This is a genomic window from Psychrobacter proteolyticus (assembly GCF_039762275.1).
GTDB lineage: Bacteria > Pseudomonadota > Gammaproteobacteria > Pseudomonadales > Moraxellaceae > Psychrobacter > Psychrobacter proteolyticus_C.
The window spans coordinates 346,028-403,698 of the sequence record NZ_JBDLOB010000002.1 but is presented as its reverse complement, the minus strand read 5'-3'; the positions used below and the strand labels follow the sequence as shown (position 1 = coordinate 403,698).

Genomic DNA, 57,671 nt, shown 5'->3' with positions numbered 1-57,671 from the left:
TCGGGCGCGTCTGTTTATTCAGCGAGTGAACTTGCTAGTGATGAGCTTGCTAATCTAGACGTTTCTGTACGCGGAGCTGTCTCTATTGCTCGTCGCTTGCAAGATCCATTGTCAGAGCTTGTGAAAGTTGATCCAAAAGCCATTGGCGTGGGTCAATATCAGCATGACGTCAATCAAAACCAGCTTGCAGATAGTCTGGATAAAGTAACTCAAGATAGCGTGAATGCCGTGGGTGTGGATGTAAACACAGCCAGTCCAGCTATCTTGGCTCACATCGCAGGTCTTAACCGCAATGTAGCGCAGCAAATTGTCACCTATCGCAAAGAGCACGGTGCATTTGATAGTCGTGAAGCGCTTAAAAACGTCCCACGTCTAGGTGCTAAGACATTTGAGCAGGCAGCTGGTTTCTTGCGTATTCATAATGGTAGCAATCCATTAGATGCCACTGGTGTGCATCCAGAGAGCTATGCATTGGTCGATAGTTTACTCGCACAAGCGGGCAAGCCATTGTCAGAAGTCATCGGTAATGATGGCGTGTTAAATACGATTGATACGACTACATTGGCTGCTAACGATGATAATGTCAGCGTAAAAGCGATTATCGAAGAGCTCGCTAAACCTGCTCGTGATCCTCGTCCTGAGTTTAAAACGGCCAATTTCCGTGATGACGTCAATAGCATCAAAGATTTGAGCGAAGGCATGACCTTAGAAGGGGTAGTCACCAATGTAACGGCCTTTGGTTGTTTCGTTGATGTCGGTGTGCATCAGGATGGCTTGGTACATATCTCGCAGATGGCCAATGACTTTGTCGCAGATCCTATGAATCGTGTCAAACCTGGTGATATCGTATCGGTACGTGTTATCTCTATCGATGAGAAACGTGGTCGTATCGGCTTTAGCATGAAACCTGAATCTGAAAAACCTGTCCGTACGGCTGCCAAGTCTACGACAGCTAGTACAGATGGTGAGAAAACCAGTCGTCCACGCAATAATAATGCAAATAGTGACCGTCCAAATAATAGCCGTCCAGCTGCTGACAAACTTCCGTCTAAGCCACGTGGCAAGCGTCAGGATAAAGACAACGCGAGCAATCGTAGTAAGCCGGTGAAAAATGATAAAGCTGAAGCCCCAAGTAAAATGGGTACATTCGGCGCTTTATTACAAGAAGCTGGTGTGACTAAAAATAAGAAATAAATGCTGCTAAAAATAGCTAAAATTTATAATCATGTACAATAAAAAGGCAGCCATATGGCTGCCTTTTTATATAAGTAATACGCTTACAAATTAATCAAATAAACTACCTATCTGCTTAACGTGATACAGCGATACGGCGGTTCTCTTTAAACTGTACGTTTGCTGGCTGAGTAGCTAATAATTCACCACGCTTGTCTTTTTTCTTTTCTTGCAAAGTACTAGCAGCATCTGCGACTTTATTCTCAGTAGCCGCTTCACCAGCGATTAAAGGCTGATAGTCTGCATTGCTGTGTTGCATATTAGGCGCTTGAGCGTTCTGTACAGGAGCCTGAGCAGTTGTAGCAGTAGTCATTGCTGCCGCATTGGTTGTTGCTTGAGCGTTATTCCTCAAAGCTGCATTGTCATCGCGTGCCGCATCATCCATATCGTCAGCTTCGTCATTCATTTCATCTGCTTCATCATCCATATCGACATCAGCATTATTTGACGCTTCGACATCTACAGCGCCAGGTTGGGTCGCGAGCAACTCACCATCAGGACCTTCTATTTCAGCCTGTAAAGTGCTCTCGACAGCAGCATTACGCATATCTGCTGGCATCAGATCGCTATTGTTAACGGGTGCCGCCATTGCCATAGTTGGTAATACAAGGGTAGCGCCGACGATTAGTGATAAAATATTCTTTTTCATTATAGAACTCCATGATACATAATTAGCAATAGTTAAAAACGATAACTCATATTTAATGATGAGCCGTTTTTATTTAAAGGTGTCTGTAAATACTGTATGCAAATTATCAACGATGTAGTTTATATTTCAGTAGCAAACTCATTAAGGTTCTAACAGTTTAATGTTTTCTTGTGACGTTATGAAACTGCCATATCTAAAGTCTAGCTAGTATTCTGTCTTTAAATTTTGTTAAAGATTCATTAGTAGCAAAGGTTGATTGTGTTATTAAAGCTGTTAATAAATGAGTCTGCTAATAACAAATATCTACCGACAATTCTAGTATTAAAAATATGAATGTTTGATTGCTTATAGTTGTTGTTTGAACTTAGCTGATTGTTATTAATAGTTTTTTGAGTGCTATTTGTCAGCATTATAGAGACTTCTATCAACAGTTTTTATTTATAGTTCAAAACCAGTATTTAGATAATTTTTAAATTCTATTGTATAAACTTTTTAATAACATATACTTTATTAAACTAATGTTTGCATATAATTTTTCTACAATATTTATAAAATGACAGTAGCAATACTGGATTAGTAGTTAGTATCATAAAGTATTAAATAATCGGTAAACAGAAACATTGTTCACCAAAAAAATACGTTGTTCTTAATTTAATCTTCGTCTAAATATTTAGAGTAGACCATAAAAAAAACCGTATCTCGAAATCAAGATACGGTCATAAAGACATTGAGCCTTTGTTCTCACTCAATAGATTAACTATCAATCACTTCAAAGCTAAGACCAGAATGCGCTTCTAAGCGTGTTATTAGCTTATTTCCCATCGCAGATGCTGGTGTCCAGAACCCACCACCAACGTCCTCTTTGCTAATATCTTGTGCCAAGCATAATGCCGCCTGCGAAATCATACGAGAGGTACTGCCATAACCAGGATCTCTATCACCTGTTACTTTAACGGTAATAGTGTCATTTTTAGCCGTTTGGCCAAAGTGACGAATATCAAAGTAGCCATTCTCTTGCTCGTCCTTAGAAGGGCCTGAGCCAGCTTTTGGTAAAACGTGCTTGGATAGTAACTCGCGGCTTGGTTTTATCATCATCGCAGTGGCAAAGCCTAATAAACCTGCGCTCATAGCATAGCTAGACAGTTTTCCTTTGACGCCATCTTTCATCCACATCGCTTCATCATATTTAAAATCGCGACCATAGTCATACCCCAGCAACTGATTGCTGCGATGTACGATACGCGTATTGATGGTCGCCATGACGAACGGTGCTAACCAGCGCTTATGATTGCTGTCATATAAAGGTTTGCTAACATTATCCTGACGTACGTTTGGTGCATCAGTATCATCGTTTAACAGATATGGATTGGCCACTTGTTTGCGACGTGCTTTGTCCTCACCAGCTTCTTCAAATATCGATGCCATCGATGCGATAGTACCACCTGAGATACCACCTTTCGCTGCTTTGACACGCATATGAATGACATTGCAGGTCTCGCCGAACTTTTCTTCTGCCTTAGCTTGGGTAAAGTACGCACCCAAATCTGAAGGTATAGAATCAAAACCACAAGAGTTAACAATACGGGCACCACTTTGCTTGGCAATGTCTTGGTACTTATCCATCATATCTTTGATGAAAATAGCCTCACCAGTAAGATCGACATAATCTGTACCGTTTTCAGCACAAGATTTAATCAGTGGCTCACCATATTTCAGATATGGGCCGACAGTAGAGATGATGACTTGAGTTTGCTTTGTCATCTTATCAAGGCTGGCAGCATCGTTACTGTTAGCAATGATAATGTCTACCTTGCTCTCAAGTTTGGCCTGCAACTTATTGAGTTTATCTTCATCACGACCTGCGATTGCCCATGATACATTTGAGCCATCTTCGTTCTTATTATTTGATAAAAAATTGGTTAAATAGTGGGCAGTGATCTGACCGACGAAGCTTGTCGCACCATATAGAATGACTGCATAAGGGCGTGTGTCGCCGCTGGTTTTTTGTATAGGGGTTTCAGTATCCGTATTGGTATCCATATGTATTGTCCTTAATAGATTTGAGAATAAGTGGATAGTAAACTATAAACCAAGTCGTTTGATTAGGTTAGAGGTTTGTGAGGTCGCTACAGTTTATAGTTTGCAGCCTACCTCCCATACGACATTGCATATAACGTTAGAAATTTAAAATAGTTATGCATACAGTTAGAAGAGTAGCGTTCAGTAAAAGAGTATTCAATAAAAGCACATTCAGGTAAAAAGCGCTTAGTTTAAGAACTCTCAGTTAAATAACGCTGTATTCAGAAATATAATTCTATTTCGAAAATATCATCTATTAAGGAAAAAGAGGTATAGACATTAACAGTTACTACAAACTTTACATAACCTACCGATATTATTACTAAAATGAACGTTTTTTAGAGACGAACATTGCTAATCTATAAGCGTAAACAGTAATAACTAGCATTAGATAAAAACAAGTTAAATAGATGCTATATAAATTCTAATATCTGTTTTTTACCATTATTTGAGGAGAAGATTATGTTTCGTTGGGCTATTATTTTTGCAGTGATCGCATTATTAGCGAGTTTCCTAGGTTTTGGCGGTGTCGCAGGATTGTCTGCTAATTTGGCATACATTTTCTTAGCAGTCGCTGTGATTTTGTTTATCGTTGCCTTTGTCAGTCGTAAAATGTAAACACAGCTTATCTTTGTAAATACCTACTATAAAAAAGACCCTCAATTGAGGGTCTTTTTTTGTCTGCTTCAACTATGATAATCAGTACAGAACCAAGATAATTAGTATCAAGGTATGCATTATAGACTTTCTACTACAACCGTTTGGGCTGAATAATATGTTCCATACGCTTGGCTAAACGAATATCCAGACTAGATATACCACCTGTATCGTGGTTGGTTAAACGAACCTCTACGATATTGTAGGTATTACGCCATTCTGGATGGTGCTCAAGCGCTTCAGCATGAAATGCCGCTTGATTCATAAAGCTCATAGCCTCGATAAAATCGCTAAAGTGATAGGTCTTGACGATGCTATTGCCGTCACGCTGCCAACCAGCAAGCTCTTCTAGCTGTAGATTGATTTGTTTGTCAGATAAACTACTCATATTAATAACCTTTATTGTTATGTCGAATTGGTTTATTAAAAGTGGTGCTAGGGTATGTCTCCTATGCGAAATAAATATCTACAGACATTTCCTGCTTTGTCCGATGTTACTTAACTGAGCCTAATTAACGAATTAGTTGAGCCTAATTATGTAGCCAGTTAAATCAAATCTTGATACTCAGGATGTTTGTTAATGTATGATGCGACAAATGAGCATTGCGGTACCACTTTTTTATTTTGCTCGCGTGCATAATCTAGCGCGTGCTTAACGAGTGCTGAACCAACGCCTTGACCACCTAATTGCTGCGGTACGATAGTATGATCGTAGACCAACTTGTCAGCACTTTTTTGATAGCTAATATAACCTGTCTGACCATCGATAGAGGTCTCAAAACGTTTTGCTGCTTGATTATGAACAATGTCTAAATTTGGTTTAGAGGTTTGGTTACTCATTAATATACTCCATTTTTTATTATCGAATTTTTATTATGAACTAAATATTTTATTAATTCTGATAGTGCCAGTTTAGTATGTAGGTTTGATGCTCAATTATCTAGACACTTACCGTAATGGTAGATAGGACGACTGTTAACGTCATCTATGTCTTCCGTCCTACCTTATCATGACCGTATCTAGTTGCAAATCTGAATATGTCACCATGCATAGGATATGGCTTTACGAACGACTGGAGGTAAAAAGCGAGTGAGACCACCAGTATTCTCTATCGCTAATTTGTCTTCTAATTTGTTTTCTAAATTGGCCGCTGACCTATCATCTTTATGAGTAGTACTATCTGCATTTTTCGTTGACTGCACATAGGCTTGCCATTCTTTTTCGCTAGGTTTGCTAAAGTGATAAATACGTCCCAGTACTTGCTTTAATTGCGTACCAAATCGGCCAGTGTTATAGCTTAAACCATATTTAAGGCATATGGCCTGTACCTGCGGTGCAATCTTTGCATAGTGGCCAGCTGGCATATCAGGAAATATATGATGCTCAATTTGATGAGACAAATTACCTGTTAAAAGGTGAAACCATTTGCTGCCTTTGATATTGCTAGAGCCAAGGATTTGGCGTACATACCAGTCGCCTTTACTTTCATTGGCATCGAGATGGGTATAGATATGCGCTTGCTCAGTGAAATGCCCACAAAAAATCACTGCCCACGTCCATAGGTTACGGACAGTGTTGGCAGTCATGTTACCGCTCAGCGTACTGAAGGCGCTACGACGACCTAGTGTCAGCGCAACTACAGACGGCAGTGCAATATAGTCTTTACCTATTTGTCGTCCAATTTTGGCAAATAACGCACGAGACTTTTGCTGCATGATTTTGTGCAAGTTAGGAGAGTCAGCGTATTCATCTGCACTGATTTGGATGTCGTGAAAAGCTACTGCCCATTCAAAGCCAAATGCCAGTACCGCTGTACTAAACATATTGTAGCGATCTTCTGGTGTCCAAGGCTGCTCATCAGTCACTCGAATTAAGTGATAGCCTACGTCATGATCACGGCCAACAATATTGGTAAAAGTATGATGTAGATAATTATGAGAGTGTTGCCATAATGGAGCAGGGCAGACAATATCCCAGTCGAATTTTTGACTATTAAGGTGCGGATGTTGCATCCAGTCATATTGACCATGCATGACATTATGACCCAGCTCCATATTGTTCAATATTTTGCTAAAGCTGAGTAAAGACGTACCTAGTAGCCAAGTAGCGACCAGACTGCGTTTCGATGGCATACGCCCCGCCGCTGCAAGTAAACCACGGGCAATAACTTCACTATATACCACGGTGGCATATATCCGCTGTATGTAGCGTGCATCTTCACTACCTAGCGAGTCCATGACGCTTTTGTACAGGGCATTGAGCTCTGCAGCTAAAGCATCACTTTGAGGCTTTGATAAGGGGGCATCAGTTACTGTTGGGTAGCGAGTCCGTGTCGATGTGTCTGGCTGAACGCTATCATTGATTGCTTTATCATTAAGCTGCGAGTACGGCGTTTGCGGCGTCAAAGGCAAAGGCGCGTTTTTCGCTAGCTGTGCATCGGACAGGGGCGTCAAAATAGGCACAGCAGATTGTGGCGTAGTAACGGGTGGTAGTAAGCGCATAAATAAATCCTTAACCGAAACGGCATGAATAAGCAGCACTGCATCCGGTTTGATAAGTTATCTGAGTTTTAGCCTATAAAGTAACGCTTGTCTTCTATTTCTCATAGGTTGTCTAGCATATGTTTTCTATTGAGCCAGTCGTTCTATTAAATTAGTCATTAAACATCGAGAACCACATCAGTTATGGCAATATTGATGCAAGTCTGAATAGACTCGTAACCATCCCCGCTCACTTTCCCTGTTTGAATATTTTTGACCACGCCGCTGACTTTATTGCAGCGGCACAACTGGCAAATGCCTTGCCGACAACCATGTGCTAGTCGTATACCTGCATTTTCGGCAGCAACGAGTAATGTAGTGTCGCTATCGAACTGCCGTTGCCGTGATCGTAAATACACCGTATGCGACTCTGTCTGTAGTGCATTATCTAGTAACTGATTACCGTCGCCATCAAAATCAGTCAATGCATTACCGAAATTTTCTACGATAATGTTGTCACGTAGCTGGATGTTTTGTAGCACGCTAATCTCGTTTACTGTTTTATATAAGCCAGCTAATAAAGCCTGTGAACCGCACGCAAATATTTTGGTATCTACCAATGGTAAATTAAGTGATAACAAACCCTCTGCGCTCAAGTATCGTTCGCCAGCCAAATAGGTAGTCGGATCTTCAGTATGGATTAGATGATAAATGAAGTCTGGATATGCATCGCTCAGCTGTTGCCACTGATGTTGCAGCTTGGATGAAACAGTTCGACTGTAATGCAATAGCGTCACCTGATGTCCATTACTCAGGGCTTGATTGATAAGTCCGAGCATAGGCGTAATACCGCTACCACCAGCAATAAATAGCAAAGGAGTAGGTTTGTTGTCGTTTGAGGTGTTCTGCGCTGCTATCGAGGTCTGTTCCAAAGTGAAATGCCCAAGTGGCAGGCTTGTATCAACGACGCTAGCCAGTGGCATTTGCTTGGTTAAATGGTTAGATACCAACCCTTGCGGTTTAATCGCGATAGTTACCGTATGACGTTGGTCTGCCGTATGTCTCTCGGTAGCATCGTCGAGCCACCAGAGGGGTTGATGATCCAAGCCCACTATCGAGTAGCTACGCTGGTGATAAACTCCATCAATACAAACGCGCAAATCAAGATATTGACCGCCTTGCCAACCACCCATCAGCTCAGAAGTCTGCTGCCTAAAAGCTCGATTGGTCTCAAAACGAAGTGCTATCAAATCATCACTTAACGTATAGCGAGCGATCAGGCGTAGCTTGGGCGTCATCAATGACCAAAACGGATGTAAGCGCGATCCGATAAAATCGACAAACGCACGTTGAACTATTTCAGGGCGATAGCCGTTGGCCATATTATCAGTACCTGTATGATTGCTATGAAAGTGAGTGTTGAGACAAGCACAAGGTCAGATGATCAATCGATTTTGATAATCGAACCATTAGACCTTGTTAAGCCACACTAACATGCTAACGGCTATTGATTAAATTTGCGAAAGTTTTGATGCTATTTTTTGTGGTCTTTATAAAACGCTAATGAATCAAAATGTTAAGTTAGTTCATTAAGATAAGACTCCTTGAGTTATTTTTTAAAGCGAGTTTTATAGCCAAAAGGCATAGCCTGCTGTCAAAAACAGTAAAACAACTGGTAAAACAACCTGTCAGCTTGCAGGGTATGCGCCACAATGCGATAATGACCTATAATTTGTAACCCTGATTTTGAGGTACGGCACGCTTGGCATCATCGCTGAGTTGCATTTGCTGTTCTCTTCTATGCAGTCTATCGGAGTGTTAATGGCTCAATATATTTACACGATGAACAACGTGTCAAAACTTGTTCCCCCTAAGCGTGAAATCCTAAAAAATATCAACCTATCGTTTTTCCCTGGTGCCAAAATCGGTGTTTTGGGTATCAACGGTTCAGGTAAATCAACCTTGCTACGTATCATGGCAGGCGTGGATACTGAGTTTAGTGGTGAAGCACGCGCGCAAGCAGGTACCAAAGTTGGCTATCTACCACAGGAACCACAGCTAGATGATAGCAAAGACGTTCGTGGTAATGTCGAAGACGGTATGCGCGAAGCGTTAGATGCGCTAGCACGTCTAGATGCTATCTATGCTGAATACGCAGAGCCTGATGCTGATTTTGATAAGCTTGCTGAAGAGCAAGGCAAGATGGAAGATATCATCCAGTCTTGGGATGCGCACAACTTAAATAACCAGCTAGAAAAAGCAGCCGACGCGCTACGTCTGCCACCATGGGATGCTGACGTTAGCAAACTGTCAGGTGGTGAAAAACGCCGTGTGGCACTATGCCGTCTACTATTGTCGCGCCCTGACATGCTATTACTTGACGAACCGACCAACCATTTGGACGCCGAGTCTGTGGCATGGCTAGAGCAGTTCTTGCAGAACTACAGTGGTACGATCGTTGCCATTACTCATGATCGCTATTTCTTGGATAATGTTGCTCAGTGGATCTTGGAGCTTGACCGTGGCCATGGCTATCCGTATGAAGGCAACTATACTGAGTGGCTAGAGCAAAAGAACACGCGTCTAGAGCAGCAGAATAAGCAAGAAGAATCATTTGCTAAAGCGCTGAAAAAAGAGCTTGAGTGGATTCGCAAAAACCAAAAAGGCCAACAGGCTAAGTCTAAATCTCGTGTACAGCGTTTTGAAGAATTGAACTCAACTGAGTTCCAAAAACGTAATGAGACCTCTGAGATTTATATTCCACCTGGTCCACGTTTGGGTAATAAGGTTATTGAGATTAATGATATCTCTAAATCATTTGGCGATCGTCTGCTGTATGAAAACCTAAGCTTTAATGTACCAGCTGGTGGTATCGTTGGTATTATCGGTCCAAATGGTGCGGGTAAAACCACGCTGTTTAACATGATTACTGAGCGCGATACCCCAGATACTGGTTCAGTTGATTTGGGTGAAAGTGTCAAGGTTGCTTATGTGGGTCAGGTACGTGATCATCTAGATGACAACAAAACTGTATGGGAAGAAGTTTCTGACGGCCTTGATATCATTACCGTTGGCGACTACACCACGCCAAGCCGTGCCTATATCGGACGTTTTAACTTCAAAGGTTCAGATCAACAAAAGCACGTTGGTCAATTATCAGGTGGTGAGCGTAACCGTTTGCAGTTAGCGAAAACGCTAAAGCAAGGTGCAAACGTATTGCTCCTCGATGAACCATCAAACGATTTGGATATCGAAACCTTACGTGCACTAGAGGATGCGATTCAAGTATTCCCAGGTACAGTAATGGTCGTATCGCATGATCGCTGGTTCCTGGACCGTATCGCAACTCATATCTTGGCATTCGAAGAAGAAGGCCCAGTCTGGTTCGACGGTAACTATACTGAGTTTGAAGCGTATCGCAAAAAGACAATGGGTGATGACGCCAGTCCTAAACGTGCCAAGTATAAGAAAATTACTAACTAATACGGCTGTTTAGTGTATTGAAATTCAATAAAAAAGACCTCTAACTATTAGAGGTCTTTTTTTGCTTAGCTTAAAATCTTAAAGAGTATGGACAGCTGTTAAGACTAACGCTTACGCCCAAACTTACGCTGTTTTTTATTACTAATCTCAGTAATGGCGTGAGTGATTTCTTCTTCGTCCAAACTAGCGACTTGCTGCAAGATTTGCATCATGTCAGGCGTTAGTACGTACTTAGCATGATGAGCGATATCGTTAATGCGATGATCAAAAGTCAGTATGCCTGTTTCATCGTCTTTTTGTAGATAGTCAAGACGAGTCAGCGCACTAATGAAACTGGTGAACAAGGCGCGGTCAAAGAAATCGGGAATATCATCTGCATAAAGCACAGACAAACGCTGTCCAAGTAGGTGACACAGGTCAACAACTTCGTTTTCAGTTAAATTGCCAGAGCCCTGCTGAGCGAGTAGGGCAAGTGTCATAAAATAACGCTCAAGGCTTTGACCAACTGGAGTGGCTAGCACTTGCAGCTGCTGATAGTGCTTACTATTAGACTCAGGAACGCTGAGCGTATCATCACCTAAGTCAACGATGAGCCCATGAGACAGCAGATTATCAACCTTCTTATTGAGCGTATCAGCTAAACCATGTGCTGGATAATACAAGAATAGCTCACTTTGTAAGAACGGATATAGCTGCTCAGCGATACTATCGAGACGGCTGCGTTTGATACGTCCATTGCGTGCGACTAGTGCAGACAGGAATGACAGCAAAATAAAGACATGCAATATGTTATTACGGAAGTAGCTGAGTAATGCTGCTTGCTTACCTGCGACCTGAATGATATCACCCAAGATGTGCGGCGTACGCTCAATAAGTTTTAACTTGATACCATAATCAATGATTTGCTGCGGCGTCATATCAGTGATAACCGTATCATCTGAGTAGACCAACTGCTGAGCCAGACCTTGATACAAAGCAATTTGCTCACGGCAAATATTTTCATCCAATGCCGCTTTCGGTGCCGATAGTAAAACTAATGACAGTAGCGAGACAGGAGTGACGACTGCAGCTTTATTGATATGCTGCATGACTTTCACGCCGATGTTATCAACCATAGCGCTGGTCTTTTCATCAAGCGGCGAGTCAGTACGATCAGATGGCAAACTATTGGCTGGCACATCGAATTTTGTCATAAAGTCGCTAAGATGCAACGGCGTACCAAAGCTCAAGTGCACATTACCAAAGATACGTTCGATTTTGCGGCCAACTTTGAGTAGTCCGATTAAAGACTCTGACTCTTTTGGTTTACCTTTTAGCTCACCAACATACGTGCCGCCTTCCATAATACGCTCGTAACCAATATAAGTTGGAATAAATACCACAGGTTTATTGGTTTGGCGTAATTGGCTATGGACGGTCATCGCTAGCATACCCATTTTCGGCGGTAGCAGGCGACCTGAACGTGAGCGACCCCCTTCGATAAAATATTCAATCGGGGTGTTGCGCGCGATAAGGGTATGCATATATTCGCGCAGTACAGCGGTATATAGCGCGTTACCACGGAAGCTACGACGAATATAAAAAGCAACGGCACCGCGTAATAGTGGGCCTAATACAGGTACATCTAAATTGTCACCTGCTGCGACATAAGGGATACTCAGGCCACGTTTATAGATGACATAAGATAGTAATAGATAGTCAACATGGCTGCGATGACAAGGCACATAAATCAGTTCGTAATCGGTCGCAAGGTCACGTACTCGCTCGAAGTGATGAACTTCTACGCCATCATATAACTGCGTCCACAACCATGTCAAAAACTTGTAAAAACCACGGATGATAGAATGAGAGTAGTCATTGACCATCTCATTAGCATAGCCTCTAGCCTGACTACGAGCTTCTCGAACGCTGGTCCCTTTTTCGGCTGCTTCCATCTCGATCGCATGTTTGATCGCTGGCGAGTACACCAGCTTATCTACCAAGTTGCGTCTATCTGATAGGTCAGGGCCAAGCATACTGGCACGCTGTTTATCTAAATAAATTGACAATTGCTGCTGCAACATACGAACCAGTTCACGATTACTATCAGCCGATGCGACTAGCGCATAGCTTGGTGTCTGCTCAGCGTCAGCTGAGGAATCACTGTTAGTAGCCGTTGACTCTGTATCGACTGAATCCGTCGCGGTTAAATCTGCTTTAAGGGCATCTGTAGCGACCGAATCAAAGGTAGCAGGTCCTTCCACGTCGCCTTTAAGATTATCATTGATGATGGTACGTAAGTCTTGCGGTGGGTGAAACTGTACAAAAGTGTCGCGGCCCATCACCCCGATATTAAATAGTTGCTTGGTAATGCTAGGGTCTTGCCAGTTGTCAGCAGTCAACAGTTTAAATAGAGAATCTTCTTTTTCAGGTGCGCGCCCCCACAGAATCGATACGGGCACTAGACGTACCTTTAGCTCGGGGTATTGTAATACAGCAGATACTAAGCGAGAAAGGCGAGGAGACAACTGGCTGTCTTTGGCACTTGGATGATTCAAAAATATGATGGCCGCATTTTCTTTAATATTATGGGCGGCATCATTTACTCCAACCAGTGCAGGCGGTAAGTTATGCTCTTGCGTCTGCAAGTCAATCAGAATACTGTTGGAACGAGAGTAGTCCTGTAGTACATAAAACCTTAGCGTCTGATCATCATTGTCGAACTCAGGTAGCTCGCCTAATAACTTAGGTTTTACGGCGATATCGAGCATCTGACCTGACAGCTTACGATACAGCTGATTGATCGGTGCATTAGAATAAGGCTTCGTAGCGATTGCATTGCCGTCAGTTTCAACAGTGCTATAAGTCGCGACGCCATCAGCTTTAGCAGTGCCATCAGTCGCGACCGGCGCTTTAAAAATCCGTTTTTTTAGGAACTTCGGTATCATAATCAGTATCAAAAATAGTCAAATATGTTGCGCTTATGATGCCATAAAAGCCACCAAAGCGATATATAGTGTCTGTATATACTACCAATATTAATACGGTTTGGTTACGCTGTAGTGAGTGACCAATTATACGAAATGCTCAAACATTTGAAAGTTCATATATTTAGCGTAATAATATATTTTTATCACCGATGACTCATAAATATAGCGTCCACTTTTCAATTTCACTTTATTAAGCCTAAAACTTATGACTCCAGCTATCGATCTTGCCAAAAAACGTAACCTTGATTACCAAGTACACGAATATACTCACGACAGCAATGCCGCATCGTTTGGTTTAGAAGCCGCAGAAAAACTTGGCGTAGTGGTAACACAAGTGTTCAAAACTTTAGTAGTGACCACCGATACTGGTGTACTCGCTGTGGCGATATTACCAGTCGATAAAACACTGAATTTTAAAAAAATGGCCAAGGCGCTATCTTCTAACAAATTGCTATCCTGCAAGAAAGTACAGATGGCTGACCCCAAACAAGTAGAACGAAGCACAGGCTATGTGTTGGGCGGTGTCAGTCCACTGGGTCAAAGGAAGCGACTAAAAACCGTGATAGATAGCACAGCTCAAGATCATGCCACTATTTATGTAAGTGGTGGTCGCCGCGGTCTAGAGATTGAATTGCCGCCTGCACAGTTGGCCGCGACGCTTGATGCTTGCTTTAGTGATATCACTGATGAGTAAAATGTTATACGGTGGCTATCATCTGCATATTATAAATTCGCCATGTCGGTAATTTTGCTAAGCATATTTATGAGTAATCTATATTGATTTTGCTTGTATTGAAGATATTTTGGCGCAAGATTATTGTAGATTGACCATAGCAATAAGGCGTAGACTTATACGCCAGCTTATCTATTAATTTTTATCTACATTTAAGGACATGCTCATGCCACATTTAACCATTCAAGTGACACCTAACGTCAGTATCGCTCACGAAGAATTACTGCTCAAATCGCTAAACAAAGTATTGTGGGATAGTGGTCAGTTTAAGCTGCCTACTGATATAAAAGCCCGCATTGTACCTATTAAGTCATTTCTAGTTGGTGTTGAAGACGATGAACAGGCCAATGGATTTATTTATGCTCACCTAAAGCTGATGAGCGGACGCGATACGGCCACTCGTGATCAGTTGGCTGAACTGTTGGTTGCTACTATCGAGGAAAAAATAGGTGCAGAGCAGTCAGGACGTGCGGCATTGCAGATATGTGTAGAAGTTGAAGAGATAAGTGCGGTCTATCATAAGAAGATGCTTGATAGCTAACAGTACTCGCCTTAAACAGCTCATTGCTGTGTATTCTGTATAAGCAGATTTTCAGTTAAGCACAAAAAAGCGTCTAAATAATAGGCGCTTTTTTATTGATTATCGATGCTATGTTAGTCAGTTTTAGTCTAAAAACGCAAAGTGATCGATTTCCATTGATGTCATGCTTTCGCTTGGGGCAACCATCGCTTCTGCGTGACCAGACGTGCGTGGTAGCAACTTATCAAAGTAGAATTCAGCAGTCTGAATTTTTGCTTTGTAGAATTCTGGTGCTTCTGTACCACCATTTTCTAGCTTTTCGTAAGCGACTGCTGCCATACGAGCCCAGTGATAACCCATCATCACATAGCCTGAGTACATTAGGAAATCATCTGACGCCGCTGAGATAATTTCACGATCTTTACGTGCCATCAGCATCAAGCGTACCGTCAAGGTGTTCCACTCAGCACATAGCTTGGTTAGTGCCCAAACGAATTTACGCATTTCTTTATCGAGTGCGTACTCGCCACACCATTTCATGATGCTAGAGGTGTAATCACGGATAATCTTACCTTTAGACTGCAAGATAACCTTACGACCTAGTAGATCAAGTGCTTGTACGCCAGTAGTCCCTTCGTACATCGTCGCAATACGAGCATCACGAGCGATCATCTCCATGCCCCATTCTTTGATGTAGCCGTGACCACCATAGACTTGCTGACCATGCTTGGCAGCTTCGATACCTAGCTCAGTTAAGAAGCCTTTTAGAATTGGCGTATAGAAGCCCAATTTGTCATCCCATTTTTCGAACTCTTCATCATCGCCATTAACGATACCTTGTGCCATTTTGTCGGCATAACGTGCTGAATGATAAATCATTGAGCGACCACCTTCAGCAAAGGCTTTTTGCGTCAGTAGCATACGGCGTACGTCGGCATGATGGATAATAGCATCAGCTACTTTTTCAGGATCTTTAGTACCAGATAGCGTACGCATAGAACGGCGTTCTTTGGCATATGGCAAGGCGTTTTGGAAAGACAATTCAGTATGGGCCAGACCTTGGATGCCAGTACCGATACGAGCCGTGTTCATAAAAGTGAACATAGCTTTTAGGCCTTTATGCGGTTCACCGATTAGGTAGCCGACTGCGCCGTCGAAGTTCAATACACACGTCGAAGATGCGCTGATGCCCATTTTGTGCTCAATTGAACCACAAACTACGGCATTGCGCTCGCCAGCTTCACCTTCAGCGTTTGGCGTGAATTTTGGTACGATAAATAGTGAGATACCGCGTGTGCCTTCAGGTGCATTTGGTAGACGTGCTAGAACGATATGAACGATGTTATCTGTTAAGTCATGCTCACCGCTTGAGATAAAGATTTTGGTACCGCTGATTTTATAGGTACCGTCATCTTGTGGAATGGCTTTTGATTTAACTTGACCCAAATCCGTACCACATTGTGGTTCAGTCAGACACATGGTACCTGCCCACGAGCCTTCGACCAACTTAGGTAAATACAGTGCTTTTTGCTCATCAGTACCGTACTGAAGCAGCGTGTTGATACAACCTGTTGATAGACCAGGATACATCGACCATGACCAGTTAGCAGTACCGATCATTTCAGCTTTAATAAGGTTGATTGACGTTGGCAGATTCATACCACCGAATTCTTCAGGATATGAGATACCTTGCCAGCCGCCTTCTACAAACTGGTCATAAGCCTCTTTGAAGCCCTTTGGCGTGGTCACGACGCCATCTTCAAAATGACAGCCTTCTTCACCACCTGATTGATAGAGCGGGGCAATGACGTTTTCAGCAAAATCAGCCATACCTTGTAGAATCATATCTACAGTTTCAGGATCAGCGTTTTCGCCGTTGTCTAAGCTTTTATAATGCGTCTGATAGTCAAACACATCATTGATCAAAAATTTGATATCACGTAAGGGGGCTTTGTAAGTTAACATAATCGCTCTCTTTGGTTAGTTCGCTATCATAGATTTATGGCGCAATATTTGAGTCACAACTTATGTAAGCGATATTTACTTATTTTAGATGAGCTAGACGTTATATTAGTCATCAAGTGAGTTATTAGTGGACAGCTTTCTAGTATATTAGTTATTAGAACGTCTTTAGCGACGGACAGCTGTTAGGGCGTTGATATGATTATAAATCTTCTACAGCGACAAATATACAACTAATAACTATTATTCATGATTAATTATGTTATTAATTCATTTTAGTTTGTATAGGTAAATTGTATCTTCGCTTGAAATTATTCTATAAAGGGCTATGTAGACTCATCTAAATTCAGAGACAAATGGACTTATCAAATAGGAAAAGCCATTTATGAGCACCTTAAAAAAGCAACAGCGAGCCTCTCGGTTAAGCGCACTATTAACTCATATCAAGTGGTTAATCGATGGTGAGCTAAGTCATTTACTGACAGTCAATCGCAGTCAGCGACCATGGCATATGCCAATCATTGCGGCGATTGCGATTAGCTTTCCAGTGTTTGTAGGAGCTTATTTTGGTGACTTGTCTTCAGGCATCAAAGCCTCGCTAGGCTCAATGATTATTTTAAACCTACCATTTGCAGGCGGGCTACCACATCGGCTAGTGACGGTCATGGCTTGGGGGTTTGCGATGATCCTGAGCTTTGCATTGGGTCTGATCGCGCAGCTATTGCCAGTACTTCGGCTACCCGTGTTTATGCTGATTGGCATTAGCGTAGTGATGCTAGGTCGTTACTATCGGCAACCACCACCAGCGGGATTGTTTGTGTTAATGGCGGGTGCGATTGCGCTATTTATACCCGTACCGATTGATCAAGTACTCTCAGCGATAGGGCTTGTGATATTGGGTAGTGGCTCCTCGATGTTGCTAGCGCTACTCTATAGTTTGTTCTTATTGGCGACGCGTCCTGTTGCTTCTGTACCTGTTTATGACTATCAGCCTGATATGATTAGCGATAGTCTTATCGTGGTAAGTTTCGTCAGTTTAGCATTGGTCGTTGCCGTTCTGTTAGAGCTGCCTTATCCATATTGGGCAGCGATGAGTTGCTTTATTATCATCCAAGGTATGCAGCTACGAACCATGTGGATCAAACAGTTGCATCGTTTATTGGGTACATTGGCTGGCATGGGCGTGGCGGGCTGGATGCTGTCTTGGGGATTATCAGGATGGGGTATCGCTATCGCGATACTGTGTATGATGTTTTTGATTGAATCATTTGTGGATCGGCATTATGGACTGGCGGTAATATTTATCACGCCGCTGACGATATTTATCGCTGAGTATGGTAGTACGATGTCAGTGCCTCCAGTCGTTGGGGAGGTTATTCAAGCGCGTATGATTGATACGGCACTCGGTTGCATGATTGGATTGAGTGGTGGTCTAGCGATACACTCTACGCGATTGCGTGTACCGCTGCGCCGTTTTGAAAATTGGCTGTTACTACGTTTTAGTTAATAGCATAGCTTTACAAAGATTTCTCTTTGATTAACGGTCTTTATTTAACGCTGTTGTCGCTTGTGCGACATCGATAGTATGCCCAGTCCAACGCTCAAAACTTAAAGCAGCTTGACCGATAAGCATACCGTAGCCTTCAGAGATCTGTGCGCCACGAGCGGCAAAATGTTGCAAGAACGGTAGCGGACGACCATACATCATGTCGTAAGCGTATTGACAGTTTAGAGCATCATCTAGCGGTAAGGTATCACCTGACAAGCCAATAGAGGTAGCGTTGATAATAATATCAAAGGTACCGCTCAATTCACTAGTAGCACAGCTCTCAATTTGCTTTGCTGCAATGATTGGACTGGCGTCACTTAGCTCTTTTATTAAATCAGTCGCTTTATTCACGGTACGATTGGCAATCGTGAGAGAGTTAATACCGGTTTCAAATAATGGCAATATTACGCCACGAGCAGCACCACCTGCACCTATTAACGCTACACGAGCATCGGTCAGCGGCCAGTCCATACTCGTAATGTGATTGATAAGTCCTTGACCATCTGTGTTATCACCATAGAGTGCTTCGGTGATGGGTACGCCGCTTTCTAATAGTGCTTTGTTCAACAGTAACGTATTGACCGCACCTGCCGTCTTGGCATGTTCTGATAAACCACCACGCGCCGCGCAGCAGTCATAAGCCACTTGTTTAAAAGGAACTGTCACATTGGCACCCAAACCACCACCGCAAAAAAACGCCTCAACGACAGCTGTAAAACTGGCGGCATCATCAGGACAGTACTGACGCTGATAGCTAATATCAATCCCTGCTTGAATAGCAAACTGCTCATGAATCTCGGGAGATTTACTATGGGCGATTGGATTGCCAATAACGATAAAGTGTTGGGTCATAAATAGTCCGCTGGCTAGAGAATAGAAATACTATCAAAGAAGCAATAAGTAGCGCTCAATCATCATAAGGGATAACGCTATAATTGACAAACCAAGAGGCCATCACCAATCAATGATTAGAAAGTGACAGCGTTAGTCAGAGGCTCCCCTATCGCCTTTAAAGATAAATTCTGACATTGAGGCAAACATACGCAAAATACGCGCAAGTAGTTTTCTACTTCCTACTAAAGAGAAGACTGTTTTAGTACGTCATATATTTAACAAATCTGTACTCTCGGGGAGTGCTCCGCGTAACGTAAAAGGTAGTCAAGTGCTGAGCAGTTGGGTAAACTATAAAATATGGCAACCTATATCAATATGCTGTAATGACTGCTAGATTATAATATTTGTGAAATGTGCTCTTTATTGAAAACTATTCGTTATCAGCGGCGTTCCTGCCAGCTCGTTAATACTATTTCGAGATCAATCTAAAAGTGTGAGTAAATTATCCATGTGGAATCCTAACCTACAGACCCTTCTAGTCGGTACGATAATGGCAGTTGGTGTGACGCTCAGTGGCTGTGACAGCACCAAAGAAGATGCTCAAAATCCAGATGCTGAGACCACTGAGCAGGCAACAACGAATGAGCCAGTACAGGACAGTGCAAACAATCCTGACCTAGATGGCGCCACTGCTCAGCAAGGTACGCCAGTAAGATATGATGTCGCAGCATGGGGTACGGATAAGGTTGAGTCGCTCGCTGTAGATGAGTTAGATAATATAAAATCTGTGTTTGGCGAAGTGATGAGCACTGACGAAAACAGCCTAGACTATGCCAGTAATCCAGCGGCAAAATATCGCTTTATGAAAACGGACGCGCCTTATCTAGATATCATCGACTCTGAAAAATATCTAGAGCTAGGCTGGTACTATGCCAATCCTACTGACACAGACAAAGAAAAAGAGCTGAGCCAAAACCACGCCAAAAAAGCCTATCAGCTATCGCGTCAATTGATGGGTGATGATGGCGGTAAAATGGTTGCTGATATGCTCAATAGCCAAATCATCAAAAACAGAATCGTCGGTGGACAAAAAATAGAGCTGGCAAAATGCGAGTTTTATAGCTGCATGCTGGTTATCAATAAAGCCGCCGCTCAAACAGACAATAGCTAAATCATGACCGATACGATGTCAGTGCCAAACGGTTGGGTGTGTCTGTACCCACCAGTCAGCAGTTTGACTGAAGATAATAGGTCGACTAGCCAAACGGTAACCATGTCACTAGATAGTCGCGGACTGGCATACGCTGATGGGTTCTTTACCACCATGGGTGTCATCGATGGATTGATACTGTGGTCAGACTATCATTATCAGCGACTTGTCTCTCATGCTGAAGCCTTGCAGCTAAACACAAATAGCGAAGAGTTATTAGCTGTACTGCAACTGTATGCCCAGCAGTTAGAGCAAGGTATGCTAAAGCTAGTAGTCACCCGCGCTGCGCAGGATGTGCGCGGTTATGGCTATACACCTAGTGCAGATGGTAGCGACTGTGAGATATGGTTAAAGGCTACCGCAATGCGAGTTTCTACCGCGCTGCAATTGTCTTTGCCTAATGGAAACTTGGTACCCATCCAACCTTATGCTTCGGCAATATGTTTGTCTTCTCAGATTGCTTGCTTACCGCCATCGCTGGCAGGTCTCAAGAGTCTTAATCGTTTAGATAATGTCCTCGCTAGTGGTGAGCTACAACAGATAAAAGCTGATCCATTAGTATCAAAGCTTGCTTCAACACTTGGTGAAGGTCTGCTACGCGATATGAACGGGCAGTGGGTCGAGGGTACGATGAGTAATGTATTCTATCAATTGGCAGAAGAGCCACTATCAGAATCCAAAACCACCTCTAGCGTTCATAAAGATAATGAAAACTACCTAACCACTGGCCAGTGGTACACACCCTCTATGGCTCAATCGGGTGTTGCTGGCGTCATGCGTCAAGTAATTATAGATGCGCTATCCACGACGCAATATCCAGTCATAATCAGGTCGCTACAAGATGAGGATTTACCTAAATTAACGCATTTATTCTTTTGCAATGCACTGCGCGGTATCATGCCAATGAGCAGTCTGACGTTATTGTCAGGTGAGGTTGTGGATCTTGAATCTGCCTAGCTGTTATTGAAAGATATTGAATTGGGTATCAATAAAATCATCTGGATATAAAACCACTTGCTCATTTCCATACATCTCTTGCGCTTTCAAAAGCGCACTTTGCTCATCTTCTGCGACAACATCCACGATAGTGCTTAATGTTTCGACAATTTCAACTTGAAAGGTTTGTGCTGCCTTTTTATCTTTTCTTATTATATTTACACTCGATTCTCATATATCACTTCAGTCATTTATAGCAAGTAGATTAGCAAAAGCCCTCGAAAGAAGTGATCGTCTTTTGTTACGCAGACTTGTGTCATAAAGCAAATCGATCAATGATCCTTTCTTTTAAAAGGATAAAATCGAATGAGTTCAGTCTATGAAGATAAACGAATCCCACTACAAGTACGTCGATTGATGATATTTAGTGAAATTTGTCTTAAAGCAAAACAATATCCTTATGAAAATGTCTATGTAGATACTAAATCGCAACTAGCATTTAGTGTTATGTATTTTAGCAAAAGTAAGAAGTATGTTGCTTACGGTAGTGTGTTTGAATATTCGTATATATCAGAGGAAGGCATTAAATACGATTTTAATGTTCCAATAAAGAGTGATTATTCAATGTGCCAGATTACTGTCAAAGGGCAGCCCTTCACTAGATCTGTTCGAACACCACTAGGATTGCTTATAGACTGGAACAAATATGTGAAGAATAAAGTCAGTAATTGCTTTGAAGATGACTTAAGTTCTTTATTTCTACTACATGGTGAGTTAGAAAAAGACTATGTTCCGCATAGGTTTTATGAAATTCTGGTATCAAGCGCAAATTTACCACTTTGGGACAATTGATAAGTTTAGTATAATTTTCGATAATGACCACGGCTTACAAATTCAATGATGCCTTTATCTCGTAATACTTGTAACTGTTGGCGGACCTTATCTTTTACATGGTTGTTTTCAGGATGTTTGAGCTGCAACTCATCAGCGAAACCATAAACCTGCTTTAGCGAAAAGTGAGTATCAAGCCTATCGATACATTGCCAGACATCGAGTGTCCAACCGCGTGAAGCCATAGATTGTTTGCGTAAAAACAAAGTCTTTTGGAACTGTTGGGTGACATTTTCACGCGGTATAACTTGTTGGTCTTTGACCAAAAACACTTTGCCTGATTCGGGTACTTGGCGTAAGTCAATATTGCAACCAACCCAACCTGCTCGTTTTGCCGTCACTGATAAGGGTTTACGCTTAATAATAATATCGGGTGTAAAGAAATGCTTGGGAATAATTAGAAAATTATTGACGGTGTATTCTTTTGAGTAGGTTAAAAAGAAGAAGCTGGGATTATCCTTACTATTGATACGCTCAATCATCGTCTTATAAGCACCATCATTGACAACATTGCTTAACTTAGCTTTTTTACTTTTTAGCTCATATTGCTCATTACAATTTTCGCAATAAAAATCAGCAACAGGTTTGTTATTAGCAAACTCAGCTAGCGATTGGGCGCTACAGTTGGTGCAGTAACTATTTTCTTTTACCCATGCTTCGCTGAGTACACGAACTTTTTGAGGTTCAGAGTGATAGTTTTTGGCAAGACTTTGGTTAAAATGTATGTTCATAAGATATTTTCATTATTAATAGATAAGCTGAGAATACTGAAAAAAACACCTAAGTATTAAGCCATATAAACTGCTATCAATAGCAAGATAATTCATAAGCTAAGCAAATACCATTGAAAATCGCACGGTTCAGTGCTAAATTCTAGCAAACATCTGCCTCGCGAGTTGCCATGAGCAAGCCTACACCCAATATACCACCTGAACGTCCCAATGAGTCGCCGTCAAACAAGCAAGATGGCACAGTCGAGGAGCGTGTCGATACCACGCTGCCGGACGCGCAACCAGTGGTAGATGAGGTGGAAGACACATCAGCAACGCCAGCAACCAACGTCTCGCTTATCAGTGGTAACAGTAAACCGCGTCAATATAAAGTCAATAACCCATCGTTTTTTATGCAACGTGGCTATCAAGTGCTGCTAGTGTTGGGGCTTATTGCTGCATTTTTCTTAGTCATGGTTTATCAGACGTTGTTTGGTCGTATCGAGCAGCCGCAGCAAATGGTCACGATTGAGCCAGGTCAGACGTATTATGGTCTACTACCGCAGTGGCAGCAGCAGATTCCGTTGTTTTCGGCAGGCGTGGCCAAGCTATATATCAAATCACAAGTCGATGCGCCGTTGCATGCTGGTACGTATCAACTGCCCGAAAACCCGACTATTGCTGAGGCGCTACAGATACTAGGTCAAGGCGCAAAAGCGGCTATGGTCAAGGTACAGATCATCGAAGGCAAGACATCTAAAGACCTTTACCAAGCGCTGCGTGATAATGACAAAATCGAAAAAGAAGTACTGACCGCAGATAGTGACAATGCCAGTATCGCCCAAGCATTAGATTTGACGGGTGTATTGCCAGATAGTGTGGCTAATAGCAGTGACCCGATTGTTAACTATAATCTTGAAGGTTGGTTCGCGCCTGATACCTACTATTATGGTGAAGGAACCAGCGATAAAAAAGTACTGACTGACTTGTATAAGCGTCAGCAGCAGGTACTGACTGATGCATGGGAAAATCGTGCGCCGAATCTGCCTTACAAGAGTCCATATGAAGCGCTAGTCATGGCGTCTATTATCGAAAAAGAGACCAGCGTTGCTGATGAACGTCCTTTAGTCTCTGCCGTATTTAGAAATCGCTTAAATAAAAACATGCGTATGCAGACGGACCCGACCATCATCTATGGTATGGGCAGTCGTTATGATGGCAATATCCGCCGCAAAGACATCAATGAAAAAACGTCTTACAACACCTACCAAATTGATGGTTTACCGCCAACGCCAATTGCGCTACCATCAGCGGCCTCTATCGAAGCGACTTTACATCCTGCCGATAGTGAAGCGTTGTATTTTGTGGCAACGGGCACTGGCGGGCACAAATTTACCAACAGCTTGGCTGAGCATAATCAAGCGGTAAAAGACTATCTCAGTGTCATGCGTGAGAAAAAATCTCAAACGCCGCCGCAGTAATACTCCTTCTTAATCCTCTTAAAAAACTTATCGTTTATTGAGTGCTACAAAGTAGAGGTAGCGCTCATCAATGACATAAGGTCATATCATGTCAGTATCTATGCACACCAGCGCAACACCGTCACATACCAACACACCACCATCGAATCTACCTGAATCAAGTGCTTCAAATACGGAGACGGCACCGACTTTAGGCCGCTTTATTAGTTTTGAAGGGACTGAAGGCGTGGGCAAAACCACCGCGATTGAACAGCTGTGTTTGCGGTTAGAAGCAAATGGCATCTCATATCTACGTACTCGTGAACCCGGTGGTAGCCCATTTGCTGAGCAATTGCGTGACATATTATTGGACCCAGCGACGGATATCGAAGACGATACCGAGCTGCTACTATTGTTTGCGGCGCGCTGTGATCATATGCAGCAAGTCATCTTACCAGCGCTCCAAAATGGTACTTGGGTAATATGTGATAGATTTACCGATTCTACTATTGCGTATCAGGGCTTTGGGCGTGCGTATGGCGACGAGTTGGTACGTGGCAAAATCGATATGCTTATCAAACAATTTGTGGCGCAGCTTCCTGAGCTGACATTGTGGTTGGATTTGCCAGTAGCAGAGGGTATGAAACGTGCCAACAAGCGCAGTGCGGCAGATCGTTTTGAGCAGCAGGCTACCGAGTTTTTTACTTGGGTGCATACTGGTTTTAGCCAGCTTGCGAGCGAGTATCCTGAACGTATACAGCGTATTGATGCATCGGGCAGTACGGATGATGTGAGTGCGCGTATATGGCAGACGGTTATGAATAGATTCGATATCAAATAATTAGGTTTTGCCAAGTAGGTTTGTAGATTTATAAGGCAGTTAGATGTAATCGATAGTTAGTTAGTTAGTTAGTTAGACAGTCAGTTAGCACCAATAAAAAGCCCCAGCAATATGCTGGGGCTTTTTGTTAAGGTAAATATTTCATCTTTAAATCAATAAAGCAGATAACTATGCACGTTATTTGTCATCTATTTTATCTACTTTTACACCCTCAGTAGTAGCGATAGAGGCGTCGTTATCCTGAGCAGAGTCAGGTAGACGGTTTGGGTCAAGTGCCCCTTTTTTGTTTTTGGGCGCACTACCATTGCCATTACTATTCGTAGAGGTTTTGGTCTTCGAAGTCGCTGTCGAATTTGCAGACATGACGCCTTTATTATCCACATTCGTAGCAGACGTTTTTGGCTCTTCTACTGGCTCACTTTTCTCTACAGTAGTGCTAGAAGGTGACTTAGTCTCGGTGCTACTGCTTTGAGTAGTTGATGACTGATTGGCAGTGTTTTGCTCATCATTTTTGTCACTATCTACCGAAGACTCTGGCGCTGCTGTCTGACTGTCATCAGGGCTAGGCTCCTGCTCTTTGCGCTTTTCAGGGGCTTTTGAGTTAGACTCAAAGTTAGCATCAGCTGCCATGCGAGCCTGCTCTTGCTTAGGCGTTACATCGACTGGCTTCGGCTGTACTTCATCGTCTACCACTAGCGATATAAGCTTACGGTCACGAGGGACAGTACCGTCAAACTTATCGGTGATGACGTGCAGTTTGCCTTCTTTGTCGACGGTATATAGCGGTACAAATTGCTTATTGTCGGCTTTATACTGCTCAAAGCTATAGCTATCCGTGATGTTGGTAATCTTAATTCGAGCTTTTTTGGACAACATACTGGCAAGCTTGGTATAGGTCACATCTTTGCCAAACAACCACTGTGAATGGAAGTTAGATTGCTTGTCATCACGCTCGCTTTTGACTTTCTCATCACTGAATTTAAGACGGTATAGCTTACGCTCGCCAAATTCATGACGATAGTGAATCTCGGACAACGTATTCATTTCTTTGTCCATACTCATCGCAAACAAGCGACCAATACCGATCAGATCTAGATGATGATCTGCGTGATCAGAGATAGGATTACCAAAGTAAGTACGCAGACCGCTCATGCGTGCGCGTGCAATATTGGTGTAGTTATTGTGCGCAACGATGACGTCGAAGCCTTGGTCTTTGAGAGAGGTAGCAATCAATAGTGCAATTGGGTTTGAGCCGACGATAAGGATACCGTTGGTCTCAGGCTCACGTACGCCAAGTAAATTACCGACGACTTTTGCACCTAGACCCTGAATCATGACCGTACCGATAATGACCATAAATACCAGAGGTACAAGCAGCTCTACGCCTTGAATATCATACTCTTGCAAACGAATCGCAAACAGTGATGAGATTGCAGCGGCAACGATACCACGTGGCCCAATCCAGCTAATCATCAGCTTTTCATTGGTCTTAAGGTTAGAGCCGATAGCTGATGCCCAGACTGATAATGGACGTGCGACAAACATCACGATAGCGAGCAGCACTAGCCCTGCAAAACCAACGCTGAGCAAGCTTGCCAACTCTACACGCGCCGCCAGAATAATGAATAGCACTGAAATCAGCAAAATGGTTAACGATTCATTGAACTCTAGAATAGTCTCACGTGGGAATTTTGGCCAGTTCGCCAGTGCCACGCCCAATACTGTGACAGTCAATAGACCTGACTCATGCTCTAGATGATTTGATATTGAAAATAACACCAGTACAAATGCTAGAGTAAAAACATTACGCAAAAACTCAGGAATCATATGACGGCGCATGAGGAAGGCAAGTAGCCAAGCGCCCGCCATACCCATTGCTGTTGCCAATACGACAATCTTAGCAAACAGTAGAATACTACTGGCTTCGCCGCCTGAGATAATGTACTCATAGACCAATACCACAGCGATAGCGCCGATTGGGTCAATGATAATACCTTCCCATTTCAAAATGTTGGAGATGGTTTTGTTGGGGCGTACACTACGCAGCAGCGGCATAATGACTGTCGGACCAGTCACACAGACTAGTGCACCGAACAGCAACGCAATCAATGGGTCGACATCGAATAGTAGATAAGTCGATAGGGCCACGATAGCAATCGTAATCAGTACACCGACCGATACTAGCATCTGTACCACGGTACCATGTTGCTTAATCTCATCGAACTCTAGCGTTAACGATCCTTCAAATAGGATAATCGCTACGCCCAAAGAGATGAAAGGGAACATCAGCTCGCCCAACACCAAGTCTGGGTCAAATACACCCAGCACTGGGCCGACGATAATACCAATCAGTAATAAAAATAAAATGGATGGTTGCTTTAAATACCAAGCCAACCATTGGGCGGCAATGCCAATCCCAACCACGCCGGATAGCAAAAGGGCGGTATCCATAAATTAATCCTTTTATAATCTTGTCATATTTTATATCTATCGATAGCTGTTATAAGATAGTTGCTACCGTTTATTTAACAATAAGTTGTTATCCGTTTCTGTTGTAGCTAGACCACCGCACTGATAGCCCTTATGAATCACAACGTAAGCTAGATATGATATAACTACTATAAAGTAGCAAAGACAAAAGCGCTTCTAGATAAATCACAATACGCTAGAAATGCAAAAGATGGAAAACAAGAGTGATGATAGCCAGTTTATAAACCTGCAATAAACAGTCTTATATACAAGCTAACTTTTGTTTGTTTAGTAAAATATTTGGTTTGACATCATACCATGATTTTATTTCAAGCTGATGTAAGCCGTACCTGCTAAAAAGCTATCTTACGGCCACGAAAGTATACGAAGCCCGTATGAAATAACGTTGTCTTGGGTTATCCTGCACTATGTAAAAAGCCTCAACATAATACTTTAAGTTTTTATTTATCATACAGTAGCTGCGTGGGGCATGCACGTCGCGCACAGGATAATAGTGTTAGCGCCATGAAATGTCATATACTGATTGCTGACATGGTTTATTTTTATAAGACACTATTAATCATGTTCTACACTATTAACCATCTTCTAAAGACAGGCACTCTATAAATATTCAAGTAATGAGTAGTGTTAACAATAAGCGTAAAGTAATGGTTAAATAGCTATGACAATAAGTTCGAATAAAGGTGCTGCGCCGCATAAATAGACAAGATAAATAGATAAAAGAATATAATTCACCGAATAGTAACGAATAGGGGCATGCCGCTAGGTGTAGTCACTATCGCTGACAATCATAACGTGGCTGTTAATAACAGCGATTACTCATATGGAGGACACAAAATGCCTATCAATATGTTCAAAGGACAGACCACTGCCAATATGCAGCGCTGGTTACAACGTAGTGCGCTGGCACTTGCTGTTAGTACCGCGATGTTCGCTAGTATTAATGTCACGACGATAAACAGTGCTCAGGCTGCAGTCACTACGGCTGATTTCTCTGGTTTGGTGCAACAAGTCACGCCAGCAGTAGCACGCGTCAATGTCACCAAAACGATTAGTGAAGCCGAGCTTGCTAAGGCTCAGACTGCTGAAGTGTTGCGTCAGTTCTTTGGTGATCGTCTACGTATCCCTGATCGAGTCGCGACGCCAGCGATTGAACATGCTTATGGTACGGCCTTTTTTATTACCTCTAATGGATATATGCTGACCAACCATCATGTCATCGCAGGTGCGGACAAAATCACTGTGACGCTTAATGACAGAACCGAGCTTGATGCAACTTTGGTCGGTAGTGACGAGCGCTCAGATGTGGCCGTGCTAAAAGTTGAAGGCAATCAATTTCCAGCCCTGCCTATCGGCGACTCAAGTGGTCTAAAAGTAGGGGAACCAGTATTAGCAATCGGTTCGCCATTTGGTTTTGACTACTCAGCCTCTGCTGGTATTGTCAGTGCCAAGTCGCGTAGCTTCTCACGTGAGACAAGCGTGCCATTTATCCAAACGGATGTGGCATTAAACCCGGGTAACTCTGGCGGACCACTATTTAATCAGCGCGGCGAAGTGATTGGTATCAATTCGCGCATTTTTAGTGGTACCGGCGGTTATATGGGGCTGTCATTCTCTATCCCTATTGACGCTGCCATGGATATTTATGAGCAGCTAAAAAATGATGGTGAAGTGGCGCGTGCATATCTAGGAATCTATCCACAAGATATCGATCGTAATCTGGCCGAGGCTTATAATTTAGAACGCCCTCAAGGTGCTTTACTGACTCGTGTATCACCAGATTCACCAGCACAAAAATCAGGCCTAAAACCTGGTGACATCATTTTGCAATACAATGATGTACAAATCATGGAGGCGTCCGATTTGCTGAACTTGCTCAATCGAGCGCGTCCAAGCGACTCTTTCCGTGCACGGATTCAGCGTAACGGTAAGCAGATGGGGATTAACGGCAAGCTCGCTTATGCGCCCAATGATGTAAGAGCACAGAGCGGTGATGAGCAAAATGACGATGTACAGTTGGGCTTGCGTTTACGAGATTTGACGGCAGATGAACAAGCAGAAATCGCAGTCGATAATAAAACGGGCATATTGGTTACCACAGTGGATCCCACTGGATTGGCCGCGCGCTCAGGTATTCTAGCAGGTGATGTTATTACTAACTTTCATCAAAAGCCGATTAAAACAGTGGCAGACTTTTCAGGTGCTATCTCATCTCTTCCTAAAAAAGGCGTGGTCACTATAGAAGTTATACGCCAAGGCATTCCTGCTATTATTGGTCTGCGTATTGAGTAGGTGTCATGATTAAAGCGTGACTGTTAATGTTACTAATAATGTAACTCAGATTACGGTGCAGAGTATAAAGGCAGCGCGCACGTCAATAATTGTGCTTGTCTATCATGGAGGTCGACCTCTATAATGTTTGGTTTTTTATCAAACAGCTAAGAGTAAGACCTCAACAGCAATCCATTCGTTAAGTGAGTTATTGATCAATCAATACGCTCTAAGGTGGGCCGAGTCGCTTAGTAGGCTCGTACCATTATGCAACCGCTAGGTAATTATGACTGACCCCGCTCTACATACGCTTATTACAACGACGTCAGCAGCACTGCTAGCGTACATTGCACTGTGGTCAGGGCTACAAACGTTTAATGCCAATCCTACCAAGCGCTTTCTGCGTATTTGGGTGAAGCTAGCATTGTATTATGCCGCTTACACGATGCTTGTTTGGGCGATATTGCTTATTATCGTTTGGTCACAGGATCTAATACCGATGTTAGGCCAGCTATCACTATTTGCCGTACTGATGGCAATATTGATGATGGGCTTGTACTTTTATACTGTCATTGTACAACCCAACCGCTTACGATTAGAGCATCATTCTATTGACTTAGATTTGTCTACACCGCTCAAAGTCGCTGTATTGGCAGATTTGCGTATAGGAATATACGGTGGTAAGCCGCGTCATATCCGCAAGCTGGTCTCTACTATTAATGCCTTGTCAGTAGATGCCGTATTGATTACGGGCGACTGGCTATACTATCCAAGTGCGGATTTAGTGGGTCAGTTAATGCTATTTAAAGGGGTGAATAAACCTGTTTATACGGTCATGAGTACCTCGGACTTGCGTTATCAATCTATGAATACGACCAAGCAAGGTCAGCCACTATTAGAAGATACATTGGCCAGTACTTTTGATGTGCTCGACATCAATTATATCGGTCAGCAATGTACGTCATTGCCACTCAAATGTGCAAGAGCAACAAATAAGCAGTCAGTCGTCAACCAGTCTAATTATCGATCTAATAATCAAGACAGTGTTCAGCAAGAAAACTTGAATATAAATCCATTAGTAGCGGTGCTTTGCGGCTGGCAAGATGTGCCTAAGCAATCTACAGATATCGAAACGTCAGAGGCGACTGATAAAGCAATACTTGGAACAGAGATTGCCAATGCCACCAGTCCAGTGATTATTTTGGCATCACGATTTGATAGTATCAGTGATCTGCCAAAATCTTTACAGCCACGCCCTTTGTTGATAACCGGTGCTGCAAAAGCTATTCAAAAAAATATCCTGCTTGCTCAAAAACAAAACGATATTCGACGCAGTAGTGAGCAAGCAACATTGCTATATAACAGTCGCATGGGTAAGCAGCGCGGTCTATACCAACATGCAAGTGCACAGATATTTGTCAGTAGCGGCATCGGTACGAGAGGGTTGCCTTTTCGATTCTATCGACCTACTATCGATGTGTTGACGATTCGTTAATATTACATAAGAGACTTATCAGCGTACGTTGATTGAGCTAAAATATTCCTTCAATAATGTAACTATTTATCTACAAGGTTGTAGACCAAGCTTTATATATTCAAGCAAAAAATCAAACACGTTTTTTGGTACTAAAATTATGGACTGACTGCCAATTGATTGATAGCGGTCAAATCAAAATATGCTACACTAACGAGCACTCTTATTATTATATTTCTGTCGGTTAGCAGATATGCCTACTACTCTTGGTAGATTGCCATCACGATACTGATATCGTAGATATAATAATCTATGGTACAAACGCTATTATAGTAAGTAGAGACGCAGCATTAACATCAAGTAAGTTACGCCATCAGCGTTTATCAACGCACACAAAGCAATGGCCACTTGCAAACGACCTATCATGTGACAGCTTTAATAAAAGCTAGGATAATACAGTAAGGCACGGTTATGAGCACAGCATACGACGAGATCAAAACCCGACTACAAGGCTCAATGGTAGCTTTGGTAACTCCCATGCACCCTGACGGTAAGGTCGATTATAAACGTCTCGCAGATCTCATAGATTGGCAGATCGAGCAGGGCACACACTGCCTTGTGGCTGTTGGTACTACTGGCGAATCAGCGACCCTATCTATGCAAGAGCATAGCGATGTTATTCGCTATTTCGTTCAGCATGTCAAAGGTCGTGTACCGGTCATCGCGGGTACTGGTGCCAACAACACGATGGAAGCCATCAAGCTGACTCAGGATGCTGCCGATGCAGGCGCAGACTGTGCGTTGCTCGTTGCTCCTTACTACAATAAGCCGCCACAAGAAGGCTTGTTTCAGCATTATCAAGCCATTGCCAAAGCCGTAAATATACCGCAAATGCTGTACAACGTGCCTGGACGTACAGTGGTTGATATCGCTCAAGAAACGGTCGAGCGTTTGTGTGATATCGATAATATCGTTGCTATCAAAGATGCGACAGGATCTGTCGGTCGCGGTGAGCAATTGATCAAAGCCGTCGGTGACAGAATGGTTGTGTTATCTGGTGATGACGGCACTGCGCTTGATCTAATGAAAGTAGGTGGCAAAGGCAATATCTCAGTCACTGCTAATGTAGCGCCAAAAGCCATGAGTGAGACTTTTTCTGCGGGTTTACGTGGTGACTTTGAAGCAGCTGGTAAAATCCATGACGTGGTCAAACATTTGCACCGTGACCTATTTATCGAATCAAGCCCTATCCCAGCGAAGTACGCCTTACATAAAATGGGCATTATCGATAAAGGTATCCGTCTGCCATTGGTTTGGCTCGCCGAGCAGCATCATGCGACTATCGATGAAGCATTGGTTCGAGCAAACATACGATAAATTGATATTTAGCCAATTGATATTCGGCGATTTTAGATTTGTTGCTAGTTCGATAATTGATATTCGAGCTAGCAGCAAGTCAACTTATCATGATAAGTCAATCGCCTACATGAGCAATAACTGCTAACTCAGAGAGATAACATGATGACAGTATCATCAAAAACAGTATCATCAAAGACGACAAAATTATTTCCAGCAATGCTGACCTTGGTTTTGGGTAGCACTTTGGTATTGAGCGGCTGTCAAGCGACTAAAAACTTGCTTGGTAAACGTGACAACGGCAGCTTAGATTATCAACAAAGCAAAAAGCTTGCACCGATAGAGCTACCTGCTGCCCAAGAAACGGCACCCTTTGTACCTTTGTATTCAACACCTAATGCTGGGGCAAACACGCTCCAACTACAAAATGAGTCAGGCAATCAGTATCAGCTGCCAAAACCTCAGCGTGCTGTTAGCAACACTTCGAACTAAACTTACCCCCTTATCTATATCGCTGACTGTTGCGTTTTTTATTATAGCCGCAAACCATGTATCTTACATCAGTCAGCGGTAGCTGCGCGTTTTTACCACATAAGCTTGAACGAACAGGAACCCCCATAATGCAAAAGCAACAACTGCTGTATAAAGGTAAAGCCAAATCTGTCTATGAAACAGAAGACAATGATCTTCTGATTTTGCACTTCCGTGATGATACCTCAGCGCTTGATGGTAAGCGTATCGAACAATTAGCACGTAAAGGTGTGGTTAATAACCGCTTTAATGCTTTTATCATGCAAAAATTGTCTGATGCTGGTATCGAAACACATTTCGAGAAGCAATTGTCTGATGACGAAGTGTTGGTTAAACGCTTGGACATGATTCCTGTAGAGTGCGTGGTGCGTAACTTTGCAGCTGGTAGTTTGGTGCGTCGTTTAGGCTTAGAAGAAGGTCAAGCGTTGACGCCGCCAACTTATGAGCTGTTTTATAAAGATGATGCGCTAGGTGATCCGATGGTTAACGAGTCACTTTCTGTGTCTCTTGGTTGGGCGACCAAAGAGCAACTGGCTAAAATGGAAGAGCTAACCTATCAAGTCAACGATGTATTAAAAGCATTGTTTGATGCGGGTGATTTAATCTTAGTTGATTTTAAACTAGAGTTTGGCGTATTCCATGACCGTATCGTATTAGGTGACGAGTTCTCACCAGATGGCTGCCGTATCTGGGACAAGAACACTAAAAAGAAACTTGATAAAGACCGTTTCCGCCAGTCATTAGGTGATGTGATTGAAGCTTATGAAGAAGTGGCTGACCGTATTGGTGTACCATTAAAATAAGTATCAGATACTTAGCATAAAATAAAAAACTGAGCCATGTGCTCAGTTTTTTTATGTCATGATATTTATAATGGTTCCCTGGTGAGGACTTGAACATAAGGCTGTAGGCTAGTGGTAGCTATGGTTTGAGTTATCTGAATGATTGTATAGTGCTTTCTAGATGGTTATCTGGTTTTTAGGAAACTCTCTTTTATTCTTCACTCAGAGTTATGACTCTAGTATCAAATAGCATACTATTAGTCTGGTAAACAGCTATAGACCTTTCATTATTTGGTCTAATGATCTCTATGAACATGAATTTATCATTAAAGTACAATATATCAACATCCTGCTTAGTAATACCTTGATCTTTATAGTCTGTCATTACAACCTGTTTGGCTTTATCGTAGTTATCTAAGTTAGGGGGTAGGTTATACGTGTCGTATATAAACTTAGGTATTGTGATAATTGAGAATATAATACCCATACCTACCAAAAATCTGTAAACAGCACCATTACCTATTTTGTCATCACCTGTAATTTTCTCTATATGATTATCATATTCATAAGAGTACTTTAGTATTTCACTTAATAAAGAATAGATAAAAGAGTAAGTAATTATCATAGAAATAATTTTATTATTGAAATAACCTGCCATGGTAATATGATAAAAAACAAATATAGAGAAAGGTAATAATAAAATCGAAATACCTTTTATAGTTAACAGTAAACTTTCAGATTTATGGTTATTTTTTAGGTCAGAAACGAGGACGTCATTGATGCCTATCAATTTGAAAAATAAAGAAAAGGCAAGAAAGGATATATATCCTAAGAAGATTAGAGATATAAAAAAAGCACCGTCTGCAATTAGCTGTGTTACAGAAAAAAATTTTATATAAGTAGGATCTATTGCGCTTAATTTTAAAACTTGAGCAGTAGCTCCCAGACCATAAGTAACAGTTAGTAAAATCTTGGTATTGTCTCCAATGAACCTAAGACCTCCCCCTATATAATAAGTAACACTTCTATTTTCTTTAACCTCATTACTTCTTAAGTTTTTAGCTATCATATGTTCTACCTTATCTGCTTCTTGATCCATGTATAGCCTTCATTGTGATTGGTTTAAAGCTATATTTAAGGCATATCTCAAGGGAAGTACCTAATTATAGTTATTAATCAACTAATAGATCACTTAAAATATAATAGAACCACTTATAACAGACTATAATTCCCATCCATTTATCAACAGTATCGCCATTGTAGACACAGGCTTGTCGCTTAACTCGTATAAAAAATCAAACATAGCGCCAACAGTGTCCTCGATACCTTATCTTACTTTTATGCTAATTTGTTAGTACTTACTCATATCAATTAGACCATAAAAATAAGAAAAGGTTTCGCTAATGTCTACTGCCTCATCAACCGTTTTGGAGCCTGACTGGTTCACTCGTCCGACCTGTGTGGTCGCTGCTGACCTGATTGGTAAAGTCTTATGTCGACAGCTAACCGATAGTGATGGACAGCAAAAAACGCTACGTATGCGTATCTCTGAGACTGAGGCCTATATTGGTCAAGATGATCCCGCTTGCCACTCACATGCAGGCACTCGAACGGCACGCACAGAGATTATGTATGAGCAAGGCGGTGTGTTCTATGTCTATTTGACCTATGGCGTGCATCATATGCTAAATTTGATTAGCGGCTCTGTAGAGTCGCCTGAATCGGTATTGATCCGCGCTGGGTTTTTGACTGATGATAGTGACCGTCTGATTGAAGAGCAACAACTCAGTTCAGATAAGCAGTTTACTCACCCTAAGCAGTTTGCAGGCCCTGGCAAATTGACCAAACGCTTGCAAATTGATCGCGATTTATATGGCAAATCTATTTCGCCATCATCAGACGTTTGGATAGAAGATGATGGCTGCCAGCCACCTGTATCACTACGCCCACGTATTGGTATTGATTATGCAGGTGACGCCAAAGACTGGCTGCTACGTTATATATGGACCGAGCATCCTTCCTTATCTAAGAACTAGCAGATTGAGATTCAAAACTATTCTATGAGGTAAGCCTATGTATAAGTTGACCGTTTTTATTCCTGATGCAGCGTTAGACCAAGTGAAATCTGCTTTGTTTGCTGTTGGCGCTGGGAAAATTGGACATTACGAGCAGTGCTGCTGGCAGGTACAAGGAGCTGGTCAGTTTATGCCATTATCAGGTAGTATGCCGCACATTGGTACACAGAATAGCTTAGAGATGGTCGATGAGTGGCGAGTCGAAATGGTGGTAGATGAAGCATTTATCGATGCTACCATTGCCGCGTTAAAAGAAGCGCATCCCTATGAAACACCAGCTTATGATGTGATAAAAGTTTTGGATTTTTAGTTTTATATAAAAAAATATCAGCTTATGGAGTGTAAGAATTCTCATAAAAAAACCAAATAAATCATTTGATGACTTATTTGGTTATAAAGTTTTTAGAGTTCCAACTGAGTATCAACAGTGAATATCAGACCCTGATGAACGATTAATCTTTTTTAAGCTTAATCACGTTGTAGCTTGGATAGCCTAGCTCAATTTTATAATCGTCGCGTCCACGTTCAGCCTTTATCTTAATTTTACGATCACCATTTTTGTATTTGACGTCTTTGACACGGTATCCCATGCTACGGACTTTACTAGCAGCTCGTTGCTCGACAACGGAGACATAGCTGTCTTTGTCGTTCTTTTTGTCTTTGTGTTTCTTATGGCCTTTATTGTCCTTATGAGTATGCTCGTATAGGTCGTCATAGCCATTGTAGCCATTCGGCGCAGTCACACAGCCTGTGGTCACTGCCAATAAAGCTGCGACTATGCTACCAGTCGCTACCGTTTTTAACGTCGAAAATGATAGAGTTTTCATAATGATTTCCTAATAATATATCGTTGCTCAATATGGGTAAAAGCTAAATGTACCGAGGTAATTGGCTAAAAATGCTGAAAGTAATCAATCTTTTCTGACTTTGATTACATCTAAATTTGGATAACTTAATAGTATCTCGTACTTCTGTGAACCGCGTTTAGCCTCAATCTCGAAGACGCCGCGCTTATTTTTTTCTTCAATCTCGATATCTTCGACACGGTAGCCCATCGCTCTTACTTTATTGATAGCACGGCGTTTGATAACTGGGTAACGTGACTCTCTTTTAATAGTGTCTTCGACATCGCCTTTTTTATAGCGCTGACCATTCTGATAATTACCTTGATGCTTGTTTTCTTTATAGCGGTCATTATTCTTTTGCGACTTATTATTATCCCAGTTATTTGGCCATGCTTTTTTGCTTGAACTGATGAGTCTTAGGGCAGGGTAAGTATATTTTAGCTCGTAGGCTTGGTTTTTCTTTTTAGCATAAGCCGTAAGAGCTCGATCACCACGGTAACTATCAGCTCTGATATCTATAATTTGATAGCCTTTGCGGCGTAAGTCTTGTCGAAGCTGCTGACTTACACGATTAAAATTATTGTTCTGGCTATTATTATCACCATGATATACGGGCTGATTGTCATATCCTGGACCTACAACCGCACAACCCACTGTCGTACTCAATAATGCAACGACAAGACCAGTAGATACAGCGGCCTTAATAGAGAAAGGTTTTATTGTTTTCATGAGGCAATGTCCTATGATGGTATTAAGTAGGCGATATATGTTAGAAGTATCTATAACTATAAGATTTTGAAGGTATTTTGGTGCGTTAAATTAGTTCGTAATCAATAAGTATTTTTAGTAGTTTATTTTTCGAAATATTTCCTTACATTATCTATAATAGAGTACAAAACTTTGCGCTAGGTGTCATTTGCGTTAATAAGTTGTAATAATTGTGGCGAGTAAAATAGATTGTTGTAAGCATATGCTTACACGCAATGACGTTTACGCGACTTAACATACGAGTGAGAGTTAGGCATTATAGTCACACGGCATTAGGGAATGTGACTCAAGGATTGAGTTGACCGCATTAAGGATAATGATTCGATCACTAGCGTCAGGATGACAATAGCGATTGAAGTAAGGACACATACCCTTTGCTGATAGCAGCAAGTAATACTGAAGCTGTAGTGTAGTAAAAAGGGCAGGATGCCCAGTATCACAATATACTGAATATTTGTGCAAGGATGCATGAAAAGCAGTCGTGATAGGTAACATGGATAGTTAACAATAAAACCGCATAACAATTGATTGCTATGCGGTTTTATCGTGTCTGGAGATTGGTAATTTATTTCTTCAGCAGCTTATCTGTACAGTATAAATTTGCCATAGAAAAACCGCATATATTTCTATGCGGTTTTTCAGTTTATTTAGTACAGTAACTATGCAGCGAATATATTAGTACTTGTTTTCTACACGCCAATCGTCTACTTCACGCTCTGCATCTTCTTTGGCATGACCATAGCGCTCTTGTACACGGCCTACTAGTTTGTCACGGCTACCTTCGATATGGGTAAGGTCATCGTCTGTTAGCTCGGCCCATTTTTGTTTAACTGAACCTTTCATTTGGTTCCATTCGCCTTTTAGAGTATGTTCGTTCATTGTATTCTTCCTTTTATTGAACTTATTGTATTTGATCTATTTTTTAATCACTATTTTGGTTCTTATTTCACGATCTAGATTATTGATACTACTATTTAATTTTTATTCTAATTGTATTGCACAAGAATAAAGGATAGGTTCCAAATATCTTGTGAGATTAAATATAGGACTTTTCAATTCAGCTGTCTGTATATGCTATGTTTATAGTGTTACTCAATTATAGTAAGCGTTTACTAAGTGTTATCTACAAGGCTTCTGTAGTAGTGCCACGTAAATTGCGTCTATTGTGCGTGATAATAATTTTTTCTATGAACTTATTGTTTATATAAATATTAAAAAAATATATTATTTATTGAAAAATATTTATGCAAATAAAAAAGCAGAGACTCAAAAATAGAGTAGCTGCTTTTTTTATTATCTTTAAAATTGATTGAAAACTATCTCGTTGGATATTTATTCAAATAATGATGATAGCGTTTGGTGAGTTTTTTTATTCGTATACGATCAGAAATCAAGGAGAAAATTGGTGAGGCATTTGGTTTGGGATATTTTCCTTGCCCCATGCGCTGTAATTGTCGCTTGATGAGGGCCATTGTAGCAACCGCACTTAAAGTTTTATCTTTCCAGCGTACCATAGGATTATGAGCACTGAGCGTACTGTCATTCTTCCAGTCATTTGGTAGAGACGGGTTCATGGCTAAAGCGGTTCCCATACCAACCACTTCAATCCCTTGCGCCAGTACATATTCTGCGACAGCCAATCGCCTAACGCCACCTGTCGTCATGATAGGCATGGTAGCAACTTGACCAATCTCTTTTGCGAAATCTAAAAAGTAAGCTTCTCGTTGCAACGTACGACCATCTGCTGTGCTGCCTTGCATGGCGGGACTTTCATAGCTGCCACCTGATAGCTCAACCAAATCTACCGCCAATTCATTCATCACTGAAATAACTACTTTGGCATCATCTGCATCGAATCCTCCGCGTTGGAAATCGGCTGAGTTTATCTTCACAGCCACTGCAAAGGTAGGCGCAACTTGAGCGCGAACGGCTTTGATTACTTCGATCAATAGTCGCATCCGATTCTCAATCGAACCACCGTATTCATCTTTACGTTTATTGGTAAGCGGTGATAAAAATTGAGAAATTAGATAGCCGTGGGCGGCATGAATTTGTACACCATCGAAGCCAGCCTGTTCTGCTTTTAGTGCACTATCGGCAAACCGTTGGATCAATTGTTCAATATCTTGCTGCGTCATCGCACGAGGTTTACCAAATAGATGGGAGTGCTTGCCTAAATCGATCGCCACGTCAGAAGGTGATAGCACATCGCCGCCCATAGCAGCATATACTTGACGGCCAGGATGATTGAGCTGCATCCAAACATGGGTATCGTTTTGCTTGGCAGCATTTGCCCACGCTCTAAAAGGCGCTATCTCACTGTGTTTGTCTAATACGACTCCACCAGGCCCTGTCATAGCGCGGCCATCGACCATCACGTTTCCCGTGATTAACAGACCTGTCCCGCCTTCGGCCCAGTTTTTGTATAGACGGAGCAGAGTAGGGCCAGGGACTTGACCGACATCAGCCATGTTTTCTTCCATGGCAGCTTTTGCTAAGCGGTTGGGTAATGTAGCGCCACAAGGCAGCACTAAAGGGGAGAATACAGGTGATGTCATGATGGTGGCCTAAAAATAGTTATTTTGTGAAGCATGAGTTCTACTATGGGTTTGGCTATAGACATATGGTTTAAATGACTATAACCTTATAGCTAAGATATTCGCTGTCGGCAATTGACCATTATCATCACATTTTTTTGGCACAATAGCACCTAAGGTAAATTACTGGTGTGTCGATATAATTATCTATTGAATAGGAAAACTTCTGCATTGAATGTATTAGCGCAAGATTTGACAGGCCCAGTAGAATCTAAACGTGAGCTGGCAAAAGCCAAGACTCGGCGTGCGTTATTAAAAAGTGCCTTGCGGTTGTATAGTTTGGAAGGTGCTCAGGGCATGAGCATGAATAAAGTTGCCAAAGGTGCAGGTATCGCCCAGCCCAGTTTTTACAATCATTTTGAAAGCCTAGAGGCGCTACAAAACGAGCTGAGCGCCCAACTAAAAGACAATTATCTATCCCCGATGCGACTGGCATGGGTCAATATGCTCAAAGATTATGATGTGTTGAGTAAAGATCAGTTTAATCAGCAATGTCGACAATGCCTGATTATGATTTTTGATTCTGCATTTGAGAATATCGCATTGTTTCAACACTTGCTCGAAGACCGTCCTAGATTTAGTGACAACATAGAAAACCAGTCATCATTGAATAACGGACTGGGCAATCTGATTACCGAAATACAAGAAGAATGGACAGAGATATTTATTCAGGGATTACAGTTATCCAATCGTACTTGCGAGCGCAGTGCTGTCAATCTATGCGTCGATATGGCGGCGGCACAAGTACATGAGTTGATATTGGGCTGTCATCAGCAGCGTTACTCAAGACAACAAGCGATTGCCACATTGAGTATCAGCTTTGATGCACTGTTCGCCAATTTTTTGCACGGAAGCAATACTAGTCAGTAATGATAATTAGCAAAAATTATTGTCATGAAATCTAGAACAAAAAACACAACAGGGAGAGTGACTATGGCCACAACCACGGCTGCACCAACGTTAGGCGAAGCGCAAACGCATTTTAGAACTTGTACATTGTGCGAGGCGATGTGCGGTGTCGAAATAAAACATGATGGCGAAAAAGTCTTGTCGATTAAAGGGGATAAAAACGATCCCTTTTCACAAGGCTATATTTGTCCGAAAGCCACCGCTTTGCAAGATTTGCATGAAGATCCTGACCGTTTACGTCAGCCGGTAGAGAGAACGGCAGACGGTTGGAAATCTATTAGTTGGCCAGAAGCGTTGGATAAAGTTGCTGCAGGTATTCAATCCATACAGCAAAAGTATGGTCAAAATGCGTTGGGTGTTTATTTGGGTAATCCTAACGTACATAACATGGGCGGTATGTTGACCATCAAACAACTGCTTACCAGCTTAAAGACGCGCAGTCGTTTTTCTGCCACTTCTATCGACCAGCTGCCACATCATATTATCAGTATGCATCTATTTGGTCACATGCTGCGCATTCCAGTTCCTGATGTCAATAACACACAATATATGCTTATCATCGGTGGTAATCCGTTGGCTTCTAACGGCAGTATCATGACTGCGCCTAACATGCGTCAAAAGCTAAAAGATATCAAAGCGCGCGATGGCAAGGTAGTAGTAGTTGATCCAAGACGTACCGAAACTGCTGACATCGCCAGCGAACACCACTTTATTCGTCCAGCGACGGACGTACTGCTGTTATTAGCTATGCTCAATGAAATCTATACGCAGGGCTATGCAAAGCTCGATACTAGAGTGGCTACCTTGGCACCTGAGATCGATCGACTTGCTTTGTTTGCTGAACAATATACGCCTGAGTCAGTGGCAGACATCACTGGTATTACCGCAGCTGAAATCAAACGTATCGTCAAAGAGTTTTGTGAAGCGGAAAGCTCAGTTTGTTATGGTCGTATGGGCATCTCGGTGCAAGAGTTTGGTTTGCTCAGCCAATATCTATCTATGGTCATCAATATCGTCACGGGCCGCTTAGATGAAGTGGGCGGACTCATGTTCCCAAATCCTGCTGTCGATGTTGTGAACAGCTCAGGCCCAGGCTATTTGGGTAAACGCCATAGTCGTGTTAGCAACTTGCCAGATTTTAATGGCGAGTATCCAGTGGTTGCGATGGCAGATGAGATGTTAGTCGAAGGGGAAGGCCAGTTAAAGGGATTCGTCACGGTCGCTGGTAACCCGGTTCTCAGTACCCCAAATGGCGAAAAGTTAGACGAAGCACTATCACAACTAGAGTTTATGGTCTCGCTTGATTACTTTGTGACTGAGACCAGTCGCCATGCCAATATTATTCTGCCGCCTGTATCACCATTAGAGCGTGACCATTATGACATTACTTTTAACGGCTTTGCCGTGCACAATGTCGCTAAATACTCGCCTGCTTTGTTTGATAAAACTGACGATACCAAGCATGACTGGGAGATTTATTTAGGACTGGCTGACCGCTTAGACAAGGATGCGCCAGAAGCAACGCAAAAAGAACGTGCCGCGACAAAAGCATTTGGTCCTAAGTTCTTGTTAGAGCAAGGCCTAAAGTATGGACCTCATAAAGACGTGACATTTGAAGCATTAGTCGAAAATCCGCATGGTATCGATTTAGGTCCGCTGCATCGTATGTTGCCAGAGGCTATTAAACATGCCGACAAACAAATTCATCTTCATGTCGATTTTTATCAGTCAGATTTGGCACGTGTTAAAGAAATGGTGCAACAGTACAACAGTAATGATATTTTGCTAATCGGTCGTCGTCATGTACGTAGCAACAACTCATGGTTGCACAATAGTCATCGATTGGTAAAAGGTAAATCTCGCTGTACATTGATGTTGCATCCGCAAACGGCAGCGCAACATGGCATTGTAGAGGGTCAAGATGTCAGAGTAACTTCTCGAGTGGGTAGCGTGGTCATTGCAGCAGAAGTGACGGATGAGCTGATGCCAGGAGTGGTCAGCATCCCGCACGGCTTTGGTCACGGACGTAAAGGGGTGAAGCAGAAAATTGCGCAAGCGCATGCAGGTGTCAGCGTTAATGATTTGACTGATGAGACGTTGATTGATCAGTTGAGTGGTAATGCTGCCGTTAACGGTGTGCCTGTGCAATTAGAAGCATTGGATATGGGTGTTGATGGTTTATCGACTGCTACAGAGACTGTAGCAGAAGGCGCACTAGCATAAAATTAATGATAAGTTTGTAGAAATACAAAAAAGGCGTTCACGTAAAGTGAGCGCCTTTTTTTGCAATCTGAATACGTCGTTGAGCCGATCAAACGCTCATACCGATAAAATCAAAATTGACCTTAGGGGTTTCGCCTTGGATTAGCAAACTAAGGGCCTTTGCAGAGCCGCAAGAGTGTGTCCATCCCAATGTGCCATGTCCAGTATTGAGCCATAAATTGTCAAAAGTCGCTGAAGTATTATGACTACCATGTTTGACTTGACCACAGTGTGCGCGACCAATCAAAGGTACGTTCGATGGGGTCATCGGGCGCAGTCCTGTCCAATATTGCACCGAGTTTGCGATAATGCCTTTCGGAAATAATTGCTGTACGCGGCGAGTGATGGCCTCACAGCGCGTGGCATTTAAATCTAGGTTATAGCCATTAAATTCAGCTGTACCAGCAACACGTAATTTGTCACCCAGTCGTGAGGTAACCAGTTTGAATTCATCATCAATTAAACTGACAAAAGGCGCTAGATGTGGTGCTCGTGGATTCACCGTATAGGTAGCTGAATATCCCTTTGCTGGAAAAATAGGTACATGGACGCCCAAAGGTTTTAGCAGAGGTACGCTATAGCTGCCAAGCGCGACCACATAAGTATCAGCCGTGAAAGTCTGCGCATTTTCGCCTTTTGGACGGATGGTAATACTGTGCACATGCGGACGGGCAGAGTCAGCATCAGCATTGAGTGCCAAAATCTCGGTATCATATAAAAACTGTACGCCAGCATCAATGCAGCACTGTGCTAACCGTTGAGTAAATAAATGTGCATTGCCAGACTCATCACGACTGGTATAGGTCGCTCCAGTGAGCTTATGAGCAATTGGGTAAAGCGCTGGTTCTAAGTTGACGGCATTATTGATATCAATCACATGGCGCTCACAACCAAGCGCTTGCATGCGTTCGGTTGGTTCGATAGCCGCATCAAACTCTGCCTGATTGGTATAAAAATGCATAATACCGCGTGTTTGCTGCTCGTAGTCGATACCAATATCCGCGCGCAGCTGTTGTAAGGTATCTCTTGAATATAGACCTAAACGCACCATTTGCACTAGATTGGCATCGGCTCTATCGGCGCGGCACTCTTGCAGAAACTGCATGGCCCATTTGAGCTGCGCTTTATCCGCACGCAAGCGATAGAGTAGTGGAGCATCCTCTTTAAACAGCCACTTGAGCGCTTTCATCGGGGTCGCAGGATTGGCCCAAGGCGTGGCATGTGAGACAGATATTTGACCGCCATTGGCAAATGACGTCTGCATACCTGCCGCCGATTCACGCTCAATCACGGTCACATCATAGCCTGCCTGACGTAGATACCATGCGGTGGTCACGCCCACCACGCCTGCTCCGAGTACCGCAATATGTGTCATGGGATTCTCTATGCTCATGTTAATCATGACGGTCGCGCTGTATTAAACGACCATCACCTTTGCCGCGTCGCTTGCCTGATTCGATGTGCTTTTATTTCGGGCGTGCGACATCTACTTGTAGTGCAGCTGGCAAGTCCAATATGCTCAAATCGCTTTCTGCCAACTGTTCAGGACGCGCTACGACCAAAGCGGTAAAGCCATCGTCATTTTTCATCGCATTGACCACTTGGATTTTATCGAGCTTGTCACCTGCGCTTGGTGCTTCACCAGTACCTTGCACATAGTGCAAAAATGCTTTGGGTGCAGATTTAAAGTAGATGCGAGCGATGACTTCTTGGCCCAAGTAGCAGCCTTTATCATAGTCCATGCCGCCGCGCTGATGCAGGCGCAGCTCTTGCGGTTGAAACTCACTTTGAGTCGCAGCTACAATCCAATAATTACCAGTAGCTAAGCTGCATGCCATCCAAGCCTGCGTATCCTCAGCAGTATTATGGTCGTCTTTGTGGCTAAAAGTCGGCTCATCTGCTAGTACGCAGGGATAAATCGCTGCTGGTTCACTGGTTTCAAATTTAGAAAACGCCCCGTACTTATTAAGGTGTGCCTGAAAAGACTCAGCACAGTCGCTACTTATGACCACATCATAATGTTTTTCTGCTTGTTTTTTGATCCAGATGCCAAACTCAATACGACCTTTTAGGTTACCGATGGCGGCTGCCTGATAGCTAAGCCCGAGCTTGGTAACGTCACACGTTAATTGTCCTTGCAAGAATTTTTCGGCGTCTTCGCCTTGGATAGTTAATTGCGAAAACTGCGGTACGGCTGATAGATTCGAAGACTGAGTCATTGTTATTATCCTTCTGAGGAGAGCTTATTTATTAATATAGAGGGTAAATCGAAGTGATAAAAAATTATATGGGCGCTTTTGTCATTGACAGTATCTGTGCACATAAATCTAAATGAAGTTAAGAAGAGTACCACAAAAAACCCTGTCATAAAAAACGTCATCAATAAGCGACGAGTTAAGTGTTAAATTGGGCATAGCGTTTGATTTTCAAGCGTACAAATTGGTTAAAGATGGTGAGTTACGGTACAATATCAGCTCTACAATTAACCTAATGTACGATGGCTGCCGAGGAAATAATGAGCTTACCAAATTGCCCTAAATGTGATGCTGAATATACGTACGAAGATGGTGCGTTACTGGTATGTCCTATGTGTGCTCATGAATGGACAGCGGCTGAGACTGATGCAGCGCAAGCTGAAGACCAAGACGCAGTCATACGTGATGCTGTTGGCAATGAGCTACAGGACGGCGATGCGGTGACGGTCATTAAAGACCTAAAAGTCAAAGGCTCTTCAATCGTAATTAAAGTAGGGACGAAAGCGAAAAGCATACGTCTGTTGCCAGATGCTACTGACGGTCATGATATCGACTGCAAACTTGATGGCTACGGACCAATGAAGCTTAAATCTTCTGTGGTCAAAAAAGCTTAAATTGTAAAAACTTCTTGAAAGATTCGTTAATAAACAAATATAAAATAGACGCTCAATCATAAAACATTGTCGTTATAAATGTCGCTATAAGTAGAGAATAATTATGAGTACTAAAAACGAACAGCTCTTTGCACAAGCACGTAAACACATCCCAGGTGGTGTTAACTCGCCAGTTCGTGCCTTTGCAGGGGTTGGTGGTACGCCAATCTTTATGCACCGTGCTAATGGTAGCAAAATTTACGATACCGAAGATAATGCCTATATCGATTATGTTGGCTCGTGGGGCCCAATGATTTTGGGTCATGCACACCCAAAAGTCATCGATGCGGTGAAAAAAGCGGCTGATGATGGTCTAAGCTTTGGTACGCCCACACCGTTCGAGACGACAGTTGCTGATAAGATTTGTGACATCGTACCGAGTGTTGAGATGATTCGTATGACCAGCTCTGGTACAGAAGCGACCATGAGTGCGATTCGTCTAGCACGTGGTTATACTCAGCGTGACAAAATCGTTAAGTTTGAAGGCTGCTACCATGGGCATTCAGATAGCCTGTTGGTAAAAGCAGGCTCTGGCATGCTTGATATTGGTGAGCCAACGTCGAAAGGCGTGCCTGCAGACTTTGCCAAGCATACGATTACGATTCCTTATAATGATCCGCAAGCGATTAAAGATTGTTTTGAGAAATGGGGTGAAAAAATTGCCTGCGTTATCTTAGAGCCTATCGCTGGTAACATGAACATGGTTATTCCAACACAAGAGTTTCATGATACGTTGCGCGCAGAATGTACGGCTAATGGCGCGGTATTAATCTTTGATGAAGTCATGACGGGCTTCCGTGTGGGTCTTGGCGGCGCGCAAGCCCATTTCGGTATTGACCCAGACTTGACTTGTTTCGGTAAAATCATTGGTGCTGGCTTACCCGTTGGTGCTTTCGGTGGTAAAAAAGAAGTCATGTCTTGCATCGCGCCACTTGGCGGCGTCTATCAAGCTGGCACGTTATCAGGCAATCCACTAGCGATGCGTGCTGGTATTGCGATGTTTGAAGACTTAACGGCAGAGGGTTTCTACGACGAGTTAGCGGCGAAAGTTGATCACCTAGTGGATGGTTTCCAAGCAGCAGCTGATAAACATGGTATTCATCTACGTACCAATAAGCTTGGCGGTATGTTTGGCATGTTCTTTGTCAAAGATAACGCAACCGAAACGCCAAAAAACTTCGATGACGTGACAGAGTGCGATATGGACGTATTCAATACTTTCTTCCACGGTATGCTAGATCGCGGTATTTATTTGGCACCATCAGCTTATGAAGCAGGCTTTATGTCTATCAAACATAGTGATGAAGACATTGATGCGTCAATCAAAGCGGCTGATGAGATATTTGCAGAAATGGCAAAAGCATAGTTTAGCCATTTAAGTTATTAGCTAACTAAAAAGTTAAAGCTTAAAAAACCAGCGAGATCGTCCTGTGATCTTTGCTGGTTTTTTTTGTTTATCGATATCTTATTTATAATCGTATTGGGAAGAATACAAAGTGTGTCATTTAACTTATATGACGACTAAACTTCATCGTGCTTTATCAAACTTGCGATCTCTCAAGCTCAGATTGCCTCGTAGCACATCGCTATACATACGGAAATCGCTGACAAAGCTTTTCAATGGAAACTTAAAAGAAGCGGGTTTGTTCTTTTCAAAGAAAAAGTGTCCAACCCATGCACAGGCATATCCAGCAGCAATGCCCTTTACCAAAGGCTTAGCTGAGCCAGTTTTGACAGACTTTGCCAATCCTAGTAGGCCAAAGCTACTACCTGCAAAATGTAGACGGCGACAGGCCATGTTTTGATGCTCATCTAAGTAAAAATCATAAAATGCTTGTTTAGGCGAAGTTTCAGTTTTTACCATGTCTTTTTTAGCGCTACTAATAGGGGTTTCAGTATTTTGGGTAGCGTCTTTTGTGATGGTCTGATTCATGTGACTAGCTTCCTTGCTGGTGAGGTTGATAACTATTAATTGCAGATGGTTTTTAACCGATTAACTGGTGACTTTTGAAGTAAATTATACGGATAAAAATTCTGTAAATAACGGTTTTTTATCATGATATTGATAGCTTTCAATGTAGCAAACCGATATGAGTAACACAAGCGCTAGATACTGAGCCGATACCTGTTAGCTCATAGGGTGGTCTTCGATGTCCCCACTACAGTTTTGCATTGCTTGCGAGTGTTTGGCATAAATGCTTTAATGATAAAATTGCCCTGATTTTTGTGGTTATGACTTTTTTCTATACATGTGATTTTATAACTATATAGCACGTGATTTTGGTAAACTATCCACTCTCTCTAACACGGTGACGACTTGTCCTATGCCTATTGACTACCTTACGAATCCGCCAATTGGCGATGATGAAATGATGGCAGCCATCGATATTGGTTCCAACAGTTTCCATTTAGCTATTGCTCGTCTTGACCATGGGGAAGTGCGAAAAGTAGTCTCGATGTCTGAAAAGGTACAGCTCGCCGCCGGTCTGGACGAAAATAATATTCTAAGCGCAGCTGCTGAACAGCGTGGTCTTGATTGTTTAAGCCGCTTTGTGGCGCGCTTGGATTCAGTACCACCAGAGCGTATTCGTGTAGTCGCGACCAATGCGTTGCGTCAAGCCAAAAACGCCAACGACTTTATTTCTCGTGCCAATAAAATCTTGCCGAAACCTATCGAAATTATCGCGGGCCGAGAAGAGGCGCGATTGATTTATTTGGGCGTCTCGCATACCAACGAGAGTAGTGATAAACGCTTGGTTATGGATATTGGCGGCGGTTCGACAGAGTTTATTATTGGTCAAAATTTCGATCCATTATTGACTGAAAGTTTACAAATGGGCTGTGTTTCTTTTACCCAAAAATTCTTCGCTGACGGCCTGATTACTAAAGAAGCTTTTAATAGTGCCATTTCAGGTGCACGTAAAGAAGTCTTAGCGATTAACGGTCGTTATCAAAAGACAGGCTGGAGTAGCGTAGTCGGCTCAAGCGGTACAATCAAAGCGGTGCGTAATGTTTTAGTATCAAAAGGTTGGGCCGATGAGCAAGAACGCATTACTTACAAAGGTGTCAAAAAATTAGAGAAATTGCTGATCAAGATTGGCAATATCGATGATATCGAGTTAGAAGGCGTCAAAGAACATCGTAAAGCTGTATTTCCTGCTGGCGTGGCAGTACTGCGTGCAGTGATGAAAGTATTAGGCGTTGAGACCATTACCTACTCAGATGGTGCGTTACGTGAAGGCGTTATGTACGATATGCTCGGGCGCTTTGCTAGTGAAGATGTGCGTGACCGCAGTGTATTGGCATTAATCAAGCGTTATTCAGGAGATAAAAAGCAAGCCAAGCAAGTGGTGAAAACCAGCCGTCATTTATTTGAACAAGTAAAAGACAAGCTTGCGCTGTCCAATGATGATTGCGACTTGCTCAGACGTGCTGCATTCTTGCATGAGATAGGGTTGGCAATCAGTCATAGTAGTTATCACAAGCACAGCGCGTATTTGCTGGAGTACTCTGATATTCCAGGATTCTCGCAAGTCGATCAGAAACGCATGGCGCAGCTGATGCTGAACCATCGCCGCAAGCTCAAAGCCGATATGCTAGAGCAGACTTGTCAGATTGGTGGTGACCAGTTGGTTTATCTCTGCTTATTGTTGCGCCTCGCCGTACTGGCACATCATAGCCGCAGTGATTATGCGCTACCAGAGCTAGAACTAAAGGTAGTCGCTGAAAACAGCTGGCAAATCACTTTAGCGGATAGCAGTGAGCATTATGCTTTCTTGCTGGCAGATTTGCGTACTGAGATTGACCAGTTTGCTAAGTGGGGCGTACAGCTTAGTGTGATTGAAGCCCAAGAGGCCGAGACTCCAAAGGTTGAGCAGTTACCATTGTAAGTATTGAGTTAAAGATTAATGTAACAAAAGCGGCGTTGTCGATAATGTCATGCTATTTAAGATGTGCTACTATAGCTCCTATTGAGTTTACAACTGTACTTTCATTATCTGAATACGGATAACGATATTATTCTTAAACATAAATACATTAAGTATAATTATTAAAGGGAAGCGTCTATGAGCACTGTCTGGGATAGTGTGCAGCTTGCACGACACGCCAAGCGTCCATTATTTATGGACTATGTTAATCAGCTTTTTACCGAATTTGACGAGTTGCATGGCGACCGTGCTTTTGCCGATGACAAAGCCATTTTAGGTGGTCTTGCACGTTTTGATGGTCAGCCTGTGATGGTAATTGGTCAGCATCGTGGTCGTAGCACCCGTGAGCGTATTGCTCATAACTTTGGTATGGCCAATCCTGAAGGCTATCGCAAAGTGATTCGTTTGGTCAAAATGGCCGAGCGCTTTAACATTCCGGTGATGACCTTTGTAGATACCCAAGGTGCTTATCCTGGTATTGGTGCAGAAGAGCGCGGACAAGCGCAAGCGATTGCAGAAAGCATTGCTGTATTTTCTAGTCTGAAAGTGCCTGTAATTGTGACTATTATTGGTGAAGGCGGCTCAGGCGGCGCTCTGGCAATTGGTGTTGGTGATAAAGTAAATATGTTACAAAATAGCATTTACTCAGTGATCTCGCCAGAAGGTTGTGCTTCTATCCTCTGGAAAACCGCTGAAAAAGCACAAGATGCTAGTGAAGCGCTAAAACTAAACGCCATTAACCTTTATCAAATGGGTTTGATTGACGCTGTCATCGAAGAGGGTGAAGGCGCACATGTGCAGCCACAACCTGTAATGAATGCGCTAAAAGCACTGATTACTGAGCAGCTTGATGAGATCAAAGATTTAGATCCTCAAGAGCGTTGTGAGCTACGTTATGAAAAACTAAAGTCTTTCAACTCAGAAGTGATGTTGCCTGCTTAATTGGTTGCTATGGCGTCTTTATTGTTAAGTCGCTATTATTCAATAATGGGCTTTTTATATTAGAGCCTGAGTCTTAATGCTAAAATAAAAACGTGTCATTTAATGGCGCGTTTTTTTTTGGCTGTTATTATATGAAGCATCTAAAATAACGAAAAATAAGGCTGACTATGACCAGCAGCGCAATCATCTCACACCCTATTAAATCAATTGGCGATTTGCCAGTTGATGAGACTCTGGCGACAGCTTTCTTGAGCAGTATGTCTGAGTATAGTGATCAGTTGCATGGTCGCCGTCTTTGGCTAGCATGTAGTGGTGGGCGTGATTCATTAGCTCTTGCGGCGCTGTGTGTGCAGCTCTACCGACAAGGTAAGTTGCCATGTTTGCCGCAGCTTTTACATGTCGATCATGGCTTACAATCGGATAGTCAGTATTGGGCTAAGCATGTTGCCAATTGGGCGCAAGCGCAGCAGTTGCCTTGTCGCATTTTACAGGCACAAGTGAATGGGTATGATGAGCAGGCCGCTCGGCAAGCGCGTTATAATATTATGCGTGCTCATATTAACCAAGATGATGTATTGCTATTAGCGCATCACGCTGATGACCAAGCTGAAACGGTATTAATGCGATTGATTCAAGGAGCAGGAGTCAACGGTCTGTCTGGTATACAGCCGTGGAGTGTACGAAGACAAGGCGGGCAGCGCAATGTCCTGTGGCGACCTTGGCTTACGATACGACGAGCCACTATTAGCGCCTATGCTAAGCGTTTAGAGTTGCCTTATATAGATGATCCTACTAATGACAGCGGCGACAACTTACGTAGTGGACTACGACGCGACATCATGCCAATACTGGCTACATACAATCCCAATGTCATCGATAATATTGCTCGCAGTGCACAGCTGTTAAGTGATGCACAGGATACAATCAATTCTCAAGCTATGCAGGATATGCAGCAGACAGAAAATACAGACCTGCAACTTTTACCCGCGCAGCGCGTGCTAAATATCAATGCGTTGCAAAAGCTACCCATGTATCGTCAGCGGCAACTATTGCACTATTGGTTGGGTCAAGATGAGCCGTTACCACCTGCTAAACAACTCGTCGATGATGTGCTAACTCTCAGCCAACGCGATGACCAAGATCATCAAACAGAATTATTTTGGCAAGGTCGTAAGGCGTCTTATACCATTCGGCGCTATCGTCAGCAGCTCTATCGTATGAGCAGCGAATGGCTGTCTTGGCTGAAGCTACCACTGATCGAGCAAGTACTACCATTATCTAGACTGACTTTATCTAGTAACTCATCTAGTAACTCATCTAGTCATTCAGTTAATAATTTAACATCACTCATCATGCGTAGCAGTGATCGTTATACTTGGCAGTTGCCAGTAAAAGCAGATGCGCTGTTACGATTACTAGAAAATAGTACGGACGGTATAGCACAGCAGGCAGTGTTAAAAATTGCGCCGTTAGGCCGTAAACAGCGGTTAAAGACCGAGATGGCTACGCGCCCACAAGCAGGCAAAAAACTGTATCAAACGCTTGGGATTCCATTATGGCTACGAGAAAGCTTAATGGTAGTTAGCATTACCTTTATAAAAAAATCTGAAAATGGAAGCGACATACAAACTGATATTCCTCTACTACTAGCATCGCCATTTGAGAGTTGGCTTTTGAGTTCTGAGCAGACAGATAAAGATACCGATAGCGATGCTAAAAGCAATCAATGGGCTGAGTATATTGAAAGTGAGCTTAGTCTAAAATAGAAAGCGTCAAAAGTTTAATATCCGCTGGCTGACTCATTGATTTTTATCAGGTTGATGTCAGGCGTGACATTTTGAATTTATCAAACGATGGTAGTGGCAGTATGATAAACTGAGTGTCGTTTTAAATATCAGTATGTTAAGTTGAATACCTTTGAATTTTGTGACTAGGAGACAAGTATGGCGGTATTAGATAATAAAAAAATCAGTTTTATTGGTGGCGGAAACATGGCACAAGCGCTTATTAGTGGGCTTGTGGGTTGCGGCATCAAACCGAATCTAATTACGGTCGCCGATCCTAGCAGCGATGCGCGTGAGCAATTAGCCGCCAAAGGTCTAAGTACTGTTGATCCAATGGCTGATCCAAAGTCTGCTGTAATCGGTGCGGATATCGTGGTGCTGGCAGTAAAACCACAAATGATGAAAGTAGTGGTTGGTGCTTTTGCTGATGTACTAGACAATCAGTTAGTCATCTCGGTTGCAGCAGGTTTGTCAACTGACCTGTTGTCTAACATGTTGGGCGGCTATAGTAATATCGTGCGCGCCATGCCAAACACGCCTTCGATGATTCAGATGGGTGCAACTGGCCTCTACGGTACAGATAATATCTCAGCTGAACAAAAAGAGTTGGCAACTGCGGTGATGGAAGCCTCAGGTTTGGTCATGTGGGTCGATGACGAAGAGCATATGCATGCGGTTACAGCCGTATCAGGTTCAGCGCCAGCGTATATGTTTTACTTTATTGAATCGATGGTCGATGGGGCAGTTGCATTAGGGTTAGATAAAGAACAAGCCTCAGCGCTTGCTATGCAGACTATGTTAGGTGCTGCAAAAATGGCGATGAACAGTGATGATGCACCAGCTGAGTTACGCCGTAAAGTCACTTCGCCGAACGGTACTACTCAGGCAGCGGTTGAGTCAATGCAGGCCAATGAGATTGGTCGTCAAATCAGCGAAGCCATGCAAGCTTGCTATGATCGTAGCCAAGCGTTAAGTGAAGAGATGAGTAAGTAAACACTGACAAGGTGTGCTGTGAGTCACCACTGACGACACACCTTATGTAATCATCAGCATCTGATAATGACATTTGTCATCCTAGAATCTGTTAATAATGTCACATTGAGTAGCACTTCATGAACAACATGTTATTTCAAATTTTTGATTTGGTCACCACATTCGCTATGATGCTGGTGTTTATTCGTTTTATGTTGCAGTTTGCAGGGATGGATGCGAGCAATCCGATGATTGCACCTGCCTATAAAGCGACGCATATCGTCGATGTATTTGGGCGTATTTTTCCGACTGTCGCGCAGGGGCGTATTAGCATTGCCGCTATCGTGCTGATGTTTTTGATTCGTCTAATCGACATTTCTGGAAAGGCCGCATTGACGCATAAAGGTATTGCGCCTGTACCGCTATTCTTTACGGGTACCACTAGCTTATTGTTAGACTTTTTACGCATGTGTCGCTATTTAGTGATTGGTTCTATCATCGTTAGCTGGATTGTGGTGTTTACCAGATCTGAGCATCCGATTATTGGCATTATCATTAATTTGGCTGAGCCAATTTTGGCCCCTTTTCGTCGTATCACGCCGAATTTAGGTATGCTCGACTTATCGCCAATGGTGGCTTTCTTAGCATTTTATTTGCTGGAGATATTCATCGGTGGTTTGGCTGCGAGTGTGTTGCCAACCTTGGGTTAAGTCTAATTACATTTAAAAACTGTCATAAAAAAGGCGTTCTATAAAAATATAGAGCGCCTTTTTTGCGTCTGCTACTTGGGTAAGCTATTGCTTTGTAAATATTCTAAAAACGAACAAAGCGATTTGGTATGAGTTGAGCTTGCAAATCATCAGGATGCGGTGCATCAGCTGCCCGCAATGTCTGGGTAATCCAACTATCTGCCGCTTTTACCGCATCAATGAGAACATCGCCCATTGCCAAGCGTCCAGCGATAAAGCTGGCGAGTGAACATCCTGAGCCATGGAACTCACCATCTAAGCGCGGCAAGGTACTTTTATGGACCATTTCGCCTTGGATATATAAGTACTGCTTGATGTCACCGCTATCAAAATCATGTGAGGTTTTTACCAGTACCGCATGAGCGCCTTGAGCACATAGCTTTTGTGCACCGACATGCAAGTCTTGCTCACCGCTAAGCGCTCGTAGTTCATGAGTGTTTGGAGTGATTAAAGTGGCGTAGGGCAGCAATTGTCTAAAGGCGCTAACCAGTGTTTTCTCATCGCCCAAGCTGCCACCGCTATTTGCAACTAGTACAGGGTCTAAGACAAATGGCGTATCTTTATCGATAACTTGATCAGCAAATAATTCGGTCAACATTGCGATGTTATCAGTAGTGCCGAGCATACCTGATTTGATAGCACTAACGGGCAAGTCATCAAGCACCGCAGTAGCTTGAGATTTTACCAATGATGCCGCACAAGCCTCAAAGCCAAATACCTGCTGCGAGCTTTGGATAGTGACCGCCGTACACGCGATGGCTGCATGTGCTCCTGATTGTCCAATGGCTTCGATATCCGCTTGTAATCCAGCACCGCCTGAAGGGTCTAATCCTGAAAAACACAGTACAACAGGTCGCATAACAGCTCCTTTTAAGAGATTTTAAAGTAAGTGACAAATACTATAGCCACCTACTACTAAAAAATCTATCATAGTCTTATGCTTGTGGATAAGGTGTAAGACGGTAGAGTGAGTAGTCCTAATATTATTGAGCAGTTTGGTTGTTATATTTAGCAATAATATGCCGCAATTTTCCGTATAAAAATGAAAGATGAGTACTTATATCTATAATTTTGATAAAAGCCGCATTAAATCTGTAGACAACGCTTGCAATTCGTTTTGGCTTTGTTATAATACTCGCCCACGACATGAGACGTATTGTTAGCATCAATACTATGTTTATAGAAATTTTATAAATGTCTTGAATCGTTAGGTGAAGTGGGTGAGTGGCTGAAACCAGTTCCCTGCTAAGGAACCATACGTGTAAGCGTATCGAGGGTTCGAATCCCTCCTTCACCGCCATTTATTCAGTTGTTATTAGAGTAGTAACGCAATATACTGCGTTAAACATTTTAATAATTAATTCAAAAAATAATTTGTTTTAATTAAAAAAGATGTTGACACAAGCGATATTATCTATATAATGACCAACCTAATTTACTGCAAAAGATATTATCTTCGCAGTGGATAAAGTGCAAAATACGCGCCTGTAGCTCAGTTGGATAGAGCACTTGGCTACGAACTAAGGGGTCGGGAGTTCGAATCTCTCCAGGCGCACCATTTGCATAATAGCTTAATATAAGCTGATAAAACAATAAAATAATCGCCTGTCTTATGACAATTGGCGGTTTTTTTATGTCTGTAGCTTTTACCTTTCTACTTATTTATTCTACGACCATCTCTTGTATATAGTATGATCGGATAGCCAACTAATAATATTAAAGAGCAATCTACGATGTTAGGCCATCTACGATGTTAGATAGTCATATAGGATAATGTACGATAGCCCCACCATTTACGGTACAATAGCGTTACTATTCACTGCTTGCTATGAGCTTGTACCATGTCAAAAAGTCCATCTAAACGTCCGTCAAAAACGACTCGCAAATCAAAGCCTCAATCGAGTGCGCCTGTACAGCAAGATCCTAACGAAGAGCCAACCATCGCTAAGCCTATGATTCGTGTCGTGGCGATTCTCTATGATGGTATGCTGATTTTAGCGTTATTGTTTTTGGTAGGGACGATACTAACAGTTGTCGGTACGCTGTTGACTATGGAGACGGGTACTGAATCTTCACAAGCTCAGTCACTGCCGCTCTGGTATCAGAACACCATTATGACGCCGTCATTTGTACTGACACTCGTGGCATTCTATGGGGTATTTTGGCGCCGTGGTGGTCAGACATTGGGTATGCAGACATGGCGATTAAAAACGATTAATGATGCAGGTCAATGGCTAACGTGGGGACAGTCGTTTAAGCGTATTTTGGCCGCTTGTTTGATGCCGCTGATTTTTGGCATTATTGGCAGTCTTATTGATGGGTCACGCGCCGCCTTATTGGCTAGCGCATTTCTTGGTTTGGTATTCAACTATGTGTTCTGTCTGTTCAACCCTCGCGGTCTGGCAGTACAAGATATGTTGTCCAACACCATCACCCTAAAAATGCCAAAAGTGGCACATGAAGGGTTATGGCGCGGTTTTAAAAATCGTAAGAAAAAATCGTAGTCTGATTTTATTGACGTAACAATTTTTATTGAACTAGTAACTCTTATCGACATAATAATTTAGTTGTACCACTGCTCAGTTGGTTCAGCCTAAACAGTTACATACTAACGCTTTGAATCAGCCATGCAGTGTAGCCCATAAAGAACAGTACCAACGTGGCACCTGACGTACGACCGAATTGTCGCTTTGTTTTAAAGGCAAATACGCATAGTGTCACTAGCAATATCGTCAAGACTCCCATTGCCATCACATCACGCGACAGAATCACTGGGTCGGCGGCGATAGGAGCAATGACCGTTGCTAAGCCGACAACTGCCAAAGTATTGA

At 42.6% G+C, this 57,671-nt stretch carries 50 protein-coding genes and 2 tRNA genes (2 of these 52 running past the window's edge); 30 read left to right on the top strand and 22 right to left on the bottom strand.

Annotated features, from left to right (window positions below; all coding sequences use genetic code 11):
* Positions 1–1,194 carry the 3' portion of a Tex family protein gene (locus ABFV72_RS04760; RefSeq protein WP_347162633.1) on the top strand. It extends 1,353 nt beyond the left edge of the window, so the window shows 1,194 of its 2,547 coding nt (coding positions 1,354–2,547); its start codon lies beyond the left edge, outside the window; the stop codon is at positions 1,192–1,194.
* Between the two features lie 115 nt (positions 1,195–1,309).
* Here ABFV72_RS04760 and ABFV72_RS04755 read toward each other — a convergent pair whose 3' ends face one another.
* Together ABFV72_RS04755 and ABFV72_RS04750 are read right to left on the bottom strand one after the other, a co-directional pair.
* Complete coding sequence (locus ABFV72_RS04755; protein ID WP_347162632.1) at positions 1,310–1,882, bottom strand: hypothetical protein; 573 nt, start codon at positions 1,880–1,882, stop codon at positions 1,310–1,312.
* 753 nt (positions 1,883–2,635) lie between these two features.
* Positions 2,636–3,922: a saccharopine dehydrogenase family protein gene (locus tag ABFV72_RS04750; protein WP_347162631.1), complete on the bottom strand. Its 1,287-nt coding sequence runs from the start codon at positions 3,920–3,922 to the stop codon at positions 2,636–2,638.
* Positions 3,923–4,423: 501 nt separating this feature from the next.
* Between ABFV72_RS04750 and ABFV72_RS04745 the strand changes: the two genes are divergently transcribed.
* Entirely contained in the window at positions 4,424–4,579 is a 156-nt protein-coding gene (locus tag ABFV72_RS04745) for a DUF1328 domain-containing protein (protein ID WP_082624527.1), read from the top strand.
* 133 nt (positions 4,580–4,712) lie between these two features.
* Here the strand turns inward: ABFV72_RS04745 and ABFV72_RS04740 are convergent, their stop codons facing one another.
* From ABFV72_RS04740 to ABFV72_RS04725, 4 genes are all read right to left on the bottom strand, one after another.
* Positions 4,713–5,006: a 4a-hydroxytetrahydrobiopterin dehydratase gene (locus ABFV72_RS04740; protein WP_057757953.1), complete on the bottom strand. Its 294-nt coding sequence runs from the start codon at positions 5,004–5,006 to the stop codon at positions 4,713–4,715.
* 158 nt (positions 5,007–5,164) lie between these two features.
* Positions 5,165–5,458: a GNAT family N-acetyltransferase gene (locus ABFV72_RS04735; protein ID WP_347162630.1), complete on the bottom strand. Its 294-nt coding sequence runs from the start codon at positions 5,456–5,458 to the stop codon at positions 5,165–5,167.
* A 200-nt stretch (positions 5,459–5,658) separates the two neighbouring features.
* Positions 5,659–7,119, bottom strand: a complete 1,461-nt coding sequence (locus ABFV72_RS04730; protein ID WP_347162629.1) for a fatty acid desaturase family protein — start codon at positions 7,117–7,119, stop codon at positions 5,659–5,661.
* 158 nt (positions 7,120–7,277) lie between these two features.
* Positions 7,278–8,480, bottom strand: coding sequence for a flavin reductase family protein (locus ABFV72_RS04725; protein ID WP_347162628.1), 1,203 nt, complete (start codon positions 8,478–8,480; stop codon positions 7,278–7,280).
* Positions 8,481–8,919: 439 nt separating this feature from the next.
* On the opposite strand from ABFV72_RS04725, the gene ettA reads away from it, so the two are divergent.
* Entirely contained in the window at positions 8,920–10,581 is a 1,662-nt protein-coding gene (gene ettA / locus ABFV72_RS04720) for an energy-dependent translational throttle protein EttA (RefSeq protein ID WP_057757965.1), read from the top strand.
* A 104-nt stretch (positions 10,582–10,685) separates the two neighbouring features.
* On the opposite strand, the gene plsB is transcribed toward ettA, so the two are convergent.
* Positions 10,686–13,331, bottom strand: a complete 2,646-nt coding sequence (gene plsB, locus ABFV72_RS04715; protein ID WP_431192080.1) for a glycerol-3-phosphate 1-O-acyltransferase PlsB — start codon at positions 13,329–13,331, stop codon at positions 10,686–10,688.
* A gap of 424 nt (positions 13,332–13,755) precedes the next feature.
* Between plsB and ybaK the strand changes: the two genes are divergently transcribed.
* Both ybaK and ABFV72_RS04705 read left to right on the top strand, forming a co-directional pair.
* Entirely contained in the window at positions 13,756–14,244 is a 489-nt protein-coding gene (gene ybaK / locus ABFV72_RS04710) for a Cys-tRNA(Pro) deacylase (protein WP_347162626.1), read from the top strand.
* Between the two features lie 205 nt (positions 14,245–14,449).
* On the top strand, positions 14,450–14,824 hold the full coding sequence (locus ABFV72_RS04705) for a 5-carboxymethyl-2-hydroxymuconate Delta-isomerase (protein WP_347162625.1): 375 nt from the start codon (positions 14,450–14,452) through the stop codon (positions 14,822–14,824).
* 123 nt (positions 14,825–14,947) lie between these two features.
* Here ABFV72_RS04705 and ABFV72_RS04700 read toward each other — a convergent pair whose 3' ends face one another.
* Positions 14,948–16,768, bottom strand: a complete 1,821-nt coding sequence (locus tag ABFV72_RS04700) for an acyl-CoA dehydrogenase C-terminal domain-containing protein (RefSeq protein ID WP_347162624.1) — start codon at positions 16,766–16,768, stop codon at positions 14,948–14,950.
* A gap of 382 nt (positions 16,769–17,150) precedes the next feature.
* Here ABFV72_RS04700 and ABFV72_RS04695 point away from each other — a divergent pair, with 382 nt between their 5' ends.
* Entirely contained in the window at positions 17,151–18,272 is a 1,122-nt protein-coding gene (locus ABFV72_RS04695; protein ID WP_347162623.1) for an FUSC family protein, read from the top strand.
* Between the two features lie 30 nt (positions 18,273–18,302).
* Here the strand turns inward: ABFV72_RS04695 and aroE are convergent, their stop codons facing one another.
* Positions 18,303–19,166: a shikimate dehydrogenase gene (gene aroE, locus ABFV72_RS04690; protein WP_347162622.1), complete on the bottom strand. Its 864-nt coding sequence runs from the start codon at positions 19,164–19,166 to the stop codon at positions 18,303–18,305.
* 490 nt (positions 19,167–19,656) lie between these two features.
* On the opposite strand from aroE, the gene ABFV72_RS04685 reads away from it, so the two are divergent.
* Positions 19,657–20,319, top strand: a complete 663-nt coding sequence (locus ABFV72_RS04685) for a hypothetical protein (protein WP_347162621.1) — start codon at positions 19,657–19,659, stop codon at positions 20,317–20,319.
* A gap of 3 nt (positions 20,320–20,322) precedes the next feature.
* Positions 20,323–21,315 carry an aminotransferase class IV gene (locus tag ABFV72_RS04680; protein WP_347162620.1) on the top strand — a complete coding sequence of 331 codons (993 nt, stop codon included), beginning with the start codon at positions 20,323–20,325 and terminating at the stop codon, positions 21,313–21,315.
* Positions 21,316–21,318: 3 nt separating this feature from the next.
* On the opposite strand, the gene ABFV72_RS04675 is transcribed toward ABFV72_RS04680, so the two are convergent.
* On the bottom strand, positions 21,319–21,465 hold the full coding sequence (locus tag ABFV72_RS04675; RefSeq protein WP_347162795.1) for a DpnD/PcfM family protein: 147 nt from the start codon (positions 21,463–21,465) through the stop codon (positions 21,319–21,321).
* A gap of 195 nt (positions 21,466–21,660) precedes the next feature.
* Here ABFV72_RS04675 and ABFV72_RS04670 point away from each other — a divergent pair, with 195 nt between their 5' ends.
* Positions 21,661–22,146 carry a hypothetical protein gene (locus ABFV72_RS04670; protein ID WP_347162619.1) on the top strand — a complete coding sequence of 162 codons (486 nt, stop codon included), beginning with the start codon at positions 21,661–21,663 and terminating at the stop codon, positions 22,144–22,146.
* Positions 22,147–22,151: 5 nt separating this feature from the next.
* On the opposite strand, the gene ABFV72_RS04665 is transcribed toward ABFV72_RS04670, so the two are convergent.
* Positions 22,152–22,916, bottom strand: coding sequence for a DpnI domain-containing protein (locus ABFV72_RS04665; RefSeq protein ID WP_347162618.1), 765 nt, complete (start codon positions 22,914–22,916; stop codon positions 22,152–22,154).
* A gap of 170 nt (positions 22,917–23,086) precedes the next feature.
* Between ABFV72_RS04665 and mltG the strand changes: the two genes are divergently transcribed.
* The gene (gene mltG, locus ABFV72_RS04660) at positions 23,087–24,376 is read left to right on the top strand and encodes an endolytic transglycosylase MltG (protein WP_347162617.1); all 1,290 of its coding nucleotides are present in this window, start codon (positions 23,087–23,089) and stop codon (positions 24,374–24,376) included.
* Positions 24,377–24,476: 100 nt separating this feature from the next.
* Positions 24,477–25,196, top strand: a complete 720-nt coding sequence (tmk, locus tag ABFV72_RS04655; RefSeq protein WP_431192079.1) for a dTMP kinase — start codon at positions 24,477–24,479, stop codon at positions 25,194–25,196.
* A gap of 177 nt (positions 25,197–25,373) precedes the next feature.
* Here tmk and ABFV72_RS04650 read toward each other — a convergent pair whose 3' ends face one another.
* The gene (locus ABFV72_RS04650; protein ID WP_347162615.1) at positions 25,374–27,647 is read right to left on the bottom strand and encodes a cation:proton antiporter; all 2,274 of its coding nucleotides are present in this window, start codon (positions 27,645–27,647) and stop codon (positions 25,374–25,376) included.
* A 966-nt stretch (positions 27,648–28,613) separates the two neighbouring features.
* Here ABFV72_RS04650 and ABFV72_RS04645 point away from each other — a divergent pair.
* The 5 genes from ABFV72_RS04645 (at position 28,614) to purC (ending at position 34,121) form a co-directional block, all read left to right on the top strand.
* Complete coding sequence (locus ABFV72_RS04645; protein ID WP_431192078.1) at positions 28,614–29,978, top strand: Do family serine endopeptidase; 1,365 nt, start codon at positions 28,614–28,616, stop codon at positions 29,976–29,978.
* A 265-nt stretch (positions 29,979–30,243) separates the two neighbouring features.
* Positions 30,244–31,452, top strand: a complete 1,209-nt coding sequence (locus tag ABFV72_RS04640; protein WP_347162614.1) for a hypothetical protein — start codon at positions 30,244–30,246, stop codon at positions 31,450–31,452.
* 450 nt (positions 31,453–31,902) lie between these two features.
* The gene (gene dapA, locus ABFV72_RS04635; RefSeq protein ID WP_101204579.1) at positions 31,903–32,808 is read left to right on the top strand and encodes a 4-hydroxy-tetrahydrodipicolinate synthase; all 906 of its coding nucleotides are present in this window, start codon (positions 31,903–31,905) and stop codon (positions 32,806–32,808) included.
* Between the two features lie 141 nt (positions 32,809–32,949).
* Positions 32,950–33,279 (top strand): hypothetical protein, encoded by a 330-nt coding sequence (locus tag ABFV72_RS04630; RefSeq protein ID WP_431192074.1) that lies wholly within the window; start codon positions 32,950–32,952, stop codon positions 33,277–33,279.
* A gap of 128 nt (positions 33,280–33,407) precedes the next feature.
* Complete coding sequence (gene purC / locus ABFV72_RS04625; protein ID WP_057757995.1) at positions 33,408–34,121, top strand: phosphoribosylaminoimidazolesuccinocarboxamide synthase; 714 nt, start codon at positions 33,408–33,410, stop codon at positions 34,119–34,121.
* Between the two features lie 190 nt (positions 34,122–34,311).
* Here the strand turns inward: purC and ABFV72_RS04620 are convergent, their stop codons facing one another.
* Positions 34,312–35,199: a hypothetical protein gene (locus ABFV72_RS04620; RefSeq protein WP_347162613.1), complete on the bottom strand. Its 888-nt coding sequence runs from the start codon at positions 35,197–35,199 to the stop codon at positions 34,312–34,314.
* Between the two features lie 304 nt (positions 35,200–35,503).
* Here ABFV72_RS04620 and ABFV72_RS04615 point away from each other — a divergent pair, with 304 nt between their 5' ends.
* Entirely contained in the window at positions 35,504–36,136 is a 633-nt protein-coding gene (locus ABFV72_RS04615; protein ID WP_347162612.1) for a DNA-3-methyladenine glycosylase, read from the top strand.
* Between the two features lie 37 nt (positions 36,137–36,173).
* Positions 36,174–36,485 carry an NGG1p interacting factor NIF3 gene (locus tag ABFV72_RS04610; RefSeq protein ID WP_347162611.1) on the top strand — a complete coding sequence of 104 codons (312 nt, stop codon included), beginning with the start codon at positions 36,174–36,176 and terminating at the stop codon, positions 36,483–36,485.
* Between the two features lie 142 nt (positions 36,486–36,627).
* On the opposite strand, the gene ABFV72_RS04605 is transcribed toward ABFV72_RS04610, so the two are convergent.
* The 4 genes from ABFV72_RS04605 to ABFV72_RS04590 form a co-directional block, all read right to left on the bottom strand.
* Positions 36,628–37,002 (bottom strand): hypothetical protein, encoded by a 375-nt coding sequence (locus ABFV72_RS04605; protein WP_102090887.1) that lies wholly within the window; start codon positions 37,000–37,002, stop codon positions 36,628–36,630.
* 84 nt (positions 37,003–37,086) lie between these two features.
* Entirely contained in the window at positions 37,087–37,749 is a 663-nt protein-coding gene (locus ABFV72_RS04600; protein ID WP_347162610.1) for a hypothetical protein, read from the bottom strand.
* A gap of 714 nt (positions 37,750–38,463) precedes the next feature.
* A complete protein-coding gene (locus ABFV72_RS04595) occupies positions 38,464–38,667 on the bottom strand; it encodes a CsbD family protein (RefSeq protein ID WP_057758006.1) in 204 nt (67 codons plus the stop codon).
* Positions 38,668–39,104: 437 nt separating this feature from the next.
* Complete coding sequence (locus tag ABFV72_RS04590) at positions 39,105–40,346, bottom strand: NADH:flavin oxidoreductase/NADH oxidase family protein (protein ID WP_347162609.1); 1,242 nt, start codon at positions 40,344–40,346, stop codon at positions 39,105–39,107.
* 210 nt (positions 40,347–40,556) lie between these two features.
* Here ABFV72_RS04590 and ABFV72_RS04585 point away from each other — a divergent pair, with 210 nt between their 5' ends.
* Together ABFV72_RS04585 and ABFV72_RS04580 are read left to right on the top strand one after the other, a co-directional pair.
* Positions 40,557–41,255: a TetR/AcrR family transcriptional regulator gene (locus ABFV72_RS04585; RefSeq protein ID WP_347162608.1), complete on the top strand. Its 699-nt coding sequence runs from the start codon at positions 40,557–40,559 to the stop codon at positions 41,253–41,255.
* Between the two features lie 63 nt (positions 41,256–41,318).
* Positions 41,319–43,517 (top strand): molybdopterin oxidoreductase family protein, encoded by a 2,199-nt coding sequence (locus ABFV72_RS04580; protein WP_347162607.1) that lies wholly within the window; start codon positions 41,319–41,321, stop codon positions 43,515–43,517.
* Between the two features lie 88 nt (positions 43,518–43,605).
* Here the strand turns inward: ABFV72_RS04580 and ABFV72_RS04575 are convergent, their stop codons facing one another.
* Together ABFV72_RS04575 and ABFV72_RS04570 are read right to left on the bottom strand one after the other, a co-directional pair.
* Positions 43,606–44,931, bottom strand: a complete 1,326-nt coding sequence (locus ABFV72_RS04575) for a D-amino acid dehydrogenase (protein ID WP_347162606.1) — start codon at positions 44,929–44,931, stop codon at positions 43,606–43,608.
* A 91-nt stretch (positions 44,932–45,022) separates the two neighbouring features.
* Entirely contained in the window at positions 45,023–45,775 is a 753-nt protein-coding gene (locus tag ABFV72_RS04570) for a YgfZ/GcvT domain-containing protein (protein ID WP_347162605.1), read from the bottom strand.
* 296 nt (positions 45,776–46,071) lie between these two features.
* Between ABFV72_RS04570 and ABFV72_RS04565 the strand changes: the two genes are divergently transcribed.
* Together ABFV72_RS04565 and hemL are read left to right on the top strand one after the other, a co-directional pair.
* Positions 46,072–46,425 carry a zinc ribbon domain-containing protein YjdM gene (locus ABFV72_RS04565; protein ID WP_057758016.1) on the top strand — a complete coding sequence of 118 codons (354 nt, stop codon included), beginning with the start codon at positions 46,072–46,074 and terminating at the stop codon, positions 46,423–46,425.
* A 103-nt stretch (positions 46,426–46,528) separates the two neighbouring features.
* Positions 46,529–47,830, top strand: a complete 1,302-nt coding sequence (gene hemL / locus ABFV72_RS04560) for a glutamate-1-semialdehyde 2,1-aminomutase (RefSeq protein ID WP_347162604.1) — start codon at positions 46,529–46,531, stop codon at positions 47,828–47,830.
* 162 nt (positions 47,831–47,992) lie between these two features.
* On the opposite strand, the gene ABFV72_RS04555 is transcribed toward hemL, so the two are convergent.
* Positions 47,993–48,328: a DUF962 domain-containing protein gene (locus ABFV72_RS04555; RefSeq protein ID WP_240990740.1), complete on the bottom strand. Its 336-nt coding sequence runs from the start codon at positions 48,326–48,328 to the stop codon at positions 47,993–47,995.
* 460 nt (positions 48,329–48,788) lie between these two features.
* Here ABFV72_RS04555 and ppx point away from each other — a divergent pair, with 460 nt between their 5' ends.
* From ppx to ABFV72_RS04530, 5 genes are all read left to right on the top strand, one after another.
* Complete coding sequence (gene ppx, locus ABFV72_RS04550) at positions 48,789–50,354, top strand: exopolyphosphatase (RefSeq protein ID WP_347162603.1); 1,566 nt, start codon at positions 48,789–48,791, stop codon at positions 50,352–50,354.
* Positions 50,355–50,531: 177 nt separating this feature from the next.
* A complete protein-coding gene (locus ABFV72_RS04545; protein WP_102078709.1) occupies positions 50,532–51,335 on the top strand; it encodes an acetyl-CoA carboxylase carboxyltransferase subunit alpha in 804 nt (267 codons plus the stop codon).
* A gap of 167 nt (positions 51,336–51,502) precedes the next feature.
* Entirely contained in the window at positions 51,503–53,101 is a 1,599-nt protein-coding gene (tilS, locus tag ABFV72_RS04540; protein WP_347162602.1) for a tRNA lysidine(34) synthetase TilS, read from the top strand.
* Positions 53,102–53,278: 177 nt separating this feature from the next.
* On the top strand, positions 53,279–54,112 hold the full coding sequence (gene proC, locus ABFV72_RS04535) for a pyrroline-5-carboxylate reductase (RefSeq protein WP_347162601.1): 834 nt from the start codon (positions 53,279–53,281) through the stop codon (positions 54,110–54,112).
* Between the two features lie 128 nt (positions 54,113–54,240).
* On the top strand, positions 54,241–54,801 hold the full coding sequence (locus ABFV72_RS04530) for a YggT family protein (RefSeq protein WP_224737825.1): 561 nt from the start codon (positions 54,241–54,243) through the stop codon (positions 54,799–54,801).
* A 103-nt stretch (positions 54,802–54,904) separates the two neighbouring features.
* Here ABFV72_RS04530 and ABFV72_RS04525 read toward each other — a convergent pair whose 3' ends face one another.
* Positions 54,905–55,699 carry a hydroxymethylpyrimidine/phosphomethylpyrimidine kinase gene (locus ABFV72_RS04525; protein ID WP_347162600.1) on the bottom strand — a complete coding sequence of 265 codons (795 nt, stop codon included), beginning with the start codon at positions 55,697–55,699 and terminating at the stop codon, positions 54,905–54,907.
* Positions 55,700–56,050: 351 nt separating this feature from the next.
* Between ABFV72_RS04525 and ABFV72_RS04520 the strand changes: the two genes are divergently transcribed.
* The 3 genes from ABFV72_RS04520 (at position 56,051) to ABFV72_RS04510 (ending at position 57,344) form a co-directional block, all read left to right on the top strand.
* Positions 56,051–56,140 (top strand) — tRNA-Ser (locus ABFV72_RS04520).
* 181 nt (positions 56,141–56,321) lie between these two features.
* Positions 56,322–56,398, top strand: a tRNA-Arg gene (locus tag ABFV72_RS04515).
* A 283-nt stretch (positions 56,399–56,681) separates the two neighbouring features.
* A complete protein-coding gene (locus tag ABFV72_RS04510) occupies positions 56,682–57,344 on the top strand; it encodes an RDD family protein (protein WP_347162599.1) in 663 nt (220 codons plus the stop codon).
* 97 nt (positions 57,345–57,441) lie between these two features.
* On the opposite strand, the gene ABFV72_RS04505 is transcribed toward ABFV72_RS04510, so the two are convergent.
* Positions 57,442–57,671, bottom strand: the end of a protein-coding gene (locus tag ABFV72_RS04505) for a calcium/sodium antiporter (protein WP_347162598.1). 796 nt of this gene lie beyond the right edge of the window; the window shows 230 of its 1,026 coding nt (coding positions 797–1,026); the start codon falls outside the window, past its right edge; it ends in the stop codon at positions 57,442–57,444.

Excerpts from the sequence above, each read along its gene's own strand:
- proC (WP_347162601.1), top strand. The coding sequence starts at position 53,279 with ATGGCGGTATTAGATAATAAAAAAATCAGTTTTATTGGTGGCGGAAAC.
- ABFV72_RS04730 (WP_347162629.1), bottom strand. The coding sequence starts at position 7,119 with ATGCGCTTACTACCACCCGTTACTACGCCACAATCTGCTGTGCCTATT.
- ABFV72_RS04665 (WP_347162618.1), bottom strand. The coding sequence starts at position 22,916 with ATGAACATACATTTTAACCAAAGTCTTGCCAAAAACTATCACTCTGAA.
- ABFV72_RS04610 (WP_347162611.1), top strand. The coding sequence starts at position 36,174 with ATGTATAAGTTGACCGTTTTTATTCCTGATGCAGCGTTAGACCAAGTG.
- ABFV72_RS04700 (WP_347162624.1), bottom strand. The coding sequence starts at position 16,768 with ATGTTAACTTACAAAGCCCCCTTACGTGATATCAAATTTTTGATCAAT.
- ABFV72_RS04575 (WP_347162606.1), bottom strand. The coding sequence starts at position 44,931 with ATGACACATATTGCGGTACTCGGAGCAGGCGTGGTGGGCGTGACCACC.
- ABFV72_RS04525 (WP_347162600.1), bottom strand. The coding sequence starts at position 55,699 with ATGCGACCTGTTGTACTGTGTTTTTCAGGATTAGACCCTTCAGGCGGT.
- tmk (WP_431192079.1), top strand. The coding sequence starts at position 24,477 with ATGCACACCAGCGCAACACCGTCACATACCAACACACCACCATCGAAT.
- ABFV72_RS04620 (WP_347162613.1), bottom strand. The coding sequence starts at position 35,199 with ATGGATCAAGAAGCAGATAAGGTAGAACATATGATAGCTAAAAACTTA.
- ABFV72_RS04600 (WP_347162610.1), bottom strand. The coding sequence starts at position 37,749 with ATGAAAACAATAAAACCTTTCTCTATTAAGGCCGCTGTATCTACTGGT.
- ABFV72_RS04685 (WP_347162621.1), top strand. The coding sequence starts at position 19,657 with ATGTGGAATCCTAACCTACAGACCCTTCTAGTCGGTACGATAATGGCA.
- ABFV72_RS04695 (WP_347162623.1), top strand. The coding sequence starts at position 17,151 with ATGAGCACCTTAAAAAAGCAACAGCGAGCCTCTCGGTTAAGCGCACTA.
- ABFV72_RS04570 (WP_347162605.1), bottom strand. The coding sequence starts at position 45,775 with ATGACTCAGTCTTCGAATCTATCAGCCGTACCGCAGTTTTCGCAATTA.
- ABFV72_RS04565 (WP_057758016.1), top strand. The coding sequence starts at position 46,072 with ATGAGCTTACCAAATTGCCCTAAATGTGATGCTGAATATACGTACGAA.
- ABFV72_RS04725 (WP_347162628.1), bottom strand. The coding sequence starts at position 8,480 with ATGGCCAACGGCTATCGCCCTGAAATAGTTCAACGTGCGTTTGTCGAT.
- tilS (WP_347162602.1), top strand. The coding sequence starts at position 51,503 with ATGACCAGCAGCGCAATCATCTCACACCCTATTAAATCAATTGGCGAT.
- hemL (WP_347162604.1), top strand. The coding sequence starts at position 46,529 with ATGAGTACTAAAAACGAACAGCTCTTTGCACAAGCACGTAAACACATC.
- ABFV72_RS04605 (WP_102090887.1), bottom strand. The coding sequence starts at position 37,002 with ATGAAAACTCTATCATTTTCGACGTTAAAAACGGTAGCGACTGGTAGC.
- ABFV72_RS04630 (WP_431192074.1), top strand. The coding sequence starts at position 32,950 with ATGATGACAGTATCATCAAAAACAGTATCATCAAAGACGACAAAATTA.
- aroE (WP_347162622.1), bottom strand. The coding sequence starts at position 19,166 with ATGACCCAACACTTTATCGTTATTGGCAATCCAATCGCCCATAGTAAA.
- ABFV72_RS04590 (WP_347162609.1), bottom strand. The coding sequence starts at position 40,346 with ATGACATCACCTGTATTCTCCCCTTTAGTGCTGCCTTGTGGCGCTACA.
- ABFV72_RS04670 (WP_347162619.1), top strand. The coding sequence starts at position 21,661 with ATGAGTTCAGTCTATGAAGATAAACGAATCCCACTACAAGTACGTCGA.
- ppx (WP_347162603.1), top strand. The coding sequence starts at position 48,789 with ATGCCTATTGACTACCTTACGAATCCGCCAATTGGCGATGATGAAATG.
- ABFV72_RS04615 (WP_347162612.1), top strand. The coding sequence starts at position 35,504 with ATGTCTACTGCCTCATCAACCGTTTTGGAGCCTGACTGGTTCACTCGT.
- ABFV72_RS04740 (WP_057757953.1), bottom strand. The coding sequence starts at position 5,006 with ATGAGTAGTTTATCTGACAAACAAATCAATCTACAGCTAGAAGAGCTT.
- mltG (WP_347162617.1), top strand. The coding sequence starts at position 23,087 with ATGAGCAAGCCTACACCCAATATACCACCTGAACGTCCCAATGAGTCG.
- plsB (WP_431192080.1), bottom strand. The coding sequence starts at position 13,331 with ATGCTCGATATCGCCGTAAAACCTAAGTTATTAGGCGAGCTACCTGAG.
- ABFV72_RS04750 (WP_347162631.1), bottom strand. The coding sequence starts at position 3,922 with ATGGATACCAATACGGATACTGAAACCCCTATACAAAAAACCAGCGGC.
- ABFV72_RS04735 (WP_347162630.1), bottom strand. The coding sequence starts at position 5,458 with ATGAGTAACCAAACCTCTAAACCAAATTTAGACATTGTTCATAATCAA.
- ettA (WP_057757965.1), top strand. The coding sequence starts at position 8,920 with ATGGCTCAATATATTTACACGATGAACAACGTGTCAAAACTTGTTCCC.
- ABFV72_RS04645 (WP_431192078.1), top strand. The coding sequence starts at position 28,614 with ATGTTCGCTAGTATTAATGTCACGACGATAAACAGTGCTCAGGCTGCA.
- ABFV72_RS04595 (WP_057758006.1), bottom strand. The coding sequence starts at position 38,667 with ATGAACGAACATACTCTAAAAGGCGAATGGAACCAAATGAAAGGTTCA.
- ABFV72_RS04545 (WP_102078709.1), top strand. The coding sequence starts at position 50,532 with ATGAGCACTGTCTGGGATAGTGTGCAGCTTGCACGACACGCCAAGCGT.
- ABFV72_RS04755 (WP_347162632.1), bottom strand. The coding sequence starts at position 1,882 with ATGAAAAAGAATATTTTATCACTAATCGTCGGCGCTACCCTTGTATTA.
- purC (WP_057757995.1), top strand. The coding sequence starts at position 33,408 with ATGCAAAAGCAACAACTGCTGTATAAAGGTAAAGCCAAATCTGTCTAT.
- ABFV72_RS04510 (WP_347162599.1), top strand. The coding sequence starts at position 56,682 with ATGTCAAAAAGTCCATCTAAACGTCCGTCAAAAACGACTCGCAAATCA.
- ABFV72_RS04555 (WP_240990740.1), bottom strand. The coding sequence starts at position 48,328 with ATGGTAAAAACTGAAACTTCGCCTAAACAAGCATTTTATGATTTTTAC.
- ABFV72_RS04745 (WP_082624527.1), top strand. The coding sequence starts at position 4,424 with ATGTTTCGTTGGGCTATTATTTTTGCAGTGATCGCATTATTAGCGAGT.
- ABFV72_RS04530 (WP_224737825.1), top strand. The coding sequence starts at position 54,241 with ATGTTATTTCAAATTTTTGATTTGGTCACCACATTCGCTATGATGCTG.
- ABFV72_RS04680 (WP_347162620.1), top strand. The coding sequence starts at position 20,323 with ATGACCGATACGATGTCAGTGCCAAACGGTTGGGTGTGTCTGTACCCA.
- dapA (WP_101204579.1), top strand. The coding sequence starts at position 31,903 with ATGAGCACAGCATACGACGAGATCAAAACCCGACTACAAGGCTCAATG.
- ABFV72_RS04580 (WP_347162607.1), top strand. The coding sequence starts at position 41,319 with ATGGCCACAACCACGGCTGCACCAACGTTAGGCGAAGCGCAAACGCAT.
- ABFV72_RS04650 (WP_347162615.1), bottom strand. The coding sequence starts at position 27,647 with ATGGATACCGCCCTTTTGCTATCCGGCGTGGTTGGGATTGGCATTGCC.
- ABFV72_RS04705 (WP_347162625.1), top strand. The coding sequence starts at position 14,450 with ATGCCACATTTAACCATTCAAGTGACACCTAACGTCAGTATCGCTCAC.
- ybaK (WP_347162626.1), top strand. The coding sequence starts at position 13,756 with ATGACTCCAGCTATCGATCTTGCCAAAAAACGTAACCTTGATTACCAA.
- ABFV72_RS04640 (WP_347162614.1), top strand. The coding sequence starts at position 30,244 with ATGACTGACCCCGCTCTACATACGCTTATTACAACGACGTCAGCAGCA.